This is a genomic window from Rhodospirillaceae bacterium, assembly GCA_018660465.1.
In the GTDB taxonomy this organism is placed as follows: domain Bacteria; phylum Pseudomonadota; class Alphaproteobacteria; order Rhodospirillales; family JABJKH01; genus JABJKH01.
Genome location: JABJKH010000114.1, coordinates 1 through 57,671 on the forward strand (window position 1 = coordinate 1; position 57,671 = coordinate 57,671).

Genomic DNA, 57,671 nt, shown 5'->3' on the forward strand with positions numbered 1-57,671 from the left:
CAATCGACCGGCCCGTAATATTGCCGAAGTTATTTTATCGCTCGACAACACAGCCCGCACCGCCCCTGCCCAATTCAACGAATTCGAAGACTTGGATGTGACCCGTCGGATTGAACGGGAAAAGGGCTCAGCATATCGGGTTAATGGAAAAGACGTCCGCGCCCGTGACGTTCAGTTATTATTTGCCGACTCCGCCACTGGGGCACGTTCGACCGCACTTGTCAGCCAAGGCCGAATTGGGGCCGTAATCGCTGCAAAACCAACAGAACGTAGAACCTTATTAGAAGAAGCCGCTGGTATCACCGGCCTGCATTCGCGCCGTCACGAGGCTGAACTTCGCCTGCGGGGTGCCGAAACCAACCTGGATCGTCTCGATGATATTCTCATCACCCTAGACACCCAGCTTCTGAACCTAAAAAAGCAATCCCGCCAAGCGACCCGGTATCGCAACATCAGCGGCCACATTCGCCGCACCGAAGCGATGCTGTTTCATCTCCGCTGGCTGGCCGCACAACTGAACCTTGCGGAAGGCCGAACCGAGCTTCAATCGACCCAAGACGCCGTGCGTGAACTCACCGGCCTGACCGCCAATGCAACGACCGTTCAGGCCGAACGCGCCAGTGGCCTGCCTGAACTCCGCCAAGCTGAGGCTGCGACGGCAGCTGAATTACAACGGCTCGTCATTGCCCGCGAAGGCTTGGAAGAAGAAGAAGCCCGGATCGAGAGCGCACGGTCGGACAACACCACTCGCCTGGAACAAATCGCCGCTGACCGCGCACGGGAAGAAACATTAGTTTCTGACGCCAAGGCCGCCGTCGAACGTCTTGAAGGCGAACGCAGTGAGATCGAAAAATCCCGCGAAGGTGAAGACAGCACCCGCGAGGCCGCGGCCAAAGCCGCAGAGGAAGTTTCCACCGAAGTAAACGCACGGGACGACGCCCTGACCCAAATCACCCAGCAGATCGCCCACGATGAAGCCCGCCGCGCCAGTCTAACCCGTACCGTTAACGAAGCTGAGCAACGGGTTGATCGCTTGGCAACGCGCGCAGCGGAGGCTAATGAACAACACGCGGCTCTTGAGGCTGAAAGTGTCGATTGGAAAGCCTTAGAAGCTGCTGAGGAGACTTTAACAGAAACCCAGACAGCCCTGGAGCAAGCTCGCCAAGATGTAGAAAAAGCCGAATCCGGTCGTAGCTCGTTGAGCGATTCCGAAAGAGAAACGGTCAAAACCTTGCACGAGGCACAATCGGTCTTGAACCGTCTCGAAGCCGAAGAAAAGGCGCTGACCGATATTCTGGATGCGGGCGGCCAAGACCTTTGGCCACCGTTGATTGATGCGGTTTCGGTAGAACCCGGATATGAAGCCGCATTAGGGGCTGCCTTGGGCGATGATCTGACCGCACCAACCGACGAATCGGCACCAATTCGCTGGCGCACCCTCTCACCGTTTTCAGGAGCCCCTAGCCTGCCTGGGTCGGCCAAACCTCTCAGTGATTATGTTAAAGGCCCCGCGGCACTGAACCGCAGACTCGACCAGATCGGTATTGTGGATGATGAAGACACGGCGCGGGCGCTCTCCAAGGATCTAACCCAAGGTCAGCGCCTCGTCTGTAAGACCGGTTCACTCTGGCGCTGGGATGGCTATACCGTCTCCGCCGGTGCCGTGACCGCAGCGGCAGCGCGCTTAGAGCAAGGCAACCGCTTAAAAGATGTCCGTGCCCGCCTAGAAGGGGTTCGTGAGACGGTCACCCAAGCAGACTCCAGGGTAGAGGCCGCCCGCGAAGCGGTTCGCCAAGGTGGCGAAGCTGAACGCACGGCCCGCGCCACTGCCCAGGAAACTGATCGTGCCTTCACCACAGCCCGCGATGCGCTGGCAAAAATTAAAGAACTGGCATCTACCCATTCGACCAAACTACAAGCCGTGCAACAAACCCAGGCCAATATCGAAGCTGACCAACGCGAAACCAAAACTTTATTGTCCCAATCTAAAGACGAATTGGCTGAGTTGCCGGACGGGAGCACGCTTCGCGATCAGTCGGCCGAAATCAGGGCCGAATTAGCCGAAAAACGCGCCCGCCAAGTTGAATGCCGGAGCACGCTCGAAAATCTAATCCGCGCAGCAAATGTTCGCGAAGACAGGCTACGAGAAATTACCAACGAATTGGGCTCTTGGAACACCCGCCAAACCAACGCTACCCAGCAAATGGAACAGCTTCAAGAACGCCGCCAGTTGGTGAGTACGGAAATTGAACGCTTGGCCGCTTTGCCGCAAGAAATAGCCGAACGGCGTCGCGCGTTGCTGGATCAAATTCAGGGCTCTGAAGGCAAAAGAACCGAAGCCGCGGATGCGCTTGCGATTGCCGAGAAGGCCCTGGCAGTTGCGGAAAAGAACCTCCGCGAGTCGGAAGCAAAACTTGCCCAAGCGCGGGAACGACAAATACGCGCCGAAGGGATTGTCGAACAGGCCAATCAAGCCTGCACCGGCATCATCGACCGTATGCGCGACCAATTGGACTGCGGCCCGGATGATCTGCCGGAAATTGCGGAACTGAAAGAAGGCGCTGAACTGCCTGAACTGGAAGGCGTTGAGCGTCGGCTGGATCGATTGCTCCGAGAACGCGACACCATGGGTCCTGTCAATCTTCGCGCTGAGCAAGAAATGCAGGAAATGACGGAGCAGATTGAAACCCTGAATTTAGAACGCGGCGACCTGATCGAAGCGATTGAGAAACTTCGCAGAGGCATTGCTGAATTGAACCGCGAAGGCCGCCAGCGACTGCTAGCCAGCTTTAAAGAGGTCGATCAACACTTCCAGGATTTGTTTGTTCGCATGTTCGGCGGCGGCACCGCGCACCTAAAACTTACCGATTCGGATGATCCGCTTGAGGCTGGCCTTGAAATCATGGCCAGCCCACCAGGTAAAAAGTTGCAATCTTTGTCGCTGTTGTCGGGTGGCGAGCAAGCTTTGACCGCGTTGTCGCTTCTATTCGGCGTGTTCCTGACCAACCCAGCCCCAATCTGCGTGCTGGACGAGGTCGATGCCCCCTTGGATGACGCTAACGTTGATCGGTTCTGTTCATTGCTTGCCGAAATGGCCGCGACGGGTGAAACCCGATTCGTCGTTATCACCCACCACCGCATGACAATGGCCCGAATGGACCGACTATTTGGGGTAACCATGTCCGAAAGAGGTGTTTCACAACTGGTTTCCGTCGACCTGCAGGGCGCAGCGGGACTGCGGGCGACAGGCTAGAGCACTTTCCGACTCTACGTGGTCACTGAGATCGTTTTTCCGATCCGCCCACTAGGAAAGGCCACGCCGACGATGCGGCGCATCGGCAAGCGGTCTTGACGACGTGGGCGGATCGGAAAAACGACCGAAGGCAGCGACTCCAACCCTCTGGATGTCGTCAGGCAGCGTTTGCGATGCGATAGCATCGCGGCACATTCCCTTCCTAACCAGAGAGTTTGAGTCGTTGTCTCAGTGACCACGTAGAGTCGGAAAGTGCTCTAGGCGCTCATATTCTCTTTTAATCGTTGTTTTTCAATGCATTAAGAACGTCTGATTGGTCCTTGACAGGGCCAGGGTCGGTGGGTACCTTCCGCGCTGAAATTGGCGTGTAATAGCCGGACGGAGAATAACGCGCGCAACGAATTTAAAAGCGCGCATTCCCAATGACCGAGGGGCATTCAAAAGAGACACCGACGAAGACGGGAGACGAAGATGCCCGTTCGTTGGAAGACCTCGGCAAACGTCTGAATAAAGCACGCGCACGCGGCGACCGCGCCGCCGGAAGGTTCACTAAGGTTAGTGGCAATCCGACAAGCGGGCTGGCCATGGCCATGCGAATTGGCGTTGAGTTAGTTGCAGCGTTTGGTGTGGGCTTTGGTGTCGGTTGGTATCTAGACAAAACGTTTGATACCAAACCGTGGTTTATGTTGGTGTTTATGCTTTTAGGAGCATGCGCTGGCCTGTTGAATACATACCGCGTGGTTCGGGGTTATGGACCAGCGGCAGGATATAAAAAACCGGTTGAGACAAGCGGTGAAGATCAGGAGAGTTAAAGGTGGCGTCAGGTCATAGTCCCTTAGCCCAGTTCGAAGTAAAATCCATAATCCCGATGCACATCGGCGATTTAGATGTTTCGTTCACCAACGCAAGCGCATTCATGGTTTTGGCCGTGGTTGTATCCTCTGTATTTTTGATTGCAGGCGTTAAACGCAACGCCACCGTCCCGGGGCGATGGCAATCAATGTCCGAATTAATTTATGGTTTTGTTTCTAACTTAGTTCGAGACACCATCGGTTCCGAAGGTCGCGCTTTCTTCCCATTGGTTTTCACCATTTTCATCTTCATTCTGTTCGGCAATCTGCTGGGTATGATCCCGTATGGCTTCACCTTCACCAGCCACATCATCGTGACATTCGCGATGGCGGCGGTAATTTTCGTTGGGGTGACGCTGTTGGCACTTTATAAGCACGGCCTGCATTTCTTCGCATTCTTCCTGCCGCCTGGGGTTCCCATGTGGATGGCCCCGTTGCTAGTGCCGATTGAGATCATTTCTTATTTCGTTCGTCCGGTCAGCCTGTCGTTGCGGCTTGCAGCCAACATGATGGCAGGACACACCTTGTTGAAAGTGTTCGCGGGTTTTGTCGTTCTGTTAGGCGTGGCCGGTGTTGTACCACTGGTCTTTGTCGTCTTGTTGACAGGACTGGAAATCATCATCGCCTGCTTACAGGCTTACGTTTTTGCTATTCTGACCTGCCTTTACATCAATGATGCTCTGCATCTGCACTAGGGTCGGCTGAAATTTTAATTCTAGAATTACTCAATCATCGAAAGGAACTTTAACAATGGATATTGAAGCAGCAAAACTGATTGGTGGCGGTCTGGCCGTTATCGGTGTTGCCGGTGCCGGTGTTGGTATTGGCACCGTGTTTGGCTCGTTTGTTCAGGCTGTTGGCCGGAACCCGGCGGCTGAAGGCGCTGTCAGCATGATGACATGGCTTGGCTTTGCGTTGTCGGAAGCGACTGCACTGTTCGCCCTCGCCATCTCTCTGATGATCCTGTTTGGTTAATCTTCTGGAAGGGTTCGTCCCTTCCAGGGTTATTAGATAGAGGGCCGACATGCCACAGTTAGACGTTGCCACGTTTGCGCCGCAGATTGCATGGCTGGTGATTACGTTTGTCACCTTGTTTTTCATCGTCTGGAAAGGCGTTGTACCCAAGGTCGGCGGCGCGCTCGAAACGCGCCAGCGTAAGATCGAAGACAATCTGGATAAGGCCGCTAAGTTCAAGGCTGACGCCGAAGCCGCGATTGAAGCCTACGACAAAACATTGGCCGACGCTCGGGTCGCGGCGCAATCCATCGTCGCTCAGGTTAAGTCTGAACTCGATACGGTCGCAGCAGAGCGTCAACAAGAACTCGACGCCAAGGTCGCTGCTCGGATAACTGAGGCCGAGGAACGGATTTCCAAGGCAAAAGCTGACGCCATGACGAACATTCAAGCCGTCACCGTCGAACTGGCTGGCAGTGCGGTTGAGAAATTGATTGGTGAAGCCGCCGATGGTTCGACTGTGGCGAATGCTGTTGATGCTGCTTCAAAGGCTAGGAACTAGAATATGTTAGAATCTCCCACTTTCTGGACCCTGGTCGCCTTTGTGATTTTTCTTGGCCTCACGGTCAAGCCGATTTCAAAGTTGGCGGCGACGGCCTTGGATGCGCGGTCAGACAAAATCCGCGCCGAAATCGAAGAAGGTGAGAAGCTGCTAGAAGAAGCCCAGGAACTGCTTTCCACCTACGAACGCAAGCAACGGGATTCTGCGAAAGAGGCCGAGGCTATTCTGATCCATGCCCGCGAAGAGTCAGAGCGAATGAAAACGCACGCGGCCGAAAACTTGGAAAAATCTCTGGCACGGCGGGAAAAGCTAGCCGAAGAACGGATCACCCAAGCCGAAGCCGGCGCCATCGACGAAGTCCGCGCCGTCGTCGCCGAGATCGCACTCGATGCCACGAGGCGGCTGCTTGCAGAGAACTTGTCAGCAGACAAGTCCGATGCCTTGGTGGATGCAGCGATTAAGGAAATTCCGGCTAAGCTGAATTAAATTTCAGCTGTCCGTTTTAAATTCTAAAGGAGCCATTTTAGGCTCCTTTTTTACTCCCCTATTAAACTCAGCCACTCTTCTTCTGTGAGAGTCGCAACGCCTAAATCTTCGGCCTTCTTCGCCTTAGACCCTGCCCCTGGCCCGGCAATGACGTAATCCGTTTTCGTAGAAACTGAACCTGCCACTTTAGCACCAAGCGTTTCCGCCCGAGCCTTGGCCTCATTCCGACTCATGGTTTCCAAGGCCCCGGTAAAGACCACCGTTTTCCCGGCAACCGGGGATGACGATTCATCGGGAGCAACAAACGGTTCAACTGTTAGGATATCTTTGAAGTCATCAAGAACGTCTCTGTTATGAGATTCTGAAATGAACTCCACCAAATCTTTCGCCGCCGACGGCCCGATCCCATCGATATTGACGAGGTCTTGATAGGCTTCGCTCTCTTCGTCATGCGCATCTGACATGGCCGCCTGCCATTTATCTAGCGCCCCGTATTGCTTGGCCATTAGGCGCGCCGTTGCTTGGCCAACTTGGCGAATCCCCAGAGCATAAATAAATCGATCCAGGGGAATGTTTAATTTCTCGTCCAACGCCGCGAATAGGTTTTCGATGGATTTATCGCCCCACCCTTCCCGGCCTTCAAGTGCGGCCCGACTGTCCTTTAGTTTAAAAATATCAACAGGGGTTTTGATCAACCCATCTTTCCAGAATTCCTCAATGCTCCGTCCGCCAAGGCCTTCAATATCGAACGCATTTCGAGACACAAAATGTTTCAACCGTTCCACAGCTTGTGCCGGGCAAATAAGGCCGCCGGTGCAGCGTCGTGCCACTTCGCCTTCTTCGCGCACGGCGTGGCTGCCGCATTCAGGGCAGGACGTTGGAAATTCGAAGGGCGTTGTGTTGTCTGGGCGCCTTTCCATAACGGCGCGGACAACCTGTGGGATCACATCCCCTGCGCGCTGCACAATGACCGTATCCCCGGCGCGAACGTCCTTCCGGATAATCTCATCTTCGTTATGAAGCGTTGCACGGGAAACGACCACGCCGCCGACAGTCACGGGTTCCAGTTCTGCGACAGGCGTTAAAGTGCCGGTACGGCCAACTTGAATGACTATTTGTTTTAGCAGCGTCTGAACCTTTTCCGCCGGGAACTTATGGGCGATGGCCCAGCGCGGGGCACGGCTTACTTGGCCCAGGCGTTCTTGCCAATCGATCCGGTTGACCTTGTAGACGATACCATCAATGTCGTAGTCCAGTCCGGACCGACGTTCGTTCAAGTCGGTGTAGAACACCATGATGGAGTTCAGGTCCGGCAATATTTCGGTGAGTGGATTAACAGAGAAGCCCCACGCATTTAGCTTATCTAAATATTCTTGGTGGGTATCCGCAACAGGTGACGCAACTTCTCCCCATGAGTAGGCAAAAAAACCAAGCGGCCGCGACGCCGTAATTGTCGAATCTTTCTGGCGCAAGGACCCAGCTGCCGCGTTTCTGGGATTCGCAAAGACTTTCTCATCGTTGGCTTCTTGCCGATCATTCAAGGCCTTGAAATCGGCCTTGCCCATGTAGACCTCGCCACGGACTTCCATCACACTTGGTACGTCCCCGGTTATTTCAGCCGGAATGTCGTTCAAAGTTCTGATATTGGCGGTGACGTCTTCGCCGACTTGGCCATCGCCACGGGTTGCCGCCTGAACGAGGCGACCGTTTTCGTAGCGCAAGGAAATGGAGAGCCCGTCAATTTTGGGCTCACCAACAATTTCCACGACTTCGTCTTCGCCCAAACTCAAGAATCGCCGGACCCGCGCCAAGAATTCGGCTATGTCTTCTTCTGAAAATCCATTACCCAATGACAGCATCGGTCGGGCATGGGTGACCTTGGAAAATCCTGCTGCAGCGGGCGCACCAACCCGCTTCGATGGGCTGTTGGGTTGGATCAGCAACGGGAAGCGCGCTTCAATTTCGTCGTTTCGGCGGCGCAGCGCATCGTAGTCTGCATCGCTCAGGGAGGGCGCATCATTTTGATGATAGGCGATATCGTGTTCGGCGATTTCCTTGGCCAGGAATTCCAATTCCACGGCGGCGTCTGGCGACATCAATTCAGCAACGGGAGTGTCGCGCAAGGATCCGGTCACGGCTATTGCCCTCGCATCAAGCTTTCGGCGGCGGCGCGGGCTTCATCGGTTACGCTTTCTCCCGCCAGCATACGCGCGATCTCTTCCGTGCGGCCTGTGCCTGATAGGGGATCGACGGTGGTCAGAACGCCAGGGTTAGCTTCCATTTTTGAGACCTGCCAATGATGTTCACCCCGGGCCGCCACTTGGGGCGAATGAGTCACCACCAGAACCTGAACCTCGCCAGCTAATTTTTCCAGGCGTTCGCCAACTGCAGCCGCAACGGCACCGCCGACGCCTGCATCCACTTCATCAAAGACAATAGTCGGAATTTGGTCTGATCGTGCCAGCACAACCTTGAGTGCCAGCATAAAACGGGCGAGTTCTCCACCGGAAGCAATCTTATTCAAAGGCCCCGGCGGCGCACCCGGATTGGTCGCGACCTGAAAGGCAACGCGTTCGGTTCCACCCTCTCCCCAGTCTTGCTCCTCCAAAGGCTCCAAACGGGTCAGAAACAACGCCTTATCCAGCTTTAAAGGCACCAGTTCAACAGCGATTGCCGTATCCAATTCATTCGCCGCTTTTTCCCGTGCCTTGGCGAGGGTCTCCGCCGATTTCACGTAATCTACGCGTGCCGCTGCCGCTTGCTTTTCATAACGGGCGAGATTGGCACCGCCTTCTTCAAGGGCTTCCAGTTGCTGCGCCATGTCGGCGTGTAAGTCTGGCAAGCGATCGACCTCGATATTGTGCTTTCGAGCTAACGCACGTAGCGCGAAAAGACGTTCCTCCACCTGCTCCAACTGGCTGGGGTCCAGGTCCACTTGGCTGCCTGCGCGTTCCAGAAGGGCAAGTCCTTCCGCAGCTTCAGAGGCGGCGCGGTCCAAGGCGGCGATGGTATCGTCCAATTTTCCATCGGCCTTAGCCGCGACCAATTCCAAATGCCGGATCGCACCGCGAAGAGTTTCCTCCGCACCCCGCCCGGCGTTTAATTCGGCGGAGGCTCGGCGCATGGCTTCCAATACAACTTCACCATGCATCATCAGCGCACGTTTCTGGGCGAGGGCTTCCTCTTCACCTACTTTGGGTTCCAAAGCATCAAACTCACCGACCGCGTGCCGAAGGTAGTCTTCGTTGCGTCGCGCTTCGGCAAGTCGTTCCGTTTCGTCTGTCAGCAACTGTCGCGCCTGTCCCCAGGCAGTCCATGTGTCGCTGGTTTCTTTAAGCTGGCCATCCAGCCCGCCATAAGCATCCAGAAGTCCACGATGGGCTTGTGGGCTGAGCAGGCGTTGGCTTTCAAACTGGCCGTGGACTTCTGCAAGAAGTTCTGCGATTTCCCGGAGCAATGACACGCTGACCCGTTGGTCGTTGATGAAAGCTCTGGACTTTCCCTCCGCCGTCAAAACCCGGCGTAAGATCAGGTCATCTTCATCCGCGTCCACTCCATGGGACTCCAGACGCGCATATATTTCGTGATCAGAAGCAACGTCAAACACCGCGGTTACTGCCGCCTGTGAAGCACCCTGGCGAACAAGACGCGATTCAGCTCGAGTGCCAAGTGCAAGGCCCAAGGCATCCAACAAGATCGACTTTCCGGCCCCGGTTTCGCCCGTCAATACGCACAACCCGGCCTGAAAGCTCAGGTCCAATCGACCGATGAGGACGACATCCCGGATCGACAGGGTTCTCAACATACAGCCGGTCCGGTTACCATAGTATGTACCAGGGTTTAGAGAGTTCTTTTTCGTCCTTTTTCGGCTTAGCCGGCTTTTTTGGTTTAGTCGACTTTGTCGGCTTTTTCGGCTTAACGACCTCAGCTGTCACAGATCCGCCCATAAGGTCATAGGTGTCAGAATACCACTCATTGCCAGGATAATTGTGGCCAAGGACAGCCGCGACCTTTTTCGCTTCATGGCGAAGCCCCAATGCCAAATAGGCTTCAACCAAGCGATGCAACGCCTCTGGCACATGGGTTGTCCGCTGAAATTTTTCAGTTACCAATTTGAACCGATTTATCGCCGCCAAGTACTGCTTACGGTCCTGATAATACCGCCCAATGTTCATTTCCTTGCCAGCCAGGTGATCCACCGTCAGGTCGATCTTTAATTTGGAATCGCGCGCATACTTGGTTTTGGGAAAGCGAGCGACAATTTCGCGTAGGCTTTTCAGGGCCATTGTCGTCATGCGTTGATCGCGACCGACATCGGAAATTTGCTCGTAGTAGCTTAAACCCTTCAGATAATAGGCATAAGGCGTATCCTTGTGCGCTGGGTGCAATTGAATAAATCGCTCCAGGCCGCTTATAGCTTCGGGATAAGCATTACCGGAATAGTATGCATAGGCCGACATTAACTGGGCCTTGGTCGCCCAAGAGGAATACGGATGTTGGCGCTCAACCTCGTCAAACTCGGCTGCTGCGGCCTTGTATTCCCTTTGTTTTAAAAGATCGAGAGCACTATTATAGATTCGGTCCATGGATCGTTCGATGTAAACATGCTCTTCCTCTTCTATGGCAGAGCACCCGACTAACACACCAAGTACGGTTGCCAGAACAACCCAATTCGGCAAACGCCAATTCGACAAACAGTAACGTCGCAACATCAAGTCATTTCCTAATAGAATTTGCACCCGCCAATTTATTCACGACTCTAGCAAGGCGTAAGGATTATATCACGCTTGGGTAGCGGCGATGCAACTCTAATGAGCGGAATTTTCTTAAAGCATGTAACAGTCGAAAAAAAGCCCTGGAAAGGTCCAAGGCCACTCAGAAAAAATAAATTTTTAAATCAAGAGGATTAAACAGCCACCGCCGCGACTTCGCCAACTGGCTTTTTCCAAATACCGCCTATATGCGGTTGTTGCGATAAGGCTTCGAATTCTGCTGCCTCGTAGCACCAAGCATCTTTATCCGCAAACAAGGCCCGCAAGATTTGGTTGTTCGCGGCATGACCAGAGCATACACCACTGAATTGACCGAGGATCGCGCCCCCTGCCAGATAAAGATCGCCGATTGCATCCAAGACCTTATGGCGGACAAACTCGTCATCGAAGCGCAGGCCCTCTTCATTCAGCACTTTATCGCCACTGACGACGACCGCGTTATCCAACGAGCCCCCTTTTGCCAAGCCGGCAGCGCGAAGCTGTTCTACTTCATGCAGGAAACCAAATGTCCGGGCACGGGCCAGTTCGTTCTTGAAGGTTCCATCTATCAGGCCAATTGAAAAAGACTGGCTTGCAACCACGGCACTGTCGAAATCAATGGAGAAATCCAATGAGAAAACATTGCTCGGATTTAAAGTCGCGACCTTATCACCGTCCGTGACAGAAATGGGCTTCAACACACGAATGACCCGACGACGTGCGTTCTGTTGAGCCACCCCAGCACATTCAACCAAGAATACGAAAGGTGCAGCACTACCGTCCATGATTGGAACTTCAGGTCCGCTGAGTTCAACAATCGCATTATCGATGCCACAACCAGACAATGCCGCCATAAGATGTTCAATGGTGCTAACCGTCACACCATCTTCGTTGCCGATGGTGGTGCACAACATGGTATCGACCACCCGGTCCCAGGTCGCCGGGATCACGGCACCATTGCCTTCAATATCAGTGCGCTTAAAAACAATCCCGCTGTTTTCATCAGCAGGATTCAAAGTCATGGAAACTTTTTTACCGGAGTGCAGACCAACGCCCGTGCACGAAATCGCCGTCTTCAAAGTCGTCTGAAGCGGGAATTGGATCGCTTGTACTTCGGATCCAGTTGTTGTCGTGGTAACGAGTGCGTCCATAGTCCCCAGGTCTTAATTTATTAATTCAGAAACGCCGTTTCTTAAACTTTAGCTCCGATCCGAATCTTCCCGAATCATCACCCCCATTTGAGCGACGCCTCGAGGGAATTTGTAGCAATACCCCCCGAGGCGCACAAATCAATCTTTGTTACCAATTGTTACGTTTAGTCAATGCGTTAGACTTAATTCGCCTGCCGCCTGAGAAACGCCGGAATGTCCAACAACTCGTCTTCCTCCCGTGTGGTTTGTGGCTGTTCCGGTAGATCCAAGTTCGGATCAGCAGTCGGCACTTGAGATGTCGGAGCATCACTTCCTGCTGAGTTAATTAGCGGTTCTGCACGTTGTGGTGCGGGCGCTTCCTTCGGTGCCGCACCAGCACGGCCAACACCTGTAATGCGCTCGAAAAGCGAGGGTGATACTGCTGTCGGTTTCTTCACTTCGACTTTTGCTTGCTGGTCGTTTACGCCATTAACCATAGCCGCTGCGGCAAAGGGATCAGGCTCTTGCGTAACTTCACCATTTTTTGGATCCGCAGGAACGGGAGGAATAAAGGCATCTTCCGCCGTTATTGAGGGCATTGCCGACGGCATTTCCGCTGCTGGTTCGCCGATTTCAGGCTCTGGCTCCGATTCCATTTCTTCGACTTCTTCAGTCAGTCTCATTGAAGGCCGAATATCGACGATTGTATTTTCAGCAACCTCAGGTTCGAATTCCGCAACTGGCTCCAGGTCCTCTTCCATATCGGCTTCCGGAACAACGATATGTTCTGGCTGAGGCCGATCAACAACATTCAATAACCGCGGCCGTGGAAGGGCACCTGCTTCGACGTTGATGCCAGTGGCGACAACAGAAACCCTGATCCGTCCTTCCAATGATTCATCGAAAGTGGAACCAAAGATGATATAGGCTTCTGGATCGACTTCGTCGCGCACTCGGTTGGCGGCTTCATCGACTTCGAACAACGTCATATCGGCACCGCCGGTAATGTTGATCAACATGCCTTTGGCCCCCTTCATGGAAATATCGTCCAGGAGAGGATTAGAAATGGCGGCTTCGGCAGCATCCAAGGCACGGCGTTCGCCGTCGGATTCGCCTGTTCCCATCATCGCCTTGCCCATCTCGCTCATAACCGAGCGAATATCGGCAAAGTCCAAGTTAATCAGGCCCGGCATGACCATCAAATCAGTCACACCACGAACACCTGAGTGCAGGACCTCATCTGCCATATTAAAGGCATCGGCAAATGTCGTCTTTTCGTTGGCGACCCTGAACAGATTCTGATTGGGAATAACGATCAAGGTATCGACGAATTGTTCGAGTTCCTCAATGCCGGCTTCGGCCAATCGCATCCGATGCACGCCTTCGAACTGGAACGGCTTGGTGACAACACCAACAGTGAGAACACCAAGTTCGCGGGCTGCCTTGGCAATGACCGGGGCACCGCCGGTGCCCGTGCCGCCGCCCATACCGGCTGCAATAAACGCCATGTGCGACCCTTTTAGGTGTTCAAGGACTTCGTCCATGGCTTCTTCGGCTGCGGCTCTGCCGACTTCGGGGCGTGAGCCGGATCCAAGACCTTGGGTCGTCGAGAGACCTAACTGAATGCGGCGATCAGCGCGGGACAAACCCAACGCTTGCGCGTCGGTATTGGCGACCACGAAGTCGACCCCTTCCAGTGAGGACTCGATCATATTGTTGACCGCATTGCCACCGGCACCGCCGACACCGACGACGGTAATCCTGGGTTTAAGTTCTTGTGAATTGGCTTGGCTTGGTACGCTAAGATTGATGCTCATTGTAGGCCTCCGGTTAAAGATCGAATTGATTTGGAACACTCAAAGGATTGACGGATGCTCCCCACCTCGGGGAACACCGATACGAAGGCAGGTTGATCCTGCCGGTTATTTGAATCAGATTTAAAAATTCTCACGCATCCACTGACCGATGCGGCCTAAACGGCCGTTCGGCTCCTCACTTAGGCGGCGTCCTCCTTTAAGGACATCCGCTGGGTTGTTTTCGGCGTAGTTCAATAATCCCAGACACGTGGCGAAGGCAGGCCCTGAAACGGCTTCAGGAAGCCCTTGCAACGATTTCGGTCGCGCCAAGCGCACTTGTTTATCCAGTGCACTGGCGGCGAATTCTCTTAAACCCGGCAATTGACTAGCCCCGCCGGATAACACCACATGACGACCGGCAACGGTTGCAAAGCCGGATGCCGCCAGACGCTCACGGGTCATTTCAAAAATTTCTTCAAGCCGAGGTCGGATGATTCCGATCACCATCGACAACGGCACTTGGCTCATTTCTCCGCCTTCTTCTTCACCAATCACCGGGACTTCGATGATTTCCTGATCATCTGACGAAGACGGCAAAGCGCTGCCAAACATGGTTTTGATACGTTCCGCCTGGTTCATCGGTGTCGACAAGCCACGGGCGATATCGTTTGTGACGTGAATTCCGCCGAGTGGGATGCTGTCGGTATGAACCAATTCATTATCGAAAAAGACAGCGATCGATGTCGTGCCGCCACCCATATCCATATAGGTGACGCCCAATTGTTTCTCGTCGTCCGAAAGGCACGCCAAGGCCGAAGCGTAAGGCGAAATTATTTTTCCATTTAGTCCTAAGTGACAGCGGGCCACCGACATTTCAAGATTCCGCGTGCTGCCAGCTGGCGCGCTGACCATGTGCATGTTTACGCCCAAGCGTTGGCCGAACAATCCCTTTGGATCGCGCACGCCGCGGTTACCATCAACGCTAAACCCAACCGGGATGGCGTGGACCAGTTCATGATCCTTGGGCAATTCCTTAAACAGCGATGCCGGATCGAGCACGCGGCGCATATCGGCCTCGCCAATTTCATGGCCACCAATTGAAATTTCGTAGGCAATGAGCCGCGACTTAGGTTGTCCGCCCGATAGGTTGACGAACACTTCGCGAATATTTTCACCGGCCATTTGTTCGGCGGCTTCAACCGTCGCTCGAATGGTATCTTCGGCATTACCCATATCGATTATGGTGCCGCATTGAAGGCCCTTCGAAATACGATGGCCAACGCCGACAATCTCCGGTTTGCCTTCAGCGTTCATGCGCGCGATGAAACAGGACGCCTTTGTGGTGCCCACATCCAAAGCGGCAATCAAGCCGGTTCTATTTTTAAGCTGAGAACTCCGCTTTCCCATCTTTTTTCCTAAACTCCCACCAAAATTGATACCAAGTTGCAGTAATAGTGATCCATAGAGACGGCCTACCAAGGTTTTCGGCAAGGAGCGTGCGGCGTGGTGATGCTCCGCATCACGAGGCGTGCACGACGCCGTCCGAAAGTCTTGGTAGGCCGCCGTTTCGGTCGCAAGTATGGCCCGTCGGAGGGCGTCGAAAAGTCTTGCCGATGCTGGGCATCGCCTGCGACATTTCTCCTACCCGACGGACCATATTTGCGATCTCTATGGGTCATTATTACTGCAATTTGGTATAAGCACGCCCCACTCACGTTTCATGCCCCTTCATAAATTCCTCTTGATCCTTGGAACGATGCCTCCGGACGATCAGTCGATCCGCCTGTCGCATGTCCAATATTTTGATATCGCCGGCCAGCAATTTGTGTTTGCTTTCAAACTCAGAAAGCCGAGCCCAGGCCTTCACCGGGTCCTGTTCCGGCAAGCGGATATCGATGCCGCCAGCCAAGCGGATGTTCCAGCGTCGCCCACCGACACGAACCGCAGCCTTAACCAAACTTTGCAAGTGTGGCTGGGTCTCCATAATTTTGATCAACTCTGCGGTATGATCCGGCGCGCCCTTGCCGACCACGACCAACAGATCAGCGAACCGGCCCAATCCTTTTTTCAGGATGACCTTTCCTTCAGTATCAATCAGCGCGAACTGCCCTTTGTGCTGCCAAATGGCCATTGGCCTGCGCTCTTCGACTCGCAGTAAAATGGTGTTCGGTAACATGCGTTCCAGGGACGTCTTGTTGATCCAAGGCAACGCCTCTACCCGAGCCTTGGCAGCGTTTAGATCGAACGCCAAAATTGGTGCACCCCGTACTAATCCAATAGCCGAGAATATTTCACGCCGCGTTGTTTCTCGCCGACCAACGACAAGGATGTCTTCAACCTTGAACCCCATTTCACCGGACCAGGCGATCATTTTCCATTTCGCTTGCGATGTGGTGCGACCGATCAAGCCGTCCTGCCACAGCCACCATCCGCCACCAATACTGGCAACAACCATCATCAAAGCCGCAACAGCAATAAGCGGTCGACGGCGCCATAGCGGAATTGCATTGCGCCGAGGCTTGCCGCGTTTTGCGCTAGTGGTCTGTATCATCTAAATTGCCCCCCTACGACGATGGTGTGAGGTTTCCGGCAAGGAGTGCGTAGCGCCGTGGTGCCTACACCACAAGTTATGCAGGACGAAGTCCGGAAGCCTCACACCGTCGCCTTTCAGGTCAGTTTTCCCGCTCCCTCGGGGTGTCGAGAACGCTTGACGATGCTGTGGCATCGCCCGCGCATCCTCTCCTACCGAGAAAACTGGAAAACTGATCGTAGGGGCGTAATTTAGGTGATACAGACCACCAGAAACTTTATCGATATTCTTCATCGATCATACTCCGCGTTATCGACCATCCACGTGACCAATTCATTGAACGAAATTCCGGCATGGCTGGCTTGTTCAGGTACCAGAGACGTCGGCGTCATTCCGGGCTGTGTATTAATTTCCAGCAAATACGGCGAGTCGCCATCAAGTCTGAAGTCAGCCCTGGATACGCCGCGACATCCCAAGGTCTGATGGGCCAACTGAGCGAGTTCCAAAATTCGCTCCGTAATATTCTCATCAAGGCGCGCTGGGATGGTGTGTTTCGATCCGCCATCAACGTACTTGGCGTCGTAGTCATAAAAATCCCGATCGGTTTCGATCTCCGTCACGGCCAAGGCCCGATCACCCATGACAGCGACGCACAATTCCTTTCCTGGAATATACTTCTCGACCATCACCTGGGTGCCGTAGGGCCAGTTGTCGCCGGTAATCGCATCTAGATCTTGGACATCCTTGATGATAACAACGCCGACGCTGGAGCCTTCATTTAGAGGTTTGATGACATAAGGTGGCGCCATCACATCGCCGGATAAGGCTTCTTCCCGATTGACGACCTTGTGTTCAGCAACAGGAATGCCAACCTCGGCAAAAAGCCGCTTGGCCATGGGCTTATCCATGGCGAGTGCGGAGGCAAGCAAGCCAGAATGGGTGTAGGGTATTTCCAGAATATCCATCAGGCCCTGCACGCATCCGTCTTCACCAAAGCGTCCATGCAGCGCGTTGAACAGCGCATCAGGCCGGGGATAGAGCCGGGTCATCAACGCCCCCATATCGCGTTGCACATCGATGGAAGTCACGCGGTTGCCGCTTTCGCTTAAGCTTTGGCTAACAGCCGCACCACTGACCAGAGAGACTTCGCGTTCGGCGGACCAGCCGCCCATGAGAACTGCAACATGGTGTGTCATGACTTGTCCTCTACCACGCCAACAACCGGCGCTTCCGGTCGGCCAATGCAGCGAATTTCCCACTCCAATTTATGGCCTGAGTTCTCGAACACCCGGCGGCGGACTTCTTCGCCTAAACCTTCCAGGTCTGCTGCCGTGGCGGTGCCCGTATTGATTAAAAAATTGCAGTGCTTGTTGGAGACCTGAGCACCGCCGCGGATCAATCCACGGCACCCAGCTTCGTCGATGAGTCGCCATGCCTTGGCCGATGGTGGGTTCTTGAAGGTGGAACCACCCGTTGGCGTGCGCATCGGTTGATTGAGTTCTCTCTCGTCGCGAATTTCATCCATGCGACGGGCGATTTCCGCGGTTATGCCTTGTTGCCCTCTCAGCAGGGCCGAGACAAAAATCCAGTCGTTTGGCACCTCGGAATGGCGATAGCTGAAGCCCAAATCATCATGGTTTAATTCGTGGATATTTCCGGCTGGATCAATGGCTTTGGCACTGATTGTAATGTCAGCCATCTCCGCACCGAAGGCACCGCCATTCATGCGAAGTGCACCGCCAATCGTTCCCGGGATACCGCTTAGGAATTCTAATCCTGTGATGCCTGCGTTGCGGGCGACATTGGCAACATTAACATCACTCGCACCTGCCCCGGCCAAAACATCCAAGTCGTTGCTGGTCACCTTCGCAAATTCGCGGCCAAGGCGCACAACGATTCCAGGGATGCCACCGTCCCGGATCAATAAGTTTGACCCGATGCCTAGAATGGTTAGCGCAACATCCTCCGGCTTGCTTGCTAGAAAACCAGCCAAATCAACTTTATCGGCAGGTTTGTATAAAACTTCGGCCGGGCCACCAACGCGGAACCACGTCGATTTATTCAAGGGCGCGTTCGCGGTATAGCTGCCCCGAACCGTCGGCAAGCGTTCGATCAGATGAGATGTGCTGAACCCGGTTACCATCATCCTGCTGCCCCCGAATTGGTAGCATTATCGTTGCTGGACCCGCGCAACCGTCCGATTTCCTTAGGTAGTGCATTGGCCCACTGGGTAATGTTGCCGGCACCCAAACAGATGATCATGTCACCTGGTTGTGCCAACGTGCCGACGATCCCTGCCAAGCCTTCAGGTTTCTCTAAGGGTAGGACCGAACGATGACCTCGAGTCCGTAACCCCTCGACCAAAGAATCCCGATCAAATCCTGGAATAGCATCTTCGCCAGCAGCATAGACATCCGCCACAACGACCACATCCGCATCGTTGAAGCAGCTGCAAAATTCTTCGAACAGATCGCGTAGACGGGTGTACCTATGTGGCTGCACCACGGCGATGACTTGTCCGTCGGTCGCCGTTCGTGCTGCACCCAGGACCGCGGCAATTTCAACAGGGTGGTGGCCGTAGTCATCGATGATGGTGACGCCGTCCACTTCGCCGGTTTTAGTAAAGCGCCGTTTTACGCCCTCGAATTTGGCCATACCACGACGAATGATGTCGTCATCAACTTGCATCTGGGTGGCAATGGTGACAGCGGCCAAGGCGTTCTGAACATTGTGAACCCCGTGCATGGGAAGGCTGAGGGCTTCCATGGTCCGAGTTGTATCCGCCTTACGATCGGTGATGGTCACGTCGAACCTAACGCCACTGGGGTCAGAGTCCATATTGACGGCTCTCACATCCGCCTGCGGACTGAATCCATAAGTCACAACACGCCGGTCTGAAACCCGCGGGATCATCGCCTGGACTTCTGCGTGGTCGATGCAAAGGGCGGCGAACCCGTAAAAGGGAATGTTCTCAACGAACGCATCAAACGCGTCCCGCAGTGCATCAAACGAGCCGTAGTGATCCAAGTGTTCAGGGTCCATATTTGTTACAACAGCGATTGTCGCCGGCAGCTTTAAGAAGGTGCCGTCAGACTCGTCGGCTTCCGCCACCATCCATTCACCATCCCCCAACCGCGCATTCGTGCCCCAGGCATTGATGATGCCGCCATTGATGACCGTCGGGTCCAGGTCCGCCGCATCCAGTAACGCCGCGATCAGTGATGTCGTGGTGGTTTTTCCGTGCGTGCCGCCAACTGCAATCGACCACTTAAGCCGCATTAACTCACCCAGCATTTCGGCGCGCCGAACCACGGGGATCAAACGCTTGCGGGCTTCTGAAACTTCGGGGTTGTCTGATTTTACCGCCGTTGAAACGACGACGACCTGGGCTTCGCCTAAGTTGCCGGCATCGTGACCAACGGCGACCGGAATTCCCATGTCGCGCAAACGTTGAACGTTGGCATTGTCGCTGATGTCGCTGCCTTGAACTGTGTAACCGAGGTTATGCAGCACCTCTGCAATGCCGCTCATACCGATGCCACCGATACCAATAAAATGAAGCGTGCCAATGTTGAGGGGGAGGGCTCTCATGCTGCCTGCCTCCGCATCTCATTTCCGCCATTGCCGGGCAATAGCCCTAAAACCGTATCGGCTAATTGATGTGCCGCATCCGCACGTCCTGCAGTTTTTGCGCAAGAGGCTGCCTTCTCCAGGGCTGCGGGCATGGAGAATAGTTCGCTCAAACGTGCCGCCAAAGTTTCCGGTGTAAAGGCGTCCTCCGGGATCAGCCAGCCGCCGCCGACTTCATCCACCGCATGAGCATTCTCAGATTGGTGATCGTCAATTGCGTGAGGATAGGGAACAAGAATGGAAGGCCGTCCAACCGTGATGGCTTCAGCAACCGTGGAGGCCCCTGAACGACCAATCAATAAATGTGTGGCGGCGAGGCGTTCTGGAATATCATCAAAGAACGAATCCACGTCTGCACTCACGCCCATGATTTCATAAACGGCACGGGTGCGCTCGACATCTTCGGTTCGACATTGCTGTGTCACGCGCAAACGCCGACGAAGATCATCAGACAATTGGCCCAAGGCTTCCGGCAAGACATCACTCAAGACCCGAGCCCCTTGGCTGCCACCCATGATCAACAGGTTAATTTCGCGGGTCGAATTTAAATCGGGATACTTGGTATCGTGCATAGCTAGGATGGTTGGACGCACGGGCATACCTGTATGAACGACCTTATCCAGTGCTTCACCGGGAATACTCTTCGTGGATTTAAAGGATGTTGCGATCCTGGCAACCCGGGACGCGAGCAACCTATTGGCCCGACCGAGCACTGCATTTTGCTCATGAAGAACCGTCGGGAACTTCGCTAAAGTCGCCGCGACCATTGTCGGCACGGAAGCATATCCGCCGAACCCGACAACTGCGGCAGGGCGTAGTCTTTTGAGCAAGCTTCTCGCCTGTAAGGTTCCGATCCCCAATTCAATGAGCGACCGTATTTTCGCGATGGGTCCCTTACCGGCGATACCGCCGGCTAAGATGCGATGGGTTTCGATCTCGCCTAATGATCCGCCATAGGCGTCCCCGCGACGATCAGTTACGAGTGCCAACCGGCACCCTCGGCTCGACAATTCAGACGCCAGTGAATCGGCCGGGAACACATGTCCGCCGGTACCGCCGGCAGCGAGCACGATCAGGGGGGCGTCAAATGTCGTCATTGACGCTCCCCCCAATCACCGGGCCGTTCGCGTGTTAGTGCCAAAACCATGCCCATGCCGTAGGCCAGCGCGATGGTTGATGATCCACCGTATGAAATGAACGGCAACGTCATGCCTTTGGGCGGAATGAGATGAATGGCCGAGGCCATGTTGATCATGGCTTGCAATCCGAACTGCACCAGCAACCCGGCCACAACCAAAAGAACAAACAGATCCTTGCCTTTGAACACACGAGAGAATCCCCGCACGATGATAAAGACAAATAGGGCGACAATAATCAGACATGCGATCAAGCCGAATTCTTCCCCGGCGACAGCAAATATAAAGTCTGCATGGGCATCAGGAAGAACTTCCTTCACCCGTCCTTCGCCCGGACCACGTCCGAACAAGCCGCCATTGCGGAAGGCTTCCAGGCCGCGCATGACTTGGTAGTTCTCGCCAATTGCCGGATCCAAGAACCGGTCGATACGAGACTGCACATGGCTGAAGGTGAAGTAAGCCCCAACGCCGCACGCCAAAAAGAAAACACCGATTGCGCCGACCAAAAGCAGTGGTAACCCGGCCAGGAAAAACTGCACGCCCCACACCGCTGCGATGACCATGGTCATGCCGACATCCGGCTGCAAGAGAAGCATCGCGGAAACCAAACCAAACAATATAATCGCAATCGCATTCCCAGCGCGGTTTTCACCCAACCTATGCATGGAAAATAACCACGCGGAAACCACCGCAAGGCTAGGCTTGATAAATTCAGACGGCTGCAGGGAAAGCCCAGCAAAATGCAGCCAGCGCGTTGCCCCCTTGATCTCAGCGCCAAAATACAAGGTCAGCGCCGTCAGGGCCATTGATACACCAAGGCAGACAACAGCGACCCGCCGAACACCTCTGGGCGACATCAGCGACACCGCCGACATCAATAAAACGGCAACGACCAAAAATACAAACTGACGACGGGCGAAATAGAATGTGTCGAGTCCGATCCTTTCCGCGACCGGTGGCGACGCCGCCATGGTCATGACTGCACCCACTGCCGCCAAGCTAAACAAGGCAAGCAAAGCCCAACGGTCCACCGTCCACCACCAGCGGCCAAGTAAGCTTGTATCTGTGCGGGCGAAGGTGCTCACCTCAGGGCGCCTCCTTCAGAATTATGTTGGCCGGGCAAACCCTGGACCAGTGCTTTGAATACATCGCCCCGTTGTTCAAAGTTATCAAACTGATCAAATGACGCACACGCCGGAGATAACAGAACGACACAACCGCCTGATTTATCTTCTTGGGCGCGTTGATGCGCTTGCTCAACGGCCTTTGCTAAGGTGTCTGATTTGGTAACCGGAACTCGGTCTGCCAGCACAGCAGCGAAGGCGTCTTGTGCTTCACCGATTAAGAAGGCATGCACCACTTTGTTCAGGTAAGGCGTGACAGGATCAAGGCCACCTTCTTTGGATTGTCCACCGGCGATCCAGCAAATCGCTTCGTAGCATCCCAATGCCCGGGCTGCTGCGTCAGCGTTGGTTGCCTTGCTGTCGTTGATGTAGGCCACGCCGTCAATGACTTCGACGCGTTCCTGACGATGGGCCAAGCCGGGATAGGTTTTGATGGCATCGGAAATTTCCTGCCAATCCAAGCCCGCTGATCTGGTCACTGCATAAGCAGCTGCGGCATTTTGTGCATTGTGGGTCCCCGGCAAAGCTGGCGCATCCGATAAATCTAAAACCGGGCGCGGGTCGCCATCCAATGAATCAAACAAGACGCCATCCATAGCGAAGACGCCTTTTTCCACCGCGCGCGTACCTGAGATGGGGATGGCCCGACCCCGTCGATCCGCACGTAGGGTTTCAAAAATTTCCCGTGAATGGTCGTCGTCTATTCCAATAATCATGGTTGAGTCAGCAGTTTGATTTCGGAACATTGATTTCTTGGCTTCGACATACCCGTCCATGCCGCCATGCCGTCCCAGATGGTCCGGGCTAATGTTCAAAAGTACACTGAAATCGCACGAGATAGACGGCGTTAAATCTAATTGATACGACGACATCTCCAGCACATAAATGCCGCCGTCGCCCATAGGAAGAAGCTCCAGAACAGGTGTCCCTAAATTTCCACCGACTTGAATGGTGCGACCGGCAACTTGCAAAACATGCGCGATCAACGAAGTCGTCGTTGACTTGCCATTGGTGCCCGTAATGCCGACGTAGGCGGCGTCTGGTTGGCTTCCCATCAAAAGCTCCATATCGCCAATAATCGGGCAACCCGCGGCCTTGGCGCGGTCGGCAATTGGGTGAGGACTTGGATAGGTGTGAGGAATTCCGGGGCTCATGATCAGCGCTGACATTTTGCGCCAGTTTGCGCTTGCCGGGTCGCGAACAGGTATTCCAACCGCTTCGGCTTCAGCGCGGGCATTCGCATTGTCGTCCCAAGCCCAAACATCGGCGTCCGATTCCATCATCGCGCGCGCAGCGGCTAGGCCACTGAGGCCTAGGCCTAAAACAACAATCGATTTTTCTGCGTACCCTGGAATGTGAATCATTATTTCAACTTTCCTATCTGAGCTTCAGCGTGGAGAGGCCGATCAGCGCCAAGATCGCGGCGATAATCCAAAATCGGATAACGATGGTCGGTTCGGACCAACCCTTCTGTTCGAAATGGTGATGCAACGGCGCCATGCGAAAGACGCGCTTGCCGGTCAGCTTGAACGACGCAACCTGGACAATGACCGAAACTGTTTCCAATACGAACAAGCCGCCAACAATGGCCAGCACCAATTCGTGCTTTGTAATCACGGCGATGGTCCCAAGTGCACCGCCAAGTGCCAACGATCCTGTATCGCCCATAAACACCTTCGCAGGCGGCGCGTTGAACCATAGGAACCCCAAGCTTCCGCCAACCAAAGCACCACAAAAAACGGCGAGCTCGCCGGTTCCGGGAACATGATGAATTTGCAAGTATCCAGAAAATACGGCGTTGCCGACCAAGTACGCGATCAAGGCAAAAACGCCGGTCGCGATCATCACCGGCACAATGGCAAGACCATCCAATCCATCTGTTAAATTCACGGAATTGGACGATCCAACCATGACGAACACGGCCATGATTGGGAATATCCAGCCAAGCTCAATCAGGAGGTTTTTAAAGAATGGCACCGCAATGGTGGAGTTCAAGGGCTCCGGCAACAGATGGATAATCCACATCGTCGCCGATAGGGCCACCACGGTCTGAAGCACTAATTTTAGTTTACCCGGCAAGCCGCCACTTTTACGGCGACTGACCTTAATATAGTCATCAATAAAACCAATCGCGCCATAACCGATGGTCACGCCCAAGGCGGCCCAGACATAGCCGTTGGTCAAATCTGCCCATAATAGGGTCGCCACGGTCAGCGCCAGCAAGATCATAAAGCCACCCATGGTGGGCGTGCCTTTTTTGGTCAGCAAGTGACTCTCAGGTCCGTCGTCGCGAATGGGTTGCCCGCCGCTTTGGCGACTGGCCAACATGCGGATCAGGAACGGCCCGATCAAAAAGCTGAGGATCAACGCCGTCATAACAGCACCACCCGTGCGGAAGGTGATGTAACGGAAAACGTTGAACACCGAAATCTGATCGGCCAGGGGATAAAGGAAATTATACAGCATCGCCTCAGCCCCCGTTCACAACTAAGGGGGCGTCGCCCACGTTGGTATTGTCCATGTTCGCATCCAGGGCCAAGAGTGCCTGAACAACCGCATTCATTTTGCTGCCAGCGGACCCCTTGACCGAAACCGCGTCACCGGCCCGAACAGCAGACCGAACAACCGGCACCAATAATTCTGAATTGCCCGCGTGGCCGCCTTGCATTTCGTCGGGTAAAACGTCCGCAAGTGAAGCCATGTCAGTGCCTGCCGTAAACACCAAATCAATTTTGTTTTCGCTCAACGGTAGGGCGAGGGCTTGGTGCCGTTGAACCGAGTCCGCGCCCAGTTCCAGCATGTCCCCTAAGACCGCAATGCGACGACCGTTTGCCCCGACGCCAACCCGACCAAGGACGGATAACGCCGCCGCTACTGAGACCGGGCTCGCATTGTAGCTATCGTCAATGAGGGTGAATTCGCCATTGGGAAGCTGGACTTTACAAGTCCGTCCCCGTCCCTTTGGCGCGCTCAAATTTTTGAGGACAGTTGCCGCCACCACTATATTTCCCCCGGCGGCGGCAACGCCCCCCAGTACTCCCAAGCTATTTGTCACCCAGTGTTGCCCAGGAATACTTATTCGATATTCAAATGTCTCATCCGCGAATTCTGCGGTGACGCGAGATGAGTCTGCATCGGCTTCAAAATTCAATGCCCTGAAGTCAGCCGCCGCGTCGGCACCGAACGAAATTATATTGTTAACGCCCATGGATTTTGCGCGGGCTGCCAAGTGCGCAAATTGAGAATTATCCCGGTTCAAGATGGCCACACCGCCGGGCTCAAGTCCTAAGAAGATTTCAGCTTTGGCATCGGCAATGTCTTCGATGCTATCGAAGTGTGCGCTGTGGACAGCTTCTATTGTAGTGATCAGTGCAACATGAGGACGTGCCAATTTTACCAGCGGCTCGATCTCACCCGGATGATTCATGCCCAATTCAAATACACCAAACTTTGCCGTGCGCGGCAGTCGTGCCAAGCTTAGCGGCAGACCCCAATGATTGTTTAGACTGCCTTCTGTGGCATAGGTTTCGCCCTGGGCTGAAAGCACTTCTTTCAGCACTTCTTTGGTGCCAGTTTTGCCGACACTGCCCGTCACCGCGATAATTTTTGCCGTGCTCCGAGCACGAGATGCGACGGCCAGGTCTTCCAACGCCTTTAGGGTATCCTCAACAATCAGCAGAGATGTTTCAGAGTCCAGTGCATTCGGCACTCGACTGACAACGGCTGCGACGGCACCCTTGGTCAGGGCATCGCCAACAAATTTGTGTCCATCAAAATTAGGGCCCTCAATGGCGACAAATAGATCACCTGGTTCCAGCGTCCGACTGTCGATAGATACGCCTGTGGCAACCCAGTCGTGCGTCGCCCGCCCGCTGGTTGCGGTCTCAGCTTCTGATGAAAGCCACAAAGCCACGGTCATGATCCAAGCTCCTTCAGCGCAGCTTCGGTCACATCGACATCGCTAAACGGTAGAACCCTATCGCCAACGATTTGATTTGTTTCATGGCCTTTGCCAGCAATGATCAGTAGATCATCTGCCTCAAGATCGGCAACAGCTGTGGAAATGGCTTCGGCGCGATCACCGATTTCCTGCGCCTGCGGACAGGCTTTTAGAACTTGGCCGCGAATTTCGCTGGGATCTTCGCTGCGAGGGTTGTCGTCGGTAACGATAATTTTGTTTGCCAATGCCTGAGCAACCCGTCCCATTTCTGGCCGCTTCCCGGTGTCTCGGTCGCCACCGCAACCAAAGACAACCGAAAGCTTGCCTTTGGTATGAGGACGAAGGGCACGGAGCACACTCGCCAAGGCCTCAGGTGTATGCGCGTAATCTACAAAAACGCTGGCCCGCTTTGGGTGTCCCTTAATTCTTTGTAACCTACCGGGAGCACCCTCCAGAGCACTCAAGGTTTGCAAAACAGCATGGATATCTTCACCGCCTGCGAGAACTAGACCCACTGCACACAAGACGTTTAATATTTGGAAGTTTCCGATCAGCGACAACGCCACGTCAGCACGCGTACCTTGGGCATTAATTTCCAGACTAAATCCCGTTTGCGTGGCAATGATGGACTCGCAATGTATATCTCCCTGGCCCAAGCCATAAGAAATGACCTTGTGGCCTCGGGTTAAACAGATTTTTGTCAGGGTCCGGAACTCCGGCGCATCGGCATTCAAAACCGCCGTACCGCCAGGGGCCATGACTTCAGAAAACAATCGCGCCTTCGCCGCCAAATATTCATCCATCGATTTGTGATAATCTAAATGATCGCGGGTCAGGTTGGTGAACCCGGCGGCCCCTATTTTAACGCCATCCAATCGGCACTGAGATAGACCATGGCTGGAAGCTTCGACAGCCAAGTGGCTCACGCCTTCTGCTGCAAGATCACGGATATCTTGGTGTAACCCTACCGGATCAGGAGTCGTTAAACTGCCCACAGTCTCGCGTTCAGGTGCCGAAATCCCGAGCGTCCCCATGCTAGCGGCAGACCGGCCTAAATTTGTCCAAATTTGCCGCGCCAGCGAAACAACAGACGTCTTACCATTCGTCCCGGTTACGGCGACAATGGTTTCAGGCTGAACGTCGAAGAAGCGTGCCGCCATCAACGCAAAGCGGCGGCGCGGATTATCATCGACTAATAGAGAGGTATCTTGGTGCTGTTTTTCCAGAACCGTACCTGACTGTGCCAGAATACAGACGGCACCCCGGCCCAAGGCTTCGTCGATAAAGTCCCGACCATCCGATTGAGTACCCGGCAAGGCGGCAAACAGGTAGCCGGGTTCGACCTCACGCGAATCGCAAGTCAAACCCGTGATATCCACATTCCTGTTGTCAGCCGTCCCCATTACGTCGCCACCATCTCCATTCCATAGTTCCTCAACGCGCACCGGTCCTCTCCACAGATTTCGTAGAGAAAGGCACAAAGGCCGCTTTGACCGGAGCCCGCCGCCGCTTGCTAATTTTGGGCTTACTGGTTTTAGGTTTATCGCCCTCTAGTACCGGGCGAATCCCAATCATAGGCGCGATCCGCTGGACCAGCTTGCCAATGGTCGGAGCCGCCACCCAGCCGCCTGTCGCGTAGTAATACGTGCTCTTATTGCCCTTTGGCTCATCGACCAGTACCAGCAACACATAGCGCGGCGCATCAATTGGGAAGGCCGCGACGAAAGACGAAATCAGCGCTTTTTCTCGGTAACCGCCGTTCCCCTGTTTCTCCGCCGTGCCGGTCTTGCCACCAATCTTGTAGCCGGGAACATTCGCTTTGCGGCCCGTGCCGCGGCTGACAACCAAGCGCATCAGGTTGCGCATTTGGCTGGAGGTCTTCTCGGAAAAAATTTGGTGGATAATTTCGCCCCCCGGTTTCGGCTTATCCCTTTTCAAAATCGTTGGCGGCCGGTAATAGCCGCCGTTCACGACTGTTGCGATGGCCGCAGCCATTTGCAGCGGTGTGACTGCAATGCCGTGGCCGTAGGAAATGGTCATGGTGTTGATATCGCGCCAGCGTGCGGGGGATAAGGGGGTCCCCACTTCTGGCAGTTCAACCGCTGATTGACGCAACATTCCAAGTTTTGCGAGGTACGCCTTCTGCGCCTTGCCGCCTAAATCCATGGCCATCTTGGCGGCACCAATGTTTGATGAATAAATCAGGATTTCCGGCACAGACAACCAACGGTTCTTACCGTGATAATCGGTAATGCGAAACCGAGCGATCCGAATAGGCTTGCGGGCATCATAGCGGTCCTGCAACGACACCTTTCCCGAATCCAACGCCATTGCTGCGGTCAGCAATTTAAACGTCGAGCCCATTTCATAAACGCCTTTGGTCACCCGATTGAATCCGGCTTCGCCTTGCAAGGTTCCGGCGTCGTTTGGATTGTAATCCGGCAGCGAAACCATGGCGGTTACTTCGCCGGTTTCGGCATCAAGGATTACACCTGCCGCCCCCAATGCATTAAACCGAGCCACAACGGATGTCAGTTCCTGATGCAAAATCGCCTGAATTCGAAGATCAATGGACAGTTGCACCCGGCGGCCATCGTTGCGGAGCGCATCATCAAAATAACGCTCGACACCAGCGATCCCCTTGCCGTCCACATCTGTCATGCCAAGTAGGTGCGATGCGACCCGGCCATGTGGAAAGACCCGACGCTCACCATCCGCAAATGCAACACCAGGAATTCCCAAGGCGTTAATGTCGTAAACTTGCTGCGGCGTCAAATTCCGGCGCAGCCAAACGAACTGACCCTTGCCTCTCAGCTTGACGAGAAGTTCTTCTCTGCTCAAATCGGGTAGAATCTCGGTTAACTTATCTGCGGCTTCATCAGCATCCAGAATTCCCTGCGGGTTGGCGTACAACGACGCAATCGGCAAACTCGCCGCCAAGATCACCCCCCGTCTATCAACAATTTCACCGCGTCCTGCGACATTTGGTTTTGCCGTGGCGCGGGCGAATTTCTTATCTGCATCAGGTGACGACGTTGCCAGCGTGATCAGCCGTCCGCCAACCACCGTGAAAGCTAAAAGAACCACCATGCCCGTCACCAACAAACGGTTTCGTCCAGTTTCCATGGCAGACTTTTTGCTACCTTCGAAGTGGACGCGCGGCGGGTCCTCGTGGGTCAAGACCGTGTTCTCTTCAGACATAGGCAGGAGGTCTTGGTCACTCACCGGGTTGCTTCCCCCTTTTTGTTGCTGACGTTTTGCAATGTCTGCATTTGCTCAGGGCGCACCTGATCAAGACCCAGGTGCCGTTCCGCCAAACCCCGCAACCGATCGGGATTGTTCAGATGACTCCATTCAGCTTTAAGAACACGAACCGCTTGCTGCTCTGCCTTGATGGAGCGGTTGAGATCAACCAACTCCCCTTCAAGGTCCTGAACCTGATATTTGACGGAAAATAACGCCAAGCTCAGAGCCCCAGCCAATAGAACAAATAGCATTGTGGTTTGACGCATTAGGCTGCCCTCCTGTTTGCATCATCGTTAGCCGGCCCACGGGGGGGTGTTGGCCAGACCGGTGCATCGGTCCTCTCGCCTGCCCGCAATCGCGCCGACCGGGCGCGGGGATTGGTTGAAACTTCATCGGATGAAGCCTTAACCGCCCCCCTGTGCACGGGCCGAATGCTGGCTGCCTGCTGATCCTCAGCGGACACAGGCAAATGACGTGAAGGTCTTGCCGCAGCGCCACTGCGCACGCGCATGAAGTCCTTTACGATTCTGTCTTCAAGAGAACGGAATGAAACCACGGCCATGCGGCCGCCGGGCACAAGCAATGCCTCGGCAGCGCGCAGGCCGCGTTCCAGGTCCCCTAACTCATCGTTCACATAAATTCGCAACGCTTGGAATGTCCGGGTCGCCGGATCAATGCCGTCCTTGGATTTTTTGACGACGCCACGGATAAGTCTTGCTAATTCGGCGGTACCGGTAATCGGCTTATCCGCCCGCACATCTATGATCGTTTTCGCAATCCGCCGGGATGCGCGCTCTTCGCCATACTTATATATAACGTCGGCAAGTTCTTTTTCGGGAAGCTCGTTCACCACATCGGCTGCGGTCATGCCGTCTTTCGACATGCGCATGTCCAAGGGGCCATCGGCGCGGAAGGAGAAGCCCCGGTCGGGATCATCCAACTGCATGGACGAGACACCAAGATCGAAAGCGATGCCATCAACCTGTCCGACGCCAGCATTCTCAAGCAACTCGGCCATATCGCCGTAGCAGCCCTGCAACACGGTAAGCCTGCCTGGGAAACGTGCGATCAGGTCCGCAGCGCGATTTTGCGCTTCCGGGTCACGGTCAATTCCCCAGACCGTACATTCGGCTGCTTCGAGGATTGCGCGAGAATATCCACCCGCGCCAAAAGTCGCGTCAACGTAGATCGCGCCGTCCTGGGGTGTCAGGACGTCGAGTACTTCGCGCAAAAGCACAGGTGTATGGGAAAACGTGGGACGGGGGGGGACCGGCTCACGCATGATCTACCCTCCTCTACCACCGCCACCTGGGTCAGGCGGCGTCTCAATTGTTAAGCCTTCTTCAATCACCGTTTGCGAGGCGCCGCTGAGTTCGGCCTCCGCCGCTTCCGGGTTCCAAATTAAAAATGAATCTCCCATGCCGACGAATGCGGCCTTATCAGCAACTCCGGCACGGTCTGCCATATCTTTCGGCAGCACCAATCGTCCGGTTTCTTCTAATCTGATTAGTCGGGCACGACCGAACACGCTCATCGACAGCGCCCGGCGTTCCTTGGAAAACTTAGGCAGACGGGCGATTCCGGCCTTCATCTCTTCCATCCACTCGACGGTACAGGCTTCGATCGCGTCAAATTCTAGAGATGGATAAAGATAGACCGCGCCCGCGTGGCCGCCTTCCAGCTCGGCACGGAACGGCGCCGGTACGGACACGCGTCCCTTGCCGTCGACCTTATTCTCAAACGTACCGGCGAATAGCGCCATCTAATCCCCCAAAAACCGCAAGCCCTTAGCCCCACAATTGCGCCCCAAATTTGCGCCGCAAAATCAGCACTCGACCCCCAGATATTCTTCGCGCCCCAAGTGCAACAATCCTCAGTTACACTTCTGGGCATATTTGGAATAGCATGGGTATTTATGGGAGTCAATGACACATTATGGAAATATTCGGGAAAATGCTTGGGTTTTCAATGCCTTCCAACTCTGGTTTTCATTGATCGTGAGCCAGAAGACTAAAAGTCGATTTCGCCCCTTTGATGGTCAATTTGTGGTAATTTTGGGGAATCGACAGGCGATGAACTTTACTCAGCATCCTTCGAGACGGGCCTAGTAGCCCTCCTCTGGATGAGAATGGGGAGATGTCAAAGTGTGGAGTGAGAAATTAAAACTCCCCGAAAGCTAAAACGACCTCTGTCGCTTTAGCTTGAGAAGCCCGCGACCGCGGGCCGCCGACCGTTCGGCGAAAGCAAAGGGCCGAAGAGGCCCGCCCGGTGCTTGAGGGGCGATAAAAACCACCCTTGACCTCGTGGGAAATTTCTCTGCTAATTCATATGCAGACAACAAGGAAAAAGTTACATGGCATCGGTCAAGGGATTTGTGGAACGAAATGATCGTATCGACAATCGTCGACCGCTGAATGAAACGTATCTCGTCACGGACGGCGGGACCTGCGAGGTCATTGACGTCAGCATGGGCGGGATTTCATTCGCTGGTGCTAAGGAAAAATTCCCCCTCGGGAAAAACATTTCGATCAAGGGTGTCAGGATCGAAGATGAAGAAATGGTCGAGTTCGGAGCCTTTGCCGAAGTCGTCCGTAGCGTTTCACGGGCAAGCGGAGGCATCGGCCTAAAATTCAACAAACTAACCTCCAAACAATTCGGCATCGTCGAAGCCCTGGTCATGCACCGCCCCCTGGTTCCCAAGAAAAAGAAAACCCTGCCCAAGAAGAAAAAAGGTTTTTTGGGCTAGGCGTCTCAAGATTGAACGTAATGTTATTTATTAAGTGATAAGTTAACGTACAATAAATCTTTCAGTAAAAATTAACTTCTTGCCGTTAATCAGTATATATTCGCATACAACCCTTGCGAGTGAGATGTGGCATCAATACGTATTATTTGAATACAGACGTATGCAGGGCATTCGTTTAAAATAAATCTTTTCTCGGTGACGTTAGAATGCGAAAAATTACGCTATCAGCCGCAGTTCGTGACAGTCTGCTTTCACTCAAAGATAGCACCACTTTAATTGACCGCACACAGGGGCGCTTGTCTACAGGGCTACGGGTTGCCAGCGCGATAGATGATCCGGTTTCTTTCTTCCAAGCCAAGATTCTAGCCGACCGTGCATTTGATTTCCTTGAAAAGAAAGACGGTATTAATCAGGGCATCAGCACCGTTGAAACCGCTCTTGGTGGGATCGAAGGCGTCGAGGCAATCGTGCGGCAGATAAAAGGCATCGCCGGGAACCTTAAGTCGGCGACAGGCTCACAGTTCACCGACCTGATCACGCAATTCAACGCCCTGCGCAGCCAGATCGGGACATTGACAACGGACACATCTTTCCAGGGTGTTAATCTAGTCAATTCAACTGCCGAACAACTGGTCGTTAACTTCAGCTCCGAAACCGCCAGCACATTGACCGTCGACGCGGCGAACATTTCGGAAACGGGTCTTGGGATCGGGCAGGCTGTTGTTGCTTCAGATACATCATTTAATTACTCGGGCGTGGAGGCAATAACTCTCAAAACAGGGAATGGCGGTTCTATTGTCACCTTAACTTATCAGGGCACTGGTCTTGTGCTTACAGGCTCTTTTGTTACAACTGGTCCTACTATTACATACGGGACGGTCTCGCTTACTATCGGGATCGGCGGATCAGGTTTTGGTTTTGCTGTTCTAAGTGCAGGCGACGTTATCTCGGTCAGTTTGGTTGGACTTGGCGCTACGGATATTTTTAATTTGACAAGTACAAGTTATTTTGCCGAGGGAATTGCTATCCTTCCTGGCACCCCTGACATTATCCTCAGCATTGCTGGAAACAACGACAACTTCATTGCAGAAGGCAATACAACGCAGGTCGATACAGCAATTTAACAGTTGGATAGTGCGTTGACGACATTGCGATCGAATGCCCAGACACTGGGGTCGAACGTTGCATTACTGCAGACTCGGTTGGAATTTACGGAAGGTTATGTGAACGACCTTGAAGAGGGTGCCGCAAAACTGACCCTGGCCGACATCAACGAAGAGGGTGCCAACCTGCTGGCTGTGCAAACCCGGCAGCAACTCGGCATTTCCGCCCTGGCGTTTGCGGGACAGGCGGAACAAGGTATTCTGAGTTTGTTTAGGTAATTTGTCCGGTGGCAAGGCGACGATGGAGCTTTACTCAGCATCCTTCGAGACGGGCCTAAAGGCCCTCCTCTGGATGAGGGTGGGGGGATGTCAAAGTGTGGAGCTAGAGATTAGAACTCCCCGAAAGCTAAAGCGACTCCTGTCGCTTTAGTTTGAGAAGCCCGCGACCGCGGGCCGCCAATCGTTTGGCGAAAGCCCCCGGAACATCTGGGGCCGAAGAGGCCCGCCCAGCGCCTGAGGGGCTAATAATAAAAACGCCTCAATAAATAAATTAAATACCAGACGGCCTGTAAGCCGGGTTCTGTCCACGTTCTTGCGAACGATAGATGGCCATTCATCTGGGACGCCCGTTGCCGGACGCCTCTTGCAACCTACCCGGACGACGACGCGGAAACGCGCCTGGACAGTCGAGCTGCCCTGCCATCCCTATTCGGTTTTGCTCCCGGTGGGGTTTACCATGCCGTTCCCGTCTCCGGGCACGCGGTGCGCTCTTACCGCACCCTTTCACCCTTACCCGATGCTCCGAAGAGGATCAGGCGGTTTGCTTTCTGTGGCACTTTCCCTAAGGTCACCCTCGCCGGGCGTTACCCGGCACCGTGTCTCCGTGGAGCCCGGACTTTCCTCCCTTTGCACCCAAAAGGAACAAAGAGCAGCCATCCGACCGTCTGGTGGGCTCAGGATAAGCCGGTTCTGTCTTTATTGAAAGCCGGTAGCTTTATTGATAAGAACTTCAGGCTTGCCATACTCGCGCAGGCCACCCAAAAATAAATCGACAAAAAGGATAACCCGACAATGACAAACACCATTGGTATCATTGGTCTTGGCAACATGGGCGGGGCCATTTCGACGAATCTGGTTAAGTCGGGGTTCGCCGTCGCCGGTTTCGATATTGATGCGGGTATGATCGCCCGTGCCCAATCAAATGGCGTGGATGTGAAATTCAGCGCGACCGAGGTCGCCAATTTGGCAAAGATCATTATTCTATCTCTGGCAAGTCCTGCGGCGCTGCATGCGGTGACGACTGAACTCGCCGAGGCTGGGAACAAAGAAGCGATCCTGGTCGAAACCGGCACCCTTACTATTGATGATAAAGAAGCCGCCCGTGACAGGCTTGCTGCCGCTGGCATTACCCTTCTCGACTGCCCACTCAGCGGTACCGGCCATCAGGCCCGCACGGGTGATCTTGTCGTGTTTACGAGTGGTGACGAGGACGCCGTAAACAAATGTATGCCAATGTTCGCTGGTTTTTCCCGCAGCCAAAAATACTGCGGTGAATTTGGCAATGGTATTCGCATGAAAATCGTTGCCAACCACCTGATCGCCGTCCACAACACGGCGACGGCAGAAGCTATGGTGCTGGGCATGAAAGCCGATCTAGACCCCAACCTTGTCTTTGATGTGATCAGTGAGAGTGCGGGCACCAGCCGCATGTTCGAAGTTCGCGGAAAGCTGATGGCGGACAGCAATTGGGACGATGTCGGTGCGACTAATTTGCTCTTCAAAAAAGACCTCGACGTCATCACTAACTACGCCGCTGAGATCGGGTGTCCAGTACCGTTGTTTTCCCTCGCCGCCCAACCCTTCCGCGCTGCGATGAGCCGAGGTCTGGAACAACGCGATACCGCGTCTGTCTGCCTGCTTTTAGAAGAAGCCGCAGGCATTGATCGAGACAACTGGCCGCCGGACGCGAAGAAGAAATAAACTACTTCGGATCGGCGTAGGTTCCCGCTGCATCCGGGAACATGGCCTTGATCACCTTGAAGCGGGAAATGTCTACGGTCGCGTCCATGTGCATGAAGATGGCGGCGTCTCGGAATAATTTTTCAATTCCTGCTTCCAGCATGACACCCGTGCCGCCATGAAGTTCTAGTGCGTCTTTGCAGACTTTCATGATTTCCTCAGACGTGTGGTACTTGAGCATGTTGCAGAGCTTATCCGCATCTCCCACCCGTTCATCAACAGCCCGTGCGGCGTAGTTGATAAAGGCGCGGATCGCATCGATGCGGGTCGCCATATCCGCGAGACGGACCGCAACGGCCTGGTGCTTGATCAATGGCGCGCCGCCTTGCACGTAATTCTGGACGTATTCTGCCGTTTTCTCAAACGCGGCCACGCCGACGCCTAAATTCTTGGACGCCTGTAGTATCTTTCCAGGTCGGAAGTAAACCCCCGCATGCCCCATGGCTTCGTCTTTAACCAGCAAATGATCTTCCGGCACGCGCATGTCTTCAAATGTCAGTTCCCCATTGTTCATGAAACGGCAGCCCATGGTCTCGTTGCATTTGGTGATGCTGAGGCCTGGGGTGTCGCGGGGCACGAGAAAGCTCGACGTCCCGTGGACCATCCCGACGTCCGGTTTGGTGTTGGCGTAAACGACATAAAGGCTCGCGTCGTAGCCGTTGCTGATAAATTGCTTACGTCCATTGATGACCCAATGGCCGTCTTCCAGCACCGCCTTTGTATCCATGTTGGCCGACGGCACGTTGTGGGGCAGCCACCGATCTGATGCGCCGCGTGGTTCGGTCAGGCAATGAGCCAACAAAAAGTTTGGGTCTTCCATCAGGCGCGGGAACCATTTTTCCTGCAAATGACGCGGTGCCAAATTACGCAACAAAACTGATACCTTCCAGTTCTGCGCCAGCTTATCGGCGAGGCCTGAATCGCCCCGCGCGACCTCTTCTGAAATCACCGCGAAGGTTTGAACTTCGGTCGCGGGATCAAGCTCCATGCCGCCGAATTCCTCCGGCACGCCGAGGGTCCGAATGCCGATCTCATCAGCCTTTTGCAATATTTCCGCCGGCACCCGATCCGCCGGCTCCATCGACCATTCTTTTTCCCAGTTGTCCCGAATATAGGGTGCGACCACATCATCGATGTAGGCATGCACGGTATCGCGCATCATGCGTTGGTCTTCTGATAAAATATGGTCGTTCATATTCATATTTAGAGTCCTCAATTTATGAGATGAATGAGACCGCGCAGCAGACCAAGTGTCTCACCATCTGCAACACCATCGACCCGTTCGGGGCGGAAGTGACGTTGGAAAGCACCAATAGCCAAGGGGAGGTTTTCGACATCATAACCATAGAGTAAGAAAAGCGCCGCCACATGGTCGGTTGAACTGGATATGGACCCAAGCCGTCGCGGCCATATCCCAATTTTCTTTGCAGCCAATTGCTGCCAAGGAAACAATTCACCCGGGTCCTGCTTGCGGGTAGGTGCGACATCAGAATGACCGACCACATTCCGTGCCGGTATAGAATGTCGGGAAAGGATATCGAGACAAAGGCCTTCCAACGCTGTCAATTGCGCGTCTGGAAATTCACGGTAGCCAAATTCATGACCGGGGTTAACAAGTTCGATGCCGATGGATCGGGCATTAACATCTGACTCGCCCCGCCAAGACGCGACACCAGCGTGCCAAGCACGGTTCACCTCTTCAACCATTTGCACAACGTCGCCATTTTCATGAATGAGATAATGTGCGCTGACCTTTGCGGCAGAATCGCAGAGCCTTTCCAGCGCTGCCTCGCCGGTTTCCATGCCGGTATAATGCAAGACCAGCATGTCAATTTCTGCGCCGTCTGGTCGAACATCAAAATTGGGCGACAGGTTTGTCTCCATGATTCCTTACTCTACTGGTCCCGCAACACGGTTCCATCTAATTTGAATAACCGCCACGCCAAACAACGTGAGAAGGCCGCCAACAATTTTCTCCCATCCGAGAACTTCCCCCAATAACCAAGCGCTGGAAAGTGCGGCGAATACAGGGGGCATCAGGTTTATCCCGACAATCCGACTGACCTCATACTTGTTCATCAAATGATACCATAACCCATAAGCAATGGCAGAGGCACCGACCGCCATGAAGACGATTGATGCCCATTCAGTCATTCCGGCACTTTTGGTCGCGGCCCATTGGCCTTCTTCCATCAGCGCAGAGACGATAAATAACTGAGGTGCTGCGAATAGTGCCATCCAAGCATTTAACTGGATCGGCCCGACACCATCCAGTTTCTTTATTAAGATGTTCGACAATCCCCAACAGACAGCGGCCCCCAGGCACAACACGACATGAAACAAGCTGGATGACACGCTGGGTTCACCGGCAACAATCGCCACACCGCCGAACGCAATTAGCATCCCAATCGTGCGCCGCCAGCCGAAGGCATCGTTCAACATAAGCCACGCCATCAAGGCACTAAACGGCGTTCCTAATTGCAGTATAATCGATGAAACAGAGGGATCGACCCCGGTCAGGCCGGTAAATACGAAAATGAAATGGAGCGTGCCGAGCACGACAGAAATCATAAAAACAGGAATAAAATTTCCGATGGGCGGTTTGGTAAACCAAATTAAAATGGCGGCAACCAGCGCGAACCGAAGTCCCGATGCATAAATCGGCGGAAAGTGAATAACACTAATCTTAATCGCAACATAGTTGAGCCCCCATAACACCGCGATAAATAATCCTATGGCGGCATCGATAGGCGTGAGACTGGAGGATTTCAAAGCAGGAGAGTTCATGAAGGTTAGCTTGGCCGCGTCGCTGACTTAATTCAAGCCGCGTTCCTTCTTCACCACGTCATAGGCATGATTGATTGATGCCATTTTTTCATTTGCGAGATCGATGAAATCCTGCGGCAAGCCTTTCGACATCAGGGCATCTGGATGGTATTCGCGCAGCAGCTTGCGATAGGCAGACTTAACCTCCGCATCGTCAGCCGACGGGTTGACGCCTAAGATCTTATAAGATTCATCCTGGGTTCCGACATGGCCAGCCCCCATGAAACTGCAATGAATGCGGTCAAAGTGGTCCTGATCGAAGCCGAAGATCGCCGCGACACTTTTAAGATATTCAAGTTCCTTTGGATGAACCTCACCATCGGCCTGGGCAATAAGGAACAGCCCGCCCAACAACTCTTCAAGCACTTGCGGTTCGCGCGGAAACATACTGGCGATTTGCTGGGCATAGGGCTCATAGCCGGTTGCATCTTTACGGGCTTCGTTGAACAGTCTACCGACTTCGCCAACTTCTTCCGGCGGAATGCGAAAGATTTTCTTAAAGGCGGCAATTTCATCCGGCGTGACCTTGCCGTCAGCCTTGGCCATTTTTGCGCTGAGAACGACCACGGCGATGGTGAATGCAACTTGCCGCTGATCCGTACCAGGACCACCACCCATCTGAGTAGTGCCGGCTTTATCCTTATCAAATTGATGACCCGCGAACGCACCCATCAGCGCCCCAATGGGACCGCCGATTGCAAACCCGGCGACGCCGCCAATAACTTTCCCCCAGATGGTCGACAAATTATTCTCCTACAGGCCCGGTTCCGCAGTGGGACTTTGAATTGCGGGCCTGAAAATTGTCGTTCGCGGCCCAAGGCGGCCCATAATAGGCAGCTTCACCGCCGGGTCCAGGGGGTCTATTCCAAAAGTTAAACCTAGGAGATTTAATTCAACGCCTTCTTCTACACCCGCCAGCAGACCAAACAATCCTAATACAGAAAATTGAACGCCTGTTCCACTGGGAGACTTTGCAAAGACCGCGCCGTTGTTCAGATAATCTTTGCCGATGGCGATGGGAGGAAGGTCGAGTTTTAGCTCTGGCACTTCCCGCGCCACATGTGCCGTAAAGGTATTCGAATTGGGTCCAGGCCAGACTCGGTACTCATCTGGATAAGGATAGCTCTGGGCCGCTGCGTGAACTTTTTTAATGATATCATCGACACCCGGACCACGCATATCTGAAATGACCCAGGGTTCCGCATCGTACCAGCGGGAATCAGGCGCACGGTTCGAGATTGAAACCACTGGCATGCCACGATAAGACCGCCAGCCAATCACCTGATAGGTCGTGAATTCAATCGCATCGGTCGGTTTCACTGAAATCCATGTGTGTACACCGAATGCACCGCGCCAACTAAACGCGCGGGCGGCATAGACCTGAATAATCGCTTCCTTGACCTTTGAAGGATCAGGCGCGATCCCAGTCGGCTCATGGCTCGCTGTCCGCCAATCACTGGCCACGGCCATTCCCCATAGGGCCCCGGCACCCCCTAAGGCAGTGGTAATTATCAAAATCCTGATCGGTCTGACGAACCATTTCATTTCTCTCTCGCTCAAATAGAATTTCGGCGTGTCTTCAAAAACAAAGACACGCCGTTATAAGAGATATTGATCGTGGCACCAATAGGGCATTCTTCACAATGCCGTGGTGAATCAGAACTCTACCCGCGAATTTAGTTGAGGAATTTATCTACTTCCGTGCGCAACAATGGTGAATTACACACCATTTCGGCGCCAGATTTACACCCATATCCAGCATGATTTACGATTTAATTTAGGTTATTTTGATTTCGTCATGGCCTTGCCGCCGTGCCCTACCCTGCTTAAGAATGGTCCCACAATTAATTGAACCTTTGAATTTCACAGCGGTAAGGATTTTAAATGACCGACGGTGGGAACCGCTGGCAATTCTGGATTGATCGGGGTGGGACGTTTACCGACGTGGTCGCGCGTGCGCCGGATGGTCAGTTACACGCCCACAAACTGCTCTCAGAAAATCCTGAACGCTATGACGATGCGGCTGTCCAAGGCATCCGTGATTTGCTTGGTGTTGATCAATCAACGCCCATTCCCGCCGAGCGTGTCGAGGTTGTCAAAATGGGAACCACTGTCGCAACCAACGCGCTGTTGGAACGCAAGGGTGAACCCACCGTACTGGTGATTTCTAAAGGGTTTAAGGACGCGCTTCGGATTGGCTATCAAAACCGCCCCGACATATTCGCCCGTGAAATTGTTTTACCAGAGCTCCTCTATCGCGATGTTATCGAAGTCGATGAACGTGTGACGGCGGCAGGGGATGTCCTCGCCCCCCCTCATTCAACTCAAATCAGATCAGACCTCAAAGACGCTTTTGATAAAGGCTTTCGCTCTGCTGCTATTGTCTTTATGCACGGCTACCGCTACCCGGATCATGAGACCCAAGTGGCGGCCCTTGCACGCGATATAGGTTTCACCCAAGTCTCCACATCCTTCGACGTCAGCCCCTTGATGAAGTTGGTGTCGCGGGGGGATACGACGGTAGTGGATGCATACCTGTCACCAATTCTCAGACGTTATGTGGACCAGGTCGCAGTCGCAGTTGGCGATACCCGTTTGATGTTCATGCAATCCAACGGCGGCCTCATCGATGCGGACCTGTTTCAAGGCAAAGACAGCATCCTATCAGGCCCAGCGGGCGGCGTGGTCGGCATGGCCCGCACCGCCATGGATGCAGGTTTTGACAAAGTCATCGGCTTCGACATGGGAGGCACATCAACCGATGTCTCTCATTTTGATGGCACATATGAGCGCGCCTTCGATACGCAAGTCGCTGGCGTGCGCATGCGCGCACCAATGATGCGCATCCACACGGTTGCTGCTGGTGGTGGATCAATCTTGTTCTTTGATGGGGCACGCATGCGGGTCGGTCCGGACTCTGCGGGTGCCGACCCGGGCCCAGCGTGTTATCGCCGGGGCGGGCCGCTGACGGTGACCGACTGCAATGTCATGCTGGGCAAAATTCAAGCGCGACATTTCCCCCACGTCTTTGGCCCAAATGCGGACGAGCCCCTGGATGTTGGCGAGGTCTACGCCCAGTTTGGTGAACTCGCCGACCAAATCTCCAGCGCCACCGGCAAGCGCCACACCTCAGAACAGGTCGCCGAAGGCTTCTTGAAGGTCGCCATTGAAAACATGGCCTCTGCCATCAAACAAATTTCTGTTCAGCGTGGCTATGATGTGACCGAATATACGCTTAATTGTTTTGGTGGTGCAGGCGGACAGCATGCCTGTCTGGTCGCCGATGCGCTGGGTATGGAACGGGTATTTATTCATACTCAAGCTGGCGTACTGTCGGCTTACGGCATGGGCCTCGCCGACATTCGTACGCTCAGGGAACGTTCCGTTGAAATCGCCCTGGACGATGATACTGAGAAATCTCTCTCCAAAATTCTAACCCCCTTGGAAGAAGAAGTCCGAGAAGAAATCCTCAGCCAAGGTGTCGCCGCTGAAAATATTAAAATTCTCCGCCAAATTCACATCCGCTATGAAGGAACCGACACAGCCCTTCCCGTCGCCTTCGCAGACCGACACAAAATGGCCGGTGAGTTCGAGGCAAACCACAAACAACGGTTTGGCTTCGTAATGCCTGACCACGGATTTGTCGTCGAAGCCGTGTCGGTCGAGGCCATCGGTGAAACTGAAACCGGCATAGAAGAAAAAATTCCTGGTCTCAGCCAGCCCGCCAGCCCAATAGACACCATCCGAATAACCACCGATGGCGAGGCCCTGCAGGCTCCTGTGTTTGACAGGAAGGGATTGGCTTCCGGTGTCTTCATCGATGGACCCGCCGTCATTATTGAGGCCAATGCGACAACCATGATCGAGCCCGGCTGGCGAGCTGAAATGACGCCCTACGGGCATTTGGTTCTGAGCCGGCATATCCCCCGACCCAAACGTGTTGCGATGGGCACGGATGCGGACCCGGTAATGCTAGAAATTTTCAATAATTTATTCATGTCCATTGCCGAACAAATGGGGGCTGTGCTGGCCAACACTGCCTATTCGGTCAACATCAAGGAACGGCTCGATTTCTCCTGCGCGGTGTTTGATGCGGAGGCAAATCTGGTCGCCAACGCGCCGCATATTCCAGTTCACCTGGGGTCCATGGGCGAAAGTGTCGAGACCGTTATCCGTGAAAATCAAGACGCAATGAAACCAGGCGATGTCTGGGTTTTAAACGCGCCTTATAACGGCGGCACGCACTTGCCTGACGTAACCGTCATCACCCCGGTATTCGATCAAGCGGGAAACGACGTGCTGTTCTTCGTTGCCTCCCGGGGCCACCATGCCGATATCGGCGGGATCACCCCTGGCTCCATGCCACCCAACAGCCGCACGGTCGAAGAAGAAGGCATCCTGATCGACAATTTTAAATTGGTCGAGGGTGGTCAGTTGCGCGAGCAGGAATTTCTCGACCTCCTCGGCTCCGGCGATTGGCCGTCGCGCAATCCGTCTCAGAACATGGCCGACCTTCAGGCCCAGGTCGCCGCCAACGAAAAAGGTGTTCAGGAATTAAAAGCCATGGTCGAGCACTTCGGCTTGGATGTTGTCAGCGCCTATATGGGGCATGTTCAAGACAACGCCGAAGAATCCGTGCGCCGGGTTTTGGACGTACTCAGCGATGGCGATTTCACCTATGAGCTGGACGATGGCAGTCCCCTCCATGTGAAAATTTCCATCGATAAGGACAACCGTAAAGCGGCGGTTGATTTCACGGGCACAGCAGAGCAACATCCAGGAAATTTCAACGCGCCGTATTCAGTGACCCGAGCAGCGGTCCTATATGTCTTTCGCACTTTGGTAGATGATGACATTCCACTAAACGCGGGATGCCTGAAACCGCTTGATATCATCGTGCCTGATAACTGCATGCTGAGACCCAGCTATCCAGCCGCCGTCGTCGCTGGAAATGTGGAGACATGCCAACACATCGTCGACACCCTTTATGGCGCCTTGAATATCGTCGCGGCCTCACAAGGCACCAATAATAATTTCACCTTCGGTAACGACGTCTACCAATACTATGAAACGATCTGTGGTGGATCGGGGGCCGGTCCAGGTTTTGACGGCACCGATGCGGTCCACACCCACATGACCAATTCCCGCCTGACCGACCCGGAAGTTCTTGAATGGCGGTTCCCGGTGTTGCTGGAAAATTATTCGATCCGTCACGGCAGCGGCGGCGAAGGTCTTTATTCAGGTGGGGCAGGAGTGATCCGACGTGTTCGCTTTCTCGAACCCATGACCGCTGCCATTCTTTCAAGCCACCGACGTGTTGCCCCCTATGGATTGAACGGTGGCGCACCCGGCGGCGTCGGTCGCAATTGGATCGACCGCCAGGACGGCACGGTCGACTCCCTAGAAGGATGTGATCAAACCGACATGAATATCGGCGACGTCTTCGTTATCGAAACCCCCGGCGGCGGCGGGTTTGGCAGCACGGACGAATGAATTCTCGCTCGCATTTTTCGGCCAACCCCTTTACCATTCTGTAACGGTTAATGGTCTAAAATTTTTGTCAATCGAGATGTTGTGTGGGCAGAGCTTTAAGACACAATATTTAGCCAAAAATTTGGTGTGATTGATGGGAACCTAACTGTTTCGACACGATGCCTGGGGGCGTGTGGTGATAAAATCTGGGATACAACGAGTCGTTTTATCGATTTTTGCTGTGCTGTGCGCGGCAGATTTTGCGGTGGCCAATCCGCTAAATGACGAACTGGTCTACATCGTCACCAACCATCCGAATATCAAAGCTGGTAGCAAGACCATTGAATCGCGTCATGAACAAATTCGCCAATCACAGGCCGGTTATTATCCTAGCGTTGATCTAAACGCGACCGCTGGGCCTGAGTATATTAACAGCCCCGGCGAACGCTCCGAGAACGGCAAGCCGTCATCCCGCACAAAACAAACGGCTACCCTGACGATGACACAAAACCTGTTTAATGGGTTCAGCACGGCATCAAACGTGAAGGTCTCCCGGCTCAACAAAGCCCTCGCCGGCATCACCCAGGAAGGGACAATTCAGAACACCATTTTCGAGGGGATCAGCAACTATGTCGACGTGTTGCGGCAACGCCATCTGCTCGGATTATCGCGCACCAGCGTTATTAACATCGAACACCAATTAAATCTGGAAGACGAACGGGTGCAACGCGGGTCAGGCATTGCGGTTGATGTTCTGCAAGCCAAGTCACGGCTGCAAATTGCCAAAGAACGCCAAGTCTCCTTCGAAGGCGCATTGGAAGATGCGGTCAGTCGATATGCGCAGGTTTTTAATCACGCGCCAAATATCAGTTCCATGACCGATCCTGTGCCGCCGGTAGAAGTTATCCCAAGCGCAATTGACCGCGCCATGGATATCGCCCTTCAGGAAAATCCAGCGGTTGGCAACAGTGTCGTCACCATGGAAGTGGCACGCACCCAAAAGGCCATCCGCCGAGCGGAATACTTCCCGACCTTCGACATGGTCAGCACCATGAACATTGAAAAAAATAACGGTGCGGTTCTTGGCACCCGGCGCGATTATTCGTTTGTTCTTCAGGCCAATATGAATTTGTTCAATGGGTTTTCGACGGAAGCTGGTGTCTCACAAACAAACTTTGATTATCGCGCCACCAAAGACAATCACCTGTTCGTCACCCGCCAGATCATTCAGCAAACCCGACTTGCCTGGCAGGCCCTGGTAACATCTCGCCAACGGGTTCAGCTTTTGGAAAACGCGGTTAACATTGCGGCGGAAGTTTTCACGGCGCGAAAGAAGCTTCGTGAAGCCGGTAAGGAAACCGTCATTAACGTGCTGGATGCCGAGAACGAAGTCATCAATGCGCAGATCAATTACACCTCCGCCACCTTTGATGAACGGATTGCCATCTATTAGCTGATGTTGGCCATGGGACGCCTCAACGCGACGTATTTAAACTTAGAACTCTAAATTTTCGTTTTCGTTCCCCCCTACTGCCGGTCTATAAACGTCTACATTCTTTATCTGTAGAGGCGTTTTAAATCCTATGACCCCGATCCGCATCGACTTGCACAGCGACACCCAAACCCGCCCTTCCGCCGCAATGCGCGACGTTATGGCCAATGCCGAAGTTGGCGATGAGCAAATGGGTGAAGACCCAAGCGTTAACCAGCTTCAGGAAATGGTCGCAAAGCTTCTGGGCAAGGAAGCCGCCTTGTTCCTGCCCAGCGGCACCATGTGCAACCTAATCGCGCTGTCAGTTCACTGCCGGTCGGGTGACGAGATTATGTCTGACCGCACGGCGCATATTTTGAACGTTGAAGGTGCAGGTGCGGCGGTGATTGGCGGTTCGTTTATCCGGCCGCTAGACGGCGAGAACGGAATTTTTTCGGCAGATCAAGTCAGGGCGTCGATGCGGTCCGGCAGTCGTTACGGTCCGCTCAGCCGCGTTGTCAGTGTTGAGCAAACATCCAATGGCGGCGGTGGCACGGTCTGGCCGTTGGCCACCATTAAAGACGTTGCTGAGACGGCTGGAGACCTCGGCCTGATCATGCACATGGATGGTGCGCGGCTTCTGAATGCAGCCGTCTCCAGCGGTGTGAGTGCGAAAGATTTCTCGGACCCGTTTGAGTCGGTTTGGATTGATCTCAGCAAAGGCCTCGGCTGCCCCATTGGTGGCGTCTTGGCGGGGTCGGCTGAATTCATCAAACAAGCCTGGCGCTGGAAACAACGCCTCGGGGGGGCCATGCGGCAAGCTGGAATTGCCGCGGCGGCGGGTATTTACGCACTAGAAAATAATGTTGAACGGATGGTGGAAGATCATGACAACGCCCGGCTGCTGGCCGAGCGATTGGCGAACATGGGCGGGCTGGATATCAATCTTGAGACCGTTCAATCCAACCTCGTGTTCTTCGATGTGAAAAACACCGGCATGTCCGGTGCCGACATGGAAGCCAAGTTGGCTGAACATGGCGTGCGCATCAGTAACGTTCGCGACACACGCATGCGCGCCGTAACCCATTTAGATGTCAGCCGCGACCAAGTCGAGGAAGCTGCCGATGTTGTTCGTAAAGTATTAGAGGAAACCTAAACCCATGAAGGCGATTTATTTTACCCATTTCGGCGTTGAACTGTTTGCCCCGACTGAAGACGAAGCTCCCGGCGTTGAATTTGTCCGTGTGGATGAGATCGAGGAATTAGCTCCAGTTGCCAAAGACTGTGAAATGATCGTCGTTTCCGGTAGTCGCTATAACGCCGAAGCCGCCGATGTCATTTGCAACAAAATGCCGGATTTAAAATGGATACAATCGACCGCCATCGGCACAGACCGGTTCACCACTGCGGGTCTGCCGGACGACGTGCTGTTTACCAATGCGGCCGGCTTTAAAGGCAAGACGGTTTCCGAACACGGCTTTGCAATGATGCTGGGGCTGTTCCACCGCATGCCGTGGGTTGAACGCAATCGCCAATCTCGTGATTGGGACAGGAAGAACATCCGCGACAACTGCGTCTCGGCGGAAGGCAAATCCATCGTCATCATCGGCTATGGTTCCATCGGTCAAGAATTCGCCCGAAAGGCCAGGGCATTTGATATGAACGTGGTTGTCGTCAGCCGCAAAACTCCTGCGGCGGATGACCCCAACGTCGATACCTATATCCCGCTCTCCAACCTAAATGAAGCCTTGAAAGGTGCTGACGTTGTCGCACCCTGCCTTCCTTTGACAGAAGATACAAAATACATGATCAGCGATGCGGAATTGGCGCTCATGAACCCCGGCGCGGTCGCCATCAACATCGCCCGTGGTGGCATCTACGAAGAAGCCGCCATCATCCGGGCTCTTGAAAGCGGTCACCTGGGTGGCGCTGGAATCGACGTCTACGAAAAAGAAGAAGACTACGAAGAGGGCGCATCGCTTGAAAATGAACCCTTGTGGGCACGAGATGACATCATCGTAACCCCCCACATGGCGTCAGCCGGCGGCCCCGTCCTGCCCCCCATCCGCGACCTCGTTTTCGAAAACTTTCGTCGAATGAATGCGGGTGAAGCGTTGAAGAATTTGGTTGAGTTTGATTGATTTCGATACGGCGTGGTTCGAGACGCGCTTTCAGCGCTCCTCACCATGAAGATACTTTTAATGCCACACTCTTTCTCTTCATCCTGAGGAGGCTGCGAAGCAGCCGTCTCGAAGGACGTTGAGTAAAGCTCGTCGCCCCGAGGTTCCAACACAATCCTAAAACCAATTTTCATCCCCGTAACATATTGCTAAGATCGCCATTAGCACGAAAATTATCCGCACCTTCCGCGACACGAGGAGTTTACCCGACATGATTAAATCCCTGAGCAAGAGCCAGATCGAGCAGTATTACGAAGAGGGGTATACAGTCGTCGAAGGCGCGCTACCTGCGGACCGGCTTGCCGAAACGCTACGGCTTACGGATGAAATTATTGATGCGGCGCGGGGGCTCTCGGATGATGATGAGCGCTATGACCTGGAAGAATCCCACACGCCCGACGACCCGCGCGTACGGCGCTTAAAATCGCCCTTCCTGCATTGGCCGTTCTTCGATGACTTGTTGCGGGATGCGTTGGTGCTTGATGTGATTGAGCCGCTGATGGGGCCCAACATGCGGCTTTATAACAACAAGATGAATATAAAAGCGCCGGGCTACGGGGCGGCTGTCGAATGGCATCAAGACTGGGCGTTTTATCCCCACACCAACGACGTCGGGTGTGCCGTCGGGTTTTATCTGGATGACGTGACAGCGACCAACGGGCCGATGATGATGATCCCTGGATCGCACAAAGGGCCGGTTTTTGATCATCATGCTCAGGGCTATTTTTGCGGTGCGATGGATCCTGTGAAGTGTCCGCTGGATTACGAAAATGCCGTGCCTGTGATGGGGGAAGCTGGAACCATGACCATCCATCACGTGCGCACGGTGCACGGCTCGGCCCTCAATCATTCGGACAAGCCGCGACGTCTTTTGTTACAGGGGTATTTTGCCGCCGACGCTTGGCCGCTGGTGGGCTTCAAGCCGGGCCAAGACCTTGATCAATTTAACGAGCTTGTGGTGCGCGGAGAAGCGTCTTTGGTGCCGCGCCTTGAAGACGTGCCTGCGCGCATGCCCCTACCGCTGGCCCCCAATCAGGGATCGATCTACGAAAACCAACTCACCTTGGAAAATCGCTATTTTGATACGGTTGATAAGGCAGATGGGGTCGCGGCGGAGTAACTTATCGTTGCGGGCCTAGTTCCTGAGCTTTTTTTACCTGTTCCATTAATTGAACCAGCCTCGTCTTAGAATCTCTCGAATTCTGCAAATTATATATATCATCGTACTCTAGCGGAATGACCGTATATTTCTCTTCTTTACTTTGAAGAATAATTGATGATGCCGCTCCTCTACCAAATTGAAATGGCGTTGCAAGAATATAAACATCACCCCATTTAAAATTGCTCTCGTCCGTCGCTACCGCTTCCAACGTTTCCAATAATGCTCTTACCCGATATTGGCTAGGTGGTTGGTCGCATACGAAATTTATACAGATTTCAAACTCGCCATGCAGTGTCGTCAATTTTCCATAGACATCGGGAGTGAAATCAATTCCTTCCAACCCCTCAAGATCTTCGCCGACCTCTACATCATACCCCCATTCATTGAACCAACTGGTAAACTGGTTTTCTAAATATATGTGGCGAATTAAAACTTCGGGTTCTAGTTGTTCAGGAGGCGTCATCGAAAACTCCTCTTGCGGCACCTCGAACCAACGAGCCAAATTCTTGCGTGTCACCTCTGCGTCAAGTATTGGGGTTCCATCTCTAAGCACCGAGTTTGCTAGCGCTTCTATTTCAGCTCCATCCACAATTCCTGAAACTTCGACGGAAGATGTGGCTTTCTCAAACCATTGCTTGACTTGATCCGTTGTAATATCGGCAGCTTTCTTTCCATATGCGGAACCGATCGCCGACATCGCGGCCTGTAATAGAGTCGCATCCATTTGTATCATCCTACCAAAATTGATTTGTGCGAGAAACTTTTTTAATCGTAAAACATGTAATTAATAAAATATATACAATTTTTAGATTATCTTTAATATATAAAGACTGGTCAAATATCAAACGAGGAATTTCTGTGAACACTTTGTATAGAAGTTTGCACTGAGGGTCCTTCTAGACGCTCTCATGCGGGTGCTCTTCAGGGCGAAGAGGGAGGTATAAGTCCAGGTTATGTCGGACAGGTGCCCAGAAGAAGGGGGCCGAATAAGGCTCTGACCCTAGCGCCCAATCGCGTACGTCTGCATGAACCGGGGGTTTGCCCCCGCCTTTAGCACGCCATTCTCCTGCGATACCGCCGTTAGTCTTCCCTGAGACCAATCGTCCATGACATCCACTTCGTGGCCACGGCGGCGGAGGTCTTCAACCGTCGCGTCTGAGAAACGGCCTTCCACGGCGACGCAGCCCGGCTCTGATAATCTTGGGAAGAAGGAACTTGGAAAGTGCGTCGTGCGGAAGGTGGGCGCATCAATGGATTGTTGCAGGTTCATGCCGCCGTGCACGTGCCGCAGGAAGAAATTCAGAATCCATTGATCTTGTTGATCGCCGCCTGGCGTGCCGAACGCCATGTAGGGTTTGCCGTCCTTCAACGCAAGGGTGGGTGTTAAGGTTGTGCGGGGGCGTTTGCCCGGCGCCAAGGACCCAGCCCGGCCTTCTTCCAACCAGAACATCTGGCCGCGTGTCCCCAAGGGGAAACCCAAACCAGGAATAACCGGGGACGCCTTAAACCACCCGCCGCTTGGCGTTGCCGAAACCATGTTGCCGTCGCGGTCGACAATGTCAAAATGAACTGTATCGCCGGGTTGTACTGCGGCCGCCGGGAAGCCGTCGGCGATGATGGTGCCGAGTTTACCTGCGTCCACATCGGCTTGTGTCTGGAACGTCACCGGACCGCCATAACCTGGGATGTCGCCAGGGCGCAGGTCCAGTGAAGCTGTCTCCCCCACTAAGGTCCGACGCGCTTCGTTGTAGGCATCGGACAGCAAGGTCTCCATCGGCACATCGACAAACTTCGGATCGCCGTAGAATTTCTCCCGGTCGGCAAAAGCAAGCTTGGCGCATTCCGTAACGGTGTGAACGAAGTCAGAGCCGAGCGGGTCCATGGCCGCCACATCAAATCCTTTGAGCAATGCCAAGGCTTGCAGCAACACAGGAGCCTGACTCCACGTGCCACCCTTGCACACCGTGTATCCGTGATAGTCAAAGGTCACAGGGGCTTCTTCTTCTGCCCGCCACCGCGCCATGTCGTCGCCGGTCAAAAGCCCGTGGTGGCGTCGGCCTGTGTTATCAAGGACAGCGTTCTCTCGGCAAAATTTATCGATCTCTTCTGCGACGAAGCCCTCATAAAAAATTTCTCGAGCTTTCTCGATACGGTCTTCGCGGCTACCGCCTGAGGCTTCGGCGTCCTTGATGATCCGCGTGTAGGTATCAGCCAGGACCGGGTTCGTTACCATGCTGTTCACGTCCGGCACGTTCCCATTTATCAGATAGGTATCCGCACTTGATGTCCATTCGGTCACGAACAAATCCCTGAGCGCACTCAACAGGGTATGAATGCCCGGCACAACGGGATAGCCATTCCGCGCATATCCCAACGCCGGTGCGAAAACGTCTTCCAGGTTCATCGTTCCAAAATCGCGCAGCAGCAACATCCAGGCCCCAAACGAGCCCGGCACCGTCGCCGGCAAAAGCCCGGCACCGGGAATCATAGCAACGTCCAGGTCTTTGAATTTCTCAATCGTCATGGCCGCCGGGGCGACGCCTTGGCCGCAAATAGCGCTGACTTTGTCGGAGCCGCCACGACAGACCACCATCGGCACTTCGCCCGCAGGGCCATTCAGGTGAGGTTCTATGACTTGCAATGCCAAGCCCGTCGCCACCGCCGCATCAAACGCATTGCCACCCTTTTCCAAGATCGACATTCCCGCCGCTGTTGCCAGCCAATGGGTGGACGACACCATGCCGAAGTTGCCCAGCAATTCGGGGCGCGTGGTAAATGGCGGTTCTGTTGAAAGACCTTTCCGGCCTTTGCCCGTACCGGACTTGGTGCCACGCATCAGATCAACGAACGCGGGGTCTTTGGGGTCGTGCACCTGAGAATTTTGAATGTCGTCTGGCATAATTTACCTCCCCACTGCGTAACCCTGCATCATCCGCGGATTGGCAGCTGCTTTCAGCATATCACCGTCCTTGGCTGCTGCCGTGGTTCGGCCCAGGCTCCAATCGTCTTCGACAACCACATTGTGGCCACGGCGACGGAGTTCCTCAATCGTCGCCGTGGGGAAGCGTCCTTCCATGGTCAGGTTGCCAGGGTCAACTTCGCGAGGGTAAAACGATCCTGTCCAGTGGCTGCTGTTAAAGCCAGGGGCTTCGATGGCTTCTTGTAGGTTCATGCCGAAATGCATATGGCGAAGAAGCATGTGCGTTGCCCATTGATCCTGCTGATCCCCGCCGGGTGTGCCCCACGCCATGTAGGGTTTGCCATCCCTGAATGCCATCGATGGGGTTAACGTCGTCCGGGGTCGGCGTTTCGGTCCGATACACGACGGTGAGCGTTCATCCACCCAATACATCTGTGCACGAATGGTCAGGCAGAACCCAAGCCCTGGGATCGCCGGGGAGCTTTGCAGCCAGCCCCCACTCGGCGTTCCGGAAACCATATTGCCGTGGCGGTCTATAATATCAAAATGCACGGTATCGCCTTGCATCACACCGTCAGATCTCGCGATGGTTTCTGAATCGATCTTGGCAACGGTCGGCTCGCCAATGCCAAAGGCTGCGGCGAAGGCTAAATCATCCGACTTCTCGCGTTCGAATATGGGACCGCCAAAGCCGGGGATATTACCCGGCCGCTGTTCCATCGACGCCGTGTCGCCCACCAGTTTCCGACGGGCCGCGTTGTAGTCGTCGCTCAACAAGGTATCCATCGGGATTTCGCTGAAGTTTGGATCGCCATAAAAACTTTCCCGGTCCGCATACGCCAGCTTTGCGCATTCTTGCACCAAGTGAACGAAGTCCGGATCTGTTGCCGACATGCCGGAAAGATCGAACCCTTGCAGCAAGGCCAACTGTTGCAACATCACCGGTCCCTGCCCCCAAGGTCCGGTCTTATAAACCGTGTAGTTGTGGTAATCGTAGCTGAGCGGGTCCTCTACCGTCGCTTCCCACTCCGCCATATCGCTGCCGCGCAGGAAGGCGCTGTTGCGGTTGCCGGTGACATCCAAGGCTTCGGTGACGCGACAAAACTTGTCGATGGTTTCAGCGATAAATCCTTGCGACCAGATTTTGCGCGCGGCTTCGATTTGGTTGTCACGATCCCCACCAGCAGATTCAGATTCCTTAACGATCCTGGAATAGGTGTCGGCCAGAACAGGGTTCTTATAGAGAGAGCCCGGCTTTGGAATATTCCCATCGGGAAACCATAAATCCCCTGACGTCGTCCATTCTTCTTTGAAAAGCGCATGGACCAGTTCAAGGGTGGCGCAAACCTTGGGCACCAAAGGGCAGCCGTTTCGGGCATAGCTAATGGCCGGTGCCATAACTTCGCGAAGCGTCATGGTGCCATAGTTCTTCAGCAGCAACATCCAGGCATCGAACGCCCCTGGCACCACCGCCGCCGTCAGGCCACTGCCGGGAATGACGTCAATCCCGATGTCCCGGTACGCATCTGGTGTCGCTGTCACAGGTGCCACACCCTGGCCACAGATGACCTTGGTTTCGTTATGTTCCGCATCATGAACAATCAACGGCACTTCACCCGCCGGGCCGCAAAGATGAGGCTCGGCGATTTGCAGGACAAACCCCATCGCCACCGCTGCATCGAAGGCATTGCCGTCTTTCTCAAGGACCGCCATGCCGACACTGGAGGCAAGCCAGTGGGTTGAAGTAACAACACCAAAGGTGCCGAGAATTTCCGGGCGGGTGGTAAAATCGTTCATGGGGTATCCTTAGATTTGTAGAGGGCCGCGAATATATCACATGCCAAGAATTATGTGCCTACTTTAAATTGCGCCGTTATGCCACGAAGTGCGGCGATAACACTTAGCGCCGTGATCTTTCCAGTCCGCATGTTTTCTTCGGAGGGAACGTTCTTGATCGTGGCTTCGAAATCGGCACTATCAGCCTCGACCTCAAAGTGCTGAATGTTCCGATCCACGCCCGGATCAGCCCAGATTTGCAATGTCGTGCGATCCGGTCCAATTCCGGCAAGGCTCAACGCTGCTGCCACATTAACGTTGGCGGGAAAGCCCTTGGCACCTTCTCGAGCACTACCCTCAAATATTTTTGTCGGCTCGGTAATCGCGTCCATATCAAGGTCGTTCTCAACGACGTAAGGCGCACCTACAAACCCCGCAGGGTTCTTTCGCGTCACCATGGTGACAGAATGTATTGTTCCTTCGGCGGCAGCCCGCACAGCATCCAAGGCTATCAAGGCCCCCGTCGGCACGATAATTCGAGCATGATGCTGATCGGCTAGCGCCTTCAAATCATCATGCTCCAACAAACTGCCAACGCTGATCGGAACGAACGTCCGCCCAGCCTCCAAAGCAGGAACCGCGACATCTCTAAACACAGCACTCGGCGCACATTCGAGAACAATATCTGCGAGATCAGCGAGTTCTCCTAACGCTACCACAGGCACTTGGTTCTTGAAGTCCGCGATATTGCGCTTGGCTTTGTCTGTATCACGTGCGGAAACGGCAGCGAGTTCCAGCCCCGGAAGCTCGCCCGCATCCAAAACCCCCGCAACCTTGAGCCCAATCGCGCCTAGCCCGCCAATACCAACGCGCAAGGCTCCACCATTTTGTACTTCTGTATTCATGCTCTTAACCAACTACCTTTTATGGTTAGAGGGTAAGCCCGCATCTCTGGTCTTAGCAAGGGTCGTTAGGAATTGACGATTTTCAATAGCATGAGTAGAGGACTTCCTTCGAGACGCTCGCGGAGGCTCGCTCCTCAGGATGAAGGGTGAGACAAGATTCATTTACGGTGAGGAGCGCCGGGGGCGTGTCTCAAACCACATGTTGGTTTTTGTGTTCTAGCCTTAACGCCTCACCGAATTATCCTCAAACCAAATCGCCACCTTCTCCTCATCCGTCTCCCCCGCCGCCAGCGCCAGAATGACATTCACCATCTCAACCTCGTCCGGCCTGAAGTCGTACCCGTTCAGGCTCAAAAATGAATTCCCCGCGAGCAGCCCTGCGCGTTTGTTGCCGTCTAGGAATGAATGGTTTTGGATGATGCCTGCGGTATAGGCGGCGGCCAGGGCGAATAGGCTTGGTGTATCGCCATAGGCATAAAGATTTTGAGGACGACCCAGGGCGCTTTCCAGCAACCCCTCGTCACGAATGCCGTCAGTCCCGCCGAACGCCGAAATGGCTTGGGCGTGCATTGCCTTCACCATCTGGACGGTGAGCCACTTAGGCTGCATCAGCCTTCAGCGAGTTTCTTCATCGCGTTAGGATAACGACGCATGAAATCCTGGCTCGCGTCGAGGGCTTGTTCGAAGTCCGGATCGTATGGGGTCATAAGAACACCGTCCGGCGTATCGACCAGATAGAATTCGCTGCCTTCTTCCAGGCGCAGGTCTTTGAGAACCTCCTTGGGCACTGTAAACCCAAGCGACGTTCCGACCTTTCGAAGTTTTAGTTTTGTGCTCATAACCTTACAATAATATAATTATATTATTTAATCAAGAGAGGTCTATTAAGCATTCTCCCCCCGCACCGCTTCACATACCGCTTCAACAATTTCATCGGTCGTTGCGCTGCCGCCGAGGTCGGCGGGCATCACCTCACCCGCCGCGGTGACGCGTTCGACTGCGGTCATCAGGCGCTTGGCGGCGGAAGGCTCGCCTAGGTGTTCCAGCATCATTACCGCTGACCAAAGCGTGCCAATCGGGTTGGCGATGCCTTTGCCGATGATGTCGAAGGCGGAGCCGTGGATGGGTTCGAACATTGAGGGATAAGTGCGTTCCGGGTTGAGGTTCGCCGTCGGACCGATGCCCAAGCTGCCAGACAAAGCCGCGGCCAAATCGCTCAGCACATCCGCATGCAAGTTCGTCGCGACAACGACATCAATCGACTTGGGATCAAGCACCATCCGCGTGGTCATCGCATCGACCAGGATTTTGTCTGTGGTGACATCAGGGTAATCCCCCTTGATCGAATGATAAATATCATCCCACATCACCAGCCCATGGCGCTGGGCGTTGGATTTTGTGACGACGGTCAGGTGCTTCCGGGGTCGGGTACGGGCCAGTTCAAACGCGAACCTTTGTACCCGCTCCACACCTGTTCGGGTAAATACAGATACATCCATGCCGACTTCTTCTGGCAATCCCCGATGCACGCGCCCACCGGCACCGGCGTATTCGCCTTCGGTGTTTTCGCGAACAATGATCCAGTCCAGGTCTTCCGCCGGGCAATCGCGGAGTGGCCCTTCAATCCCCGGCAGCAACCGCGCCGGTCGCACGTTGGCGTATTGATCAAACCCCTGACAAATCGCCAGCCGCAAGCCCCAGAGCGTAATGTGATCGGGCACATCAGGATCACCCGCAGAGCCAAAATAAATCGCGTCCACATCGCGAATTTGCGCCGGGCCGTCTTCCGGCATCATGATGCCGTGTTCGCGGTAATAGTCCGACCCCCATGGGAAATGTTCGACGTTGAGCTTAAACCCGCCGTCTTTTTCTTCCAGCACCCGAAGAACCTTTAGGCCTGCTTCAATGACCTCTGTGCCGATGCCGTCACCGGGGATCGCAGCAATTTTGTACTCTTTCAAAATCTAAACTCCTAAATGTATTTACGGGTGTTGCCCTGCTCGAACGCACCTGCCATTCTCCCTCCATATTTTCAGGGAGCCCCACCTTTACAAGGAGAATTGGACTGTGGCAAAGACGATTACATTCGCATGTTGGGATTACGACCGGGTTATGCCGGTAATGGACGGCACCGTGCCTGTTGAGGACTACGAAGTCTGCCCGATTTTACTTAAACCTGCGGATCTATTTCCGCGTACCTTACAGCGCCAGGAATTCGATGTTTCAGAGCTTTCATTCAGCAGTTACATGCTGCAAACATCCCGTGGCACGTCTGATTACATCGCCATCCCCGTCTTTACCTCCCGCGCGTATCGCCATTCGTCGATCTATGTTCGGAATGATGCGGGCATAAACGACCCCAAAGACCTGGAGGGCAAAAAGGTCGGTATTCCTGAATACCAAATGACCCTGGTCGTCTGGGCGCGAGGCATGTTGCAGGACGAATACGGCGTTGATATCAAGAAGATGAAACTCCGGCGCGGTGCGACCAACTACGCGGGGCTAAAAGAACGCCTGAAGCTTGAACTGCCGGACGACATTGATATCGAACCCATCCCAGAAGACAAGAGCACGAACGATCTTTTATTGTCCGGTGAGATCGATGCGATCATCTCCCCCACCCCGCCCGATAGCTTCGTCGATGGTCACGAAAATGTTCGGGAATTGCTGGGCGGCATACGCGAGACTGAAAAAGCATTCCACACCCGCACCGGCGCATTTCCGATCATGCACACGGTGGTGATCAAGAAATCCATCGTCGAAGAAAACCCTGATCTGGCGCCAAAGCTATTTTCGGCATTGTGCAAAGGCCGCAACATCGCGTTGGCGAATTTAAAAGAAATCTCCAACGGCCCGGCCAACCGCCTGTCGATCCCCTGGCTGCAAGCCGAGCTCGCCGAAACCCGCCGCGTCATGGGCGATAATTATTGGTGGTATGGGATCGAGAGAAACCGCAAAGAACTCGAAAACATGTGCCGCTATTCTCAGGAACAATATTTGTCCGAGCGGTTGCTAACCGTCGAAGAACTGTTCACGGAATCAACATTGAATTTGCCTGACGAGTTCTAAGTCGGGGTGAGTTGACCGAGGTCAAGGGGGTTACTCCGTCCTGTCGTTATACCTGTGCCAAACTTACCACTTGCACAGGCCCATAACGATAAGGAGCCCCCGATGAAGATTACCGACGCCCTGCTGGGCGAACACGCCGTGATGTATGAACTGTTTGAGCACATCCGCGACACGGCCCATAACGCGAACGACGTTCAGGAAATTCAGCGTATTGTCTTGGTGGTGGAGAGACTCCTGCTGTCCCATGCCCGGATCGAGGAAGACATGTTGTTTCCAGAACTGGAACCCCACCTCGGGCCGATGGGCCCGCTTGCCGTCATGCGCTCCGAACACCAAGAGATCGAAGACCTCCTCACCGCCGCCAAAGCAGCAACCGATGTCGGCGTTCTCAAATCAACAATCGAGCAGTTCCTGGACCTGACCTACGGCCACTTCCAAAAAGAAGAACAAGTCCTCTTCGCCATGGCCCAACAGGTCCTCGACGAACCCGCCCTGACGGACCTCGGCACCAAATGGGCCGCGCGCCGAAAAGTTGTTGTTGATGGACAGGGCTGCCTGGGGGCGGCCTAGAGGGTATTTGAGAATGACGGGGTCAGAATTTTCCGCGCACACTGAAAGCGATACCGAGCCACA

49 protein-coding genes, 1 other RNA gene and 1 pseudogene (1 of these 51 running past the window's edge) are annotated in these 57,671 nt (G+C 54.1%); 16 read left to right on the top strand and 35 right to left on the bottom strand.

Annotated elements, in window-relative coordinates; all coding sequences use genetic code 11:
* The coding region (gene smc, locus HOM51_19005; GenBank protein ID MBT5036606.1) for a chromosome segregation protein SMC at positions 1–3,253 on the top strand (3,253 nt) is incomplete at its 5' end.
* Positions 3,254–3,267: 14 nt separating this feature from the next.
* Here smc and HOM51_19010 read toward each other — a convergent pair.
* Positions 3,268–3,438: a hypothetical protein gene (locus HOM51_19010; GenBank protein ID MBT5036607.1), complete on the bottom strand. Its 171-nt coding sequence runs from the start codon at positions 3,436–3,438 to the stop codon at positions 3,268–3,270.
* Positions 3,439–3,675: 237 nt separating this feature from the next.
* On the opposite strand from HOM51_19010, the gene HOM51_19015 reads away from it, so the two are divergent.
* Genes HOM51_19015 through HOM51_19035 form a run of 5 tightly spaced genes read left to right on the top strand, consistent with a single transcriptional unit; the run spans position 3,676 to position 6,106 of the window.
* Positions 3,676–4,065 carry an AtpZ/AtpI family protein gene (locus tag HOM51_19015; GenBank protein MBT5036608.1) on the top strand — a complete coding sequence of 130 codons (390 nt, stop codon included), beginning with the start codon at positions 3,676–3,678 and terminating at the stop codon, positions 4,063–4,065.
* Between the two features lie 2 nt (positions 4,066–4,067).
* The gene (locus HOM51_19020) at positions 4,068–4,799 is read left to right on the top strand and encodes a F0F1 ATP synthase subunit A (GenBank protein MBT5036609.1); all 732 of its coding nucleotides are present in this window, start codon (positions 4,068–4,070) and stop codon (positions 4,797–4,799) included.
* Positions 4,800–4,854: 55 nt separating this feature from the next.
* Positions 4,855–5,079: a F0F1 ATP synthase subunit C gene (locus tag HOM51_19025; GenBank protein MBT5036610.1), complete on the top strand. Its 225-nt coding sequence runs from the start codon at positions 4,855–4,857 to the stop codon at positions 5,077–5,079.
* Between the two features lie 49 nt (positions 5,080–5,128).
* On the top strand, positions 5,129–5,620 hold the full coding sequence (locus HOM51_19030; GenBank protein MBT5036611.1) for a F0F1 ATP synthase subunit B': 492 nt from the start codon (positions 5,129–5,131) through the stop codon (positions 5,618–5,620).
* Between the two features lie 3 nt (positions 5,621–5,623).
* On the top strand, positions 5,624–6,106 hold the full coding sequence (locus HOM51_19035; protein MBT5036612.1) for a F0F1 ATP synthase subunit B: 483 nt from the start codon (positions 5,624–5,626) through the stop codon (positions 6,104–6,106).
* A gap of 50 nt (positions 6,107–6,156) precedes the next feature.
* Here the strand turns inward: HOM51_19035 and ligA are convergent, their stop codons facing one another.
* The 20 genes from ligA to HOM51_19135 all read right to left on the bottom strand — a co-directional run bounded on the left by ligA (position 6,157) and on the right by HOM51_19135 (position 31,151).
* A complete protein-coding gene (ligA, locus tag HOM51_19040; protein MBT5036613.1) occupies positions 6,157–8,202 on the bottom strand; it encodes an NAD-dependent DNA ligase LigA in 2,046 nt (681 codons plus the stop codon).
* 41 nt (positions 8,203–8,243) lie between these two features.
* Positions 8,244–9,911 (bottom strand): DNA repair protein RecN, encoded by a 1,668-nt coding sequence (gene recN / locus HOM51_19045; GenBank protein ID MBT5036614.1) that lies wholly within the window; start codon positions 9,909–9,911, stop codon positions 8,244–8,246.
* Positions 9,912–9,924: 13 nt separating this feature from the next.
* On the bottom strand, positions 9,925–10,818 hold the full coding sequence (locus HOM51_19050; GenBank protein ID MBT5036615.1) for an outer membrane protein assembly factor BamD: 894 nt from the start codon (positions 10,816–10,818) through the stop codon (positions 9,925–9,927).
* A gap of 194 nt (positions 10,819–11,012) precedes the next feature.
* Entirely contained in the window at positions 11,013–12,008 is a 996-nt protein-coding gene (locus HOM51_19055) for a UDP-3-O-acyl-N-acetylglucosamine deacetylase (protein MBT5036616.1), read from the bottom strand.
* A 182-nt stretch (positions 12,009–12,190) separates the two neighbouring features.
* Positions 12,191–13,804, bottom strand: coding sequence for a cell division protein FtsZ (ftsZ, locus tag HOM51_19060; GenBank protein ID MBT5036617.1), 1,614 nt, complete (start codon positions 13,802–13,804; stop codon positions 12,191–12,193).
* Between the two features lie 120 nt (positions 13,805–13,924).
* Positions 13,925–15,190: a cell division protein FtsA gene (ftsA, locus tag HOM51_19065; protein MBT5036618.1), complete on the bottom strand. Its 1,266-nt coding sequence runs from the start codon at positions 15,188–15,190 to the stop codon at positions 13,925–13,927.
* Between the two features lie 304 nt (positions 15,191–15,494).
* Positions 15,495–16,334 carry an FtsQ-type POTRA domain-containing protein gene (locus HOM51_19070; protein MBT5036619.1) on the bottom strand — a complete coding sequence of 280 codons (840 nt, stop codon included), beginning with the start codon at positions 16,332–16,334 and terminating at the stop codon, positions 15,495–15,497.
* 269 nt (positions 16,335–16,603) lie between these two features.
* Complete coding sequence (locus HOM51_19075) at positions 16,604–17,509, bottom strand: D-alanine--D-alanine ligase (protein ID MBT5036620.1); 906 nt, start codon at positions 17,507–17,509, stop codon at positions 16,604–16,606.
* Positions 17,506–18,459, bottom strand: coding sequence for a UDP-N-acetylmuramate dehydrogenase (gene murB / locus HOM51_19080; protein ID MBT5036621.1), 954 nt, complete (start codon positions 18,457–18,459; stop codon positions 17,506–17,508). Before murB ends, HOM51_19075 begins: the two co-directional genes overlap by 4 nt.
* On the bottom strand, positions 18,456–19,904 hold the full coding sequence (locus HOM51_19085; protein ID MBT5036622.1) for a UDP-N-acetylmuramate--L-alanine ligase: 1,449 nt from the start codon (positions 19,902–19,904) through the stop codon (positions 18,456–18,458). The genes murB and HOM51_19085 overlap by 4 nt, the downstream gene beginning before the upstream one ends.
* Positions 19,901–21,040, bottom strand: coding sequence for an undecaprenyldiphospho-muramoylpentapeptide beta-N-acetylglucosaminyltransferase (gene murG / locus HOM51_19090; protein ID MBT5036623.1), 1,140 nt, complete (start codon positions 21,038–21,040; stop codon positions 19,901–19,903). Before murG ends, HOM51_19085 begins: the two co-directional genes overlap by 4 nt.
* Positions 21,037–22,164 (bottom strand): cell division protein FtsW, encoded by a 1,128-nt coding sequence (locus HOM51_19095; GenBank protein ID MBT5036624.1) that lies wholly within the window; start codon positions 22,162–22,164, stop codon positions 21,037–21,039. Before HOM51_19095 ends, murG begins: the two co-directional genes overlap by 4 nt.
* Positions 22,161–23,567: a UDP-N-acetylmuramoyl-L-alanine--D-glutamate ligase gene (locus HOM51_19100; protein MBT5036625.1), complete on the bottom strand. Its 1,407-nt coding sequence runs from the start codon at positions 23,565–23,567 to the stop codon at positions 22,161–22,163. Before HOM51_19100 ends, HOM51_19095 begins: the two co-directional genes overlap by 4 nt.
* A 13-nt stretch (positions 23,568–23,580) precedes the next feature.
* A complete protein-coding gene (locus HOM51_19105; GenBank protein MBT5036626.1) occupies positions 23,581–24,669 on the bottom strand; it encodes a phospho-N-acetylmuramoyl-pentapeptide-transferase in 1,089 nt (362 codons plus the stop codon).
* A gap of 4 nt (positions 24,670–24,673) precedes the next feature.
* Entirely contained in the window at positions 24,674–26,122 is a 1,449-nt protein-coding gene (locus HOM51_19110) for a UDP-N-acetylmuramoylalanyl-D-glutamyl-2,6-diaminopimelate--D-alanyl-D-alanine ligase (GenBank protein MBT5036627.1), read from the bottom strand.
* Positions 26,119–27,546 (bottom strand): UDP-N-acetylmuramoyl-L-alanyl-D-glutamate--2,6-diaminopimelate ligase, encoded by a 1,428-nt coding sequence (locus HOM51_19115; protein MBT5036628.1) that lies wholly within the window; start codon positions 27,544–27,546, stop codon positions 26,119–26,121. The genes HOM51_19110 and HOM51_19115 overlap by 4 nt, the downstream gene beginning before the upstream one ends.
* A gap of 31 nt (positions 27,547–27,577) precedes the next feature.
* Positions 27,578–29,344, bottom strand: coding sequence for a penicillin-binding protein 2 (locus HOM51_19120; protein ID MBT5036629.1), 1,767 nt, complete (start codon positions 29,342–29,344; stop codon positions 27,578–27,580).
* A gap of 20 nt (positions 29,345–29,364) precedes the next feature.
* A complete protein-coding gene (locus HOM51_19125; protein ID MBT5036630.1) occupies positions 29,365–29,655 on the bottom strand; it encodes a hypothetical protein in 291 nt (96 codons plus the stop codon).
* On the bottom strand, positions 29,655–30,671 hold the full coding sequence (rsmH, locus tag HOM51_19130; GenBank protein ID MBT5036631.1) for a 16S rRNA (cytosine(1402)-N(4))-methyltransferase RsmH: 1,017 nt from the start codon (positions 30,669–30,671) through the stop codon (positions 29,655–29,657). Before rsmH ends, HOM51_19125 begins: the two co-directional genes overlap by 1 nt.
* A gap of 3 nt (positions 30,672–30,674) precedes the next feature.
* The gene (locus HOM51_19135; protein ID MBT5036632.1) at positions 30,675–31,151 is read right to left on the bottom strand and encodes a division/cell wall cluster transcriptional repressor MraZ; all 477 of its coding nucleotides are present in this window, start codon (positions 31,149–31,151) and stop codon (positions 30,675–30,677) included.
* 591 nt (positions 31,152–31,742) lie between these two features.
* On the opposite strand from HOM51_19135, the gene HOM51_19140 reads away from it, so the two are divergent.
* Positions 31,743–32,135: a PilZ domain-containing protein gene (locus HOM51_19140; GenBank protein MBT5036633.1), complete on the top strand. Its 393-nt coding sequence runs from the start codon at positions 31,743–31,745 to the stop codon at positions 32,133–32,135.
* 206 nt (positions 32,136–32,341) lie between these two features.
* Positions 32,342–33,517, top strand: a pseudogene (locus HOM51_19145) (hypothetical protein).
* Positions 33,518–33,791: 274 nt separating this feature from the next.
* Here the strand turns inward: HOM51_19145 and rnpB are convergent.
* An RNA gene (gene rnpB / locus HOM51_19150) (RNase P RNA component class A) lies at positions 33,792–34,186 on the bottom strand.
* A gap of 123 nt (positions 34,187–34,309) precedes the next feature.
* Between rnpB and HOM51_19155 the strand changes: the two genes are divergently transcribed.
* Positions 34,310–35,218: an NAD(P)-dependent oxidoreductase gene (locus HOM51_19155; protein MBT5036634.1), complete on the top strand. Its 909-nt coding sequence runs from the start codon at positions 34,310–34,312 to the stop codon at positions 35,216–35,218.
* A gap of 1 nt (position 35,219) precedes the next feature.
* Here the strand turns inward: HOM51_19155 and HOM51_19160 are convergent, their stop codons facing one another.
* From HOM51_19160 to HOM51_19180, 5 genes are all read right to left on the bottom strand, one after another.
* Positions 35,220–36,458: an acyl-CoA/acyl-ACP dehydrogenase gene (locus HOM51_19160; protein MBT5036635.1), complete on the bottom strand. Its 1,239-nt coding sequence runs from the start codon at positions 36,456–36,458 to the stop codon at positions 35,220–35,222.
* An 11-nt stretch (positions 36,459–36,469) separates the two neighbouring features.
* Positions 36,470–37,141 (bottom strand): N-acetylmuramoyl-L-alanine amidase, encoded by a 672-nt coding sequence (locus tag HOM51_19165; protein MBT5036636.1) that lies wholly within the window; start codon positions 37,139–37,141, stop codon positions 36,470–36,472.
* 6 nt (positions 37,142–37,147) lie between these two features.
* Complete coding sequence (locus HOM51_19170; GenBank protein MBT5036637.1) at positions 37,148–38,044, bottom strand: EamA family transporter; 897 nt, start codon at positions 38,042–38,044, stop codon at positions 37,148–37,150.
* Between the two features lie 27 nt (positions 38,045–38,071).
* The gene (locus tag HOM51_19175) at positions 38,072–38,755 is read right to left on the bottom strand and encodes a DnaJ domain-containing protein (GenBank protein ID MBT5036638.1); all 684 of its coding nucleotides are present in this window, start codon (positions 38,753–38,755) and stop codon (positions 38,072–38,074) included.
* A gap of 81 nt (positions 38,756–38,836) precedes the next feature.
* On the bottom strand, positions 38,837–39,628 hold the full coding sequence (locus tag HOM51_19180; GenBank protein MBT5036639.1) for a DUF3750 domain-containing protein: 792 nt from the start codon (positions 39,626–39,628) through the stop codon (positions 38,837–38,839).
* A gap of 339 nt (positions 39,629–39,967) precedes the next feature.
* Here HOM51_19180 and HOM51_19185 point away from each other — a divergent pair, with 339 nt between their 5' ends.
* The 5 genes from HOM51_19185 to HOM51_19205 all read left to right on the top strand — a co-directional run bounded on the left by HOM51_19185 (position 39,968) and on the right by HOM51_19205 (position 48,326).
* Entirely contained in the window at positions 39,968–43,576 is a 3,609-nt protein-coding gene (locus tag HOM51_19185; protein ID MBT5036640.1) for a 5-oxoprolinase, read from the top strand.
* A 175-nt stretch (positions 43,577–43,751) separates the two neighbouring features.
* Complete coding sequence (locus tag HOM51_19190) at positions 43,752–45,008, top strand: TolC family protein (GenBank protein ID MBT5036641.1); 1,257 nt, start codon at positions 43,752–43,754, stop codon at positions 45,006–45,008.
* 130 nt (positions 45,009–45,138) lie between these two features.
* The gene (locus tag HOM51_19195; protein MBT5036642.1) at positions 45,139–46,182 is read left to right on the top strand and encodes a threonine aldolase family protein; all 1,044 of its coding nucleotides are present in this window, start codon (positions 45,139–45,141) and stop codon (positions 46,180–46,182) included.
* A gap of 4 nt (positions 46,183–46,186) precedes the next feature.
* Entirely contained in the window at positions 46,187–47,167 is a 981-nt protein-coding gene (locus tag HOM51_19200) for a D-2-hydroxyacid dehydrogenase (protein ID MBT5036643.1), read from the top strand.
* 250 nt (positions 47,168–47,417) lie between these two features.
* Complete coding sequence (locus HOM51_19205; protein MBT5036644.1) at positions 47,418–48,326, top strand: phytanoyl-CoA dioxygenase family protein; 909 nt, start codon at positions 47,418–47,420, stop codon at positions 48,324–48,326.
* Between the two features lies 1 nt (position 48,327).
* Here HOM51_19205 and HOM51_19210 read toward each other — a convergent pair whose 3' ends face one another.
* From HOM51_19210 to HOM51_19240, 7 genes are all read right to left on the bottom strand, one after another.
* A complete protein-coding gene (locus tag HOM51_19210) occupies positions 48,328–49,092 on the bottom strand; it encodes a hypothetical protein (protein MBT5036645.1) in 765 nt (254 codons plus the stop codon).
* Between the two features lie 276 nt (positions 49,093–49,368).
* Complete coding sequence (locus HOM51_19215; protein MBT5036646.1) at positions 49,369–51,204, bottom strand: gamma-glutamyltransferase family protein; 1,836 nt, start codon at positions 51,202–51,204, stop codon at positions 49,369–49,371.
* A 66-nt stretch (positions 51,205–51,270) separates the two neighbouring features.
* Positions 51,271–53,085, bottom strand: coding sequence for a gamma-glutamyltransferase family protein (locus HOM51_19220; GenBank protein MBT5036647.1), 1,815 nt, complete (start codon positions 53,083–53,085; stop codon positions 51,271–51,273).
* A 50-nt stretch (positions 53,086–53,135) separates the two neighbouring features.
* On the bottom strand, positions 53,136–53,969 hold the full coding sequence (locus tag HOM51_19225) for an aspartate dehydrogenase (protein ID MBT5036648.1): 834 nt from the start codon (positions 53,967–53,969) through the stop codon (positions 53,136–53,138).
* Positions 53,970–54,191: 222 nt separating this feature from the next.
* Positions 54,192–54,581: a type II toxin-antitoxin system death-on-curing family toxin gene (locus HOM51_19230; protein ID MBT5036649.1), complete on the bottom strand. Its 390-nt coding sequence runs from the start codon at positions 54,579–54,581 to the stop codon at positions 54,192–54,194.
* Entirely contained in the window at positions 54,578–54,808 is a 231-nt protein-coding gene (locus HOM51_19235; protein MBT5036650.1) for an AbrB/MazE/SpoVT family DNA-binding domain-containing protein, read from the bottom strand. The genes HOM51_19230 and HOM51_19235 overlap by 4 nt, the downstream gene beginning before the upstream one ends.
* Before the next feature lie 45 nt (positions 54,809–54,853).
* Complete coding sequence (locus HOM51_19240; GenBank protein MBT5036651.1) at positions 54,854–55,930, bottom strand: tartrate dehydrogenase; 1,077 nt, start codon at positions 55,928–55,930, stop codon at positions 54,854–54,856.
* Positions 55,931–56,036: 106 nt separating this feature from the next.
* Here HOM51_19240 and HOM51_19245 point away from each other — a divergent pair, with 106 nt between their 5' ends.
* Both HOM51_19245 and HOM51_19250 read left to right on the top strand, forming a co-directional pair.
* On the top strand, positions 56,037–57,038 hold the full coding sequence (locus HOM51_19245; GenBank protein ID MBT5036652.1) for an ABC transporter substrate-binding protein: 1,002 nt from the start codon (positions 56,037–56,039) through the stop codon (positions 57,036–57,038).
* Positions 57,039–57,140: 102 nt separating this feature from the next.
* Positions 57,141–57,608, top strand: coding sequence for a hemerythrin domain-containing protein (locus HOM51_19250; protein ID MBT5036653.1), 468 nt, complete (start codon positions 57,141–57,143; stop codon positions 57,606–57,608).
* 22 nt (positions 57,609–57,630) lie between these two features.
* Here the strand turns inward: HOM51_19250 and HOM51_19255 are convergent, their stop codons facing one another.
* Positions 57,631–57,671, bottom strand: the 3' portion of a protein-coding gene (locus HOM51_19255) for a hypothetical protein (protein ID MBT5036654.1). 349 nt of this gene lie beyond the right edge of the window; the window shows 41 of its 390 coding nt (coding positions 350–390); its start codon lies beyond the right edge, outside the window; the stop codon is at positions 57,631–57,633.

Bases quoted from the DNA above. Each gene is read 5' to 3' on its own strand.
- recN (MBT5036614.1), bottom strand. From the start codon at position 9,911: ATGTTGAGAACCCTGTCGATCCGGGATGTCGTCCTCATCGGTCGATTG.
- HOM51_19075 (MBT5036620.1), bottom strand. From the start codon at position 17,509: ATGACACACCATGTTGCAGTTCTCATGGGCGGCTGGTCCGCCGAACGC.
- HOM51_19205 (MBT5036644.1), top strand. From the start codon at position 47,418: ATGATTAAATCCCTGAGCAAGAGCCAGATCGAGCAGTATTACGAAGAG.
- HOM51_19055 (MBT5036616.1), bottom strand. From the start codon at position 12,008: ATGGACGCACTCGTTACCACGACAACAACTGGATCCGAAGTACAAGCG.
- HOM51_19180 (MBT5036639.1), bottom strand. From the start codon at position 39,628: ATGAAATGGTTCGTCAGACCGATCAGGATTTTGATAATTACCACTGCC.
- HOM51_19170 (MBT5036637.1), bottom strand. From the start codon at position 38,044: ATGAACTCTCCTGCTTTGAAATCCTCCAGTCTCACGCCTATCGATGCC.
- HOM51_19100 (MBT5036625.1), bottom strand. From the start codon at position 23,567: ATGATTCACATTCCAGGGTACGCAGAAAAATCGATTGTTGTTTTAGGC.
- HOM51_19120 (MBT5036629.1), bottom strand. From the start codon at position 29,344: ATGTCTGAAGAGAACACGGTCTTGACCCACGAGGACCCGCCGCGCGTC.
- HOM51_19215 (MBT5036646.1), bottom strand. From the start codon at position 51,204: ATGCGTGGCACCAAGTCCGGTACGGGCAAAGGCCGGAAAGGTCTTTCA.
- HOM51_19200 (MBT5036643.1), top strand. From the start codon at position 46,187: ATGAAGGCGATTTATTTTACCCATTTCGGCGTTGAACTGTTTGCCCCG.
- murB (MBT5036621.1), bottom strand. From the start codon at position 18,459: ATGATGGTAACCGGGTTCAGCACATCTCATCTGATCGAACGCTTGCCG.
- ftsA (MBT5036618.1), bottom strand. From the start codon at position 15,190: ATGGGAAAGCGGAGTTCTCAGCTTAAAAATAGAACCGGCTTGATTGCC.
- HOM51_19070 (MBT5036619.1), bottom strand. From the start codon at position 16,334: ATGATACAGACCACTAGCGCAAAACGCGGCAAGCCTCGGCGCAATGCA.
- HOM51_19105 (MBT5036626.1), bottom strand. From the start codon at position 24,669: ATGCTGTATAATTTCCTTTATCCCCTGGCCGATCAGATTTCGGTGTTC.
- HOM51_19030 (MBT5036611.1), top strand. From the start codon at position 5,129: ATGCCACAGTTAGACGTTGCCACGTTTGCGCCGCAGATTGCATGGCTG.
- HOM51_19140 (MBT5036633.1), top strand. From the start codon at position 31,743: ATGGCATCGGTCAAGGGATTTGTGGAACGAAATGATCGTATCGACAAT.
- murG (MBT5036623.1), bottom strand. From the start codon at position 21,040: ATGACGACATTTGACGCCCCCCTGATCGTGCTCGCTGCCGGCGGTACC.
- HOM51_19235 (MBT5036650.1), bottom strand. From the start codon at position 54,808: ATGAGCACAAAACTAAAACTTCGAAAGGTCGGAACGTCGCTTGGGTTT.
- ftsZ (MBT5036617.1), bottom strand. From the start codon at position 13,804: ATGAGCATCAATCTTAGCGTACCAAGCCAAGCCAATTCACAAGAACTT.
- HOM51_19220 (MBT5036647.1), bottom strand. From the start codon at position 53,085: ATGAACGATTTTACCACCCGCCCGGAAATTCTCGGCACCTTTGGTGTT.
- HOM51_19035 (MBT5036612.1), top strand. From the start codon at position 5,624: ATGTTAGAATCTCCCACTTTCTGGACCCTGGTCGCCTTTGTGATTTTT.
- HOM51_19135 (MBT5036632.1), bottom strand. From the start codon at position 31,151: ATGGCGCTATTCGCCGGTACGTTTGAGAATAAGGTCGACGGCAAGGGA.
- HOM51_19160 (MBT5036635.1), bottom strand. From the start codon at position 36,458: ATGAATATGAACGACCATATTTTATCAGAAGACCAACGCATGATGCGC.
- HOM51_19015 (MBT5036608.1), top strand. From the start codon at position 3,676: ATGACCGAGGGGCATTCAAAAGAGACACCGACGAAGACGGGAGACGAA.
- ligA (MBT5036613.1), bottom strand. From the start codon at position 8,202: ATGTCGCCAGACGCCGCCGTGGAATTGGAATTCCTGGCCAAGGAAATC.
- HOM51_19010 (MBT5036607.1), bottom strand. From the start codon at position 3,438: ATGCTATCGCATCGCAAACGCTGCCTGACGACATCCAGAGGGTTGGAG.
- rsmH (MBT5036631.1), bottom strand. From the start codon at position 30,671: ATGCGTGAGCCGGTCCCCCCCCGTCCCACGTTTTCCCATACACCTGTG.
- HOM51_19195 (MBT5036642.1), top strand. From the start codon at position 45,139: ATGACCCCGATCCGCATCGACTTGCACAGCGACACCCAAACCCGCCCT.
- HOM51_19085 (MBT5036622.1), bottom strand. From the start codon at position 19,904: ATGAGAGCCCTCCCCCTCAACATTGGCACGCTTCATTTTATTGGTATC.
- HOM51_19050 (MBT5036615.1), bottom strand. From the start codon at position 10,818: ATGTTGCGACGTTACTGTTTGTCGAATTGGCGTTTGCCGAATTGGGTT.
- HOM51_19185 (MBT5036640.1), top strand. From the start codon at position 39,968: ATGACCGACGGTGGGAACCGCTGGCAATTCTGGATTGATCGGGGTGGG.
- HOM51_19125 (MBT5036630.1), bottom strand. From the start codon at position 29,655: ATGCGTCAAACCACAATGCTATTTGTTCTATTGGCTGGGGCTCTGAGC.
- HOM51_19110 (MBT5036627.1), bottom strand. From the start codon at position 26,122: ATGACCGTGGCTTTGTGGCTTTCATCAGAAGCTGAGACCGCAACCAGC.
- HOM51_19175 (MBT5036638.1), bottom strand. From the start codon at position 38,755: ATGGGTGCGTTCGCGGGTCATCAATTTGATAAGGATAAAGCCGGCACT.
- HOM51_19210 (MBT5036645.1), bottom strand. From the start codon at position 49,092: ATGGATGCGACTCTATTACAGGCCGCGATGTCGGCGATCGGTTCCGCA.
- HOM51_19025 (MBT5036610.1), top strand. From the start codon at position 4,855: ATGGATATTGAAGCAGCAAAACTGATTGGTGGCGGTCTGGCCGTTATC.
- HOM51_19250 (MBT5036653.1), top strand. From the start codon at position 57,141: ATGAAGATTACCGACGCCCTGCTGGGCGAACACGCCGTGATGTATGAA.
- HOM51_19165 (MBT5036636.1), bottom strand. From the start codon at position 37,141: ATGGAGACAAACCTGTCGCCCAATTTTGATGTTCGACCAGACGGCGCA.
- HOM51_19155 (MBT5036634.1), top strand. From the start codon at position 34,310: ATGACAAACACCATTGGTATCATTGGTCTTGGCAACATGGGCGGGGCC.
- HOM51_19225 (MBT5036648.1), bottom strand. From the start codon at position 53,969: ATGAATACAGAAGTACAAAATGGTGGAGCCTTGCGCGTTGGTATTGGC.
- HOM51_19115 (MBT5036628.1), bottom strand. From the start codon at position 27,546: ATGGGGACGGCTGACAACAGGAATGTGGATATCACGGGTTTGACTTGC.